At 65.6% G+C, this 55,620-nt stretch carries 57 protein-coding genes, 1 tRNA gene and 2 riboswitches (2 of these 60 only partly in view); of the genes, 31 read left to right on the forward strand and 27 right to left on the reverse strand.

Annotation, left to right across the window (positions count from 1 at the left end; genetic code table 11):
- Window positions 1–515: the 5' portion of a molybdenum cofactor biosynthesis protein B gene (gene moaB, locus B5D62_RS11855; RefSeq protein ID WP_085934068.1), read on the reverse strand. It extends 34 nt beyond the left edge of the window; only the first 515 of its 549 coding nucleotides appear in the window; the start codon lies at window positions 513–515; the stop codon falls past the left edge of the window.
- 90 nt (window positions 516–605) lie between these two features.
- On the opposite strand from moaB, the gene B5D62_RS11860 reads away from it, so the two are divergent.
- Complete coding sequence (locus B5D62_RS11860; RefSeq protein WP_085934069.1) at window positions 606–1,067, forward strand: cupin domain-containing protein; 462 nt, start codon at window positions 606–608, stop codon at window positions 1,065–1,067.
- Between the two features lie 12 nt (window positions 1,068–1,079).
- Here B5D62_RS11860 and B5D62_RS11865 read toward each other — a convergent pair whose 3' ends face one another.
- The 4 genes from B5D62_RS11865 to B5D62_RS11880 are packed head-to-tail and all read right to left on the reverse strand — an operon-like array spanning window position 1,080 to window position 5,775.
- Window positions 1,080–2,105 carry an alpha/beta fold hydrolase gene (locus B5D62_RS11865; protein WP_085934070.1) on the reverse strand — a complete coding sequence of 342 codons (1,026 nt, stop codon included), beginning with the start codon at window positions 2,103–2,105 and terminating at the stop codon, window positions 1,080–1,082.
- Between the two features lie 46 nt (window positions 2,106–2,151).
- On the reverse strand, window positions 2,152–2,763 hold the full coding sequence (locus tag B5D62_RS11870; protein ID WP_085934071.1) for a cysteine dioxygenase family protein: 612 nt from the start codon (window positions 2,761–2,763) through the stop codon (window positions 2,152–2,154).
- Entirely contained in the window at window positions 2,760–3,911 is a 1,152-nt protein-coding gene (locus B5D62_RS11875) for a CaiB/BaiF CoA transferase family protein (RefSeq protein WP_085934072.1), read from the reverse strand. Before B5D62_RS11875 ends, B5D62_RS11870 begins: the two co-directional genes overlap by 4 nt.
- Window position 3,912: 1 nt before the next feature.
- Complete coding sequence (locus B5D62_RS11880) at window positions 3,913–5,775, reverse strand: lytic transglycosylase domain-containing protein (protein WP_085934073.1); 1,863 nt, start codon at window positions 5,773–5,775, stop codon at window positions 3,913–3,915.
- 80 nt (window positions 5,776–5,855) lie between these two features.
- Between B5D62_RS11880 and B5D62_RS11885 the strand changes: the two genes are divergently transcribed.
- The 6 genes from B5D62_RS11885 to B5D62_RS11910 all read left to right on the forward strand — a co-directional run bounded on the left by B5D62_RS11885 (window position 5,856) and on the right by B5D62_RS11910 (window position 10,687).
- A complete protein-coding gene (locus B5D62_RS11885; RefSeq protein ID WP_085934074.1) occupies window positions 5,856–8,057 on the forward strand; it encodes a rhodanese-like domain-containing protein in 2,202 nt (733 codons plus the stop codon).
- Window positions 8,058–8,173: 116 nt separating this feature from the next.
- A complete protein-coding gene (locus B5D62_RS33345) occupies window positions 8,174–8,521 on the forward strand; it encodes an AtpZ/AtpI family protein (protein ID WP_170920899.1) in 348 nt (115 codons plus the stop codon).
- A 27-nt stretch (window positions 8,522–8,548) separates the two neighbouring features.
- Entirely contained in the window at window positions 8,549–9,277 is a 729-nt protein-coding gene (locus tag B5D62_RS11895; protein ID WP_085934735.1) for a F0F1 ATP synthase subunit A, read from the forward strand.
- 56 nt (window positions 9,278–9,333) lie between these two features.
- Entirely contained in the window at window positions 9,334–9,558 is a 225-nt protein-coding gene (locus B5D62_RS11900) for an ATP synthase subunit C family protein (protein ID WP_085934076.1), read from the forward strand.
- Window positions 9,559–9,566: 8 nt separating this feature from the next.
- The gene (locus tag B5D62_RS11905; protein ID WP_085934077.1) at window positions 9,567–10,148 is read left to right on the forward strand and encodes a F0F1 ATP synthase subunit B family protein; all 582 of its coding nucleotides are present in this window, start codon (window positions 9,567–9,569) and stop codon (window positions 10,146–10,148) included.
- Window positions 10,148–10,687, forward strand: a complete 540-nt coding sequence (locus B5D62_RS11910; RefSeq protein WP_085934078.1) for a F0F1 ATP synthase subunit B family protein — start codon at window positions 10,148–10,150, stop codon at window positions 10,685–10,687. Before B5D62_RS11905 ends, B5D62_RS11910 begins: the two co-directional genes overlap by 1 nt.
- Before the next feature lie 505 nt (window positions 10,688–11,192).
- On the opposite strand, the gene B5D62_RS11920 is transcribed toward B5D62_RS11910, so the two are convergent.
- The gene (locus B5D62_RS11920) at window positions 11,193–11,765 is read right to left on the reverse strand and encodes a cysteine hydrolase family protein (RefSeq protein ID WP_085934080.1); all 573 of its coding nucleotides are present in this window, start codon (window positions 11,763–11,765) and stop codon (window positions 11,193–11,195) included.
- 99 nt (window positions 11,766–11,864) lie between these two features.
- Between B5D62_RS11920 and B5D62_RS11925 the strand changes: the two genes are divergently transcribed.
- Complete coding sequence (locus B5D62_RS11925; protein ID WP_085934081.1) at window positions 11,865–12,875, forward strand: GlxA family transcriptional regulator; 1,011 nt, start codon at window positions 11,865–11,867, stop codon at window positions 12,873–12,875.
- 6 nt (window positions 12,876–12,881) lie between these two features.
- On the opposite strand, the gene B5D62_RS11930 is transcribed toward B5D62_RS11925, so the two are convergent.
- From B5D62_RS11930 to B5D62_RS11950, 5 genes are all read right to left on the reverse strand, one after another.
- A complete protein-coding gene (locus B5D62_RS11930) occupies window positions 12,882–13,610 on the reverse strand; it encodes a hypothetical protein (protein WP_085934082.1) in 729 nt (242 codons plus the stop codon).
- Between the two features lie 159 nt (window positions 13,611–13,769).
- Window positions 13,770–14,804 (reverse strand): TIGR03617 family F420-dependent LLM class oxidoreductase, encoded by a 1,035-nt coding sequence (locus tag B5D62_RS11935; protein ID WP_085934083.1) that lies wholly within the window; start codon window positions 14,802–14,804, stop codon window positions 13,770–13,772.
- Between the two features lie 170 nt (window positions 14,805–14,974).
- The gene (locus tag B5D62_RS11940; RefSeq protein ID WP_085934084.1) at window positions 14,975–15,274 is read right to left on the reverse strand and encodes an addiction module antidote protein; all 300 of its coding nucleotides are present in this window, start codon (window positions 15,272–15,274) and stop codon (window positions 14,975–14,977) included.
- A gap of 10 nt (window positions 15,275–15,284) precedes the next feature.
- A complete protein-coding gene (locus tag B5D62_RS11945; protein ID WP_336470157.1) occupies window positions 15,285–15,494 on the reverse strand; it encodes a type II toxin-antitoxin system RelE/ParE family toxin in 210 nt (69 codons plus the stop codon).
- A 138-nt stretch (window positions 15,495–15,632) separates the two neighbouring features.
- On the reverse strand, window positions 15,633–16,265 hold the full coding sequence (locus B5D62_RS11950; protein ID WP_085934086.1) for a LysE family translocator: 633 nt from the start codon (window positions 16,263–16,265) through the stop codon (window positions 15,633–15,635).
- A gap of 423 nt (window positions 16,266–16,688) precedes the next feature.
- On the opposite strand from B5D62_RS11950, the gene B5D62_RS11955 reads away from it, so the two are divergent.
- Window positions 16,689–17,348, forward strand: coding sequence for a hypothetical protein (locus tag B5D62_RS11955; RefSeq protein WP_139373852.1), 660 nt, complete (start codon window positions 16,689–16,691; stop codon window positions 17,346–17,348).
- A gap of 304 nt (window positions 17,349–17,652) precedes the next feature.
- Here B5D62_RS11955 and gcvPB read toward each other — a convergent pair whose 3' ends face one another.
- The 5 genes from gcvPB to B5D62_RS11980 form a co-directional block, all read right to left on the reverse strand.
- The gene (gcvPB, locus tag B5D62_RS11960; RefSeq protein WP_085934088.1) at window positions 17,653–19,251 is read right to left on the reverse strand and encodes an aminomethyl-transferring glycine dehydrogenase subunit GcvPB; all 1,599 of its coding nucleotides are present in this window, start codon (window positions 19,249–19,251) and stop codon (window positions 17,653–17,655) included.
- Window positions 19,251–20,597, reverse strand: a complete 1,347-nt coding sequence (gene gcvPA / locus B5D62_RS11965; protein WP_085934089.1) for an aminomethyl-transferring glycine dehydrogenase subunit GcvPA — start codon at window positions 20,595–20,597, stop codon at window positions 19,251–19,253. Before gcvPA ends, gcvPB begins: the two co-directional genes overlap by 1 nt.
- Window positions 20,598–20,730: 133 nt before the next feature.
- The gene (gcvH, locus tag B5D62_RS11970; protein WP_085934090.1) at window positions 20,731–21,105 is read right to left on the reverse strand and encodes a glycine cleavage system protein GcvH; all 375 of its coding nucleotides are present in this window, start codon (window positions 21,103–21,105) and stop codon (window positions 20,731–20,733) included.
- A 12-nt stretch (window positions 21,106–21,117) separates the two neighbouring features.
- Entirely contained in the window at window positions 21,118–22,239 is a 1,122-nt protein-coding gene (gene gcvT, locus B5D62_RS11975; RefSeq protein WP_085934091.1) for a glycine cleavage system aminomethyltransferase GcvT, read from the reverse strand.
- A gap of 57 nt (window positions 22,240–22,296) precedes the next feature.
- Window positions 22,297–22,402, reverse strand: a riboswitch (glycine riboswitch).
- Between the two features lie 3 nt (window positions 22,403–22,405).
- A riboswitch (glycine riboswitch) is annotated at window positions 22,406–22,497 on the reverse strand.
- A gap of 78 nt (window positions 22,498–22,575) precedes the next feature.
- On the reverse strand, window positions 22,576–23,919 hold the full coding sequence (locus tag B5D62_RS11980) for a (Fe-S)-binding protein (RefSeq protein WP_170920900.1): 1,344 nt from the start codon (window positions 23,917–23,919) through the stop codon (window positions 22,576–22,578).
- A 210-nt stretch (window positions 23,920–24,129) separates the two neighbouring features.
- Here B5D62_RS11980 and B5D62_RS11985 point away from each other — a divergent pair, with 210 nt between their 5' ends.
- Both B5D62_RS11985 and B5D62_RS11990 read left to right on the forward strand, forming a co-directional pair.
- Window positions 24,130–25,149, forward strand: a complete 1,020-nt coding sequence (locus tag B5D62_RS11985) for a TRAP transporter substrate-binding protein (protein ID WP_419188782.1) — start codon at window positions 24,130–24,132, stop codon at window positions 25,147–25,149.
- 18 nt (window positions 25,150–25,167) lie between these two features.
- Window positions 25,168–27,000, forward strand: a complete 1,833-nt coding sequence (locus tag B5D62_RS11990) for a TRAP transporter large permease (RefSeq protein ID WP_085934094.1) — start codon at window positions 25,168–25,170, stop codon at window positions 26,998–27,000.
- A 3-nt stretch (window positions 27,001–27,003) separates the two neighbouring features.
- Here the strand turns inward: B5D62_RS11990 and B5D62_RS11995 are convergent, their stop codons facing one another.
- Both B5D62_RS11995 and B5D62_RS12000 read right to left on the reverse strand, forming a co-directional pair.
- Window positions 27,004–27,540 carry a hypothetical protein gene (locus B5D62_RS11995; protein ID WP_085934095.1) on the reverse strand — a complete coding sequence of 179 codons (537 nt, stop codon included), beginning with the start codon at window positions 27,538–27,540 and terminating at the stop codon, window positions 27,004–27,006.
- Window positions 27,537–27,779 (reverse strand): CDGSH iron-sulfur domain-containing protein, encoded by a 243-nt coding sequence (locus B5D62_RS12000; protein ID WP_085934096.1) that lies wholly within the window; start codon window positions 27,777–27,779, stop codon window positions 27,537–27,539. The genes B5D62_RS11995 and B5D62_RS12000 overlap by 4 nt, the downstream gene beginning before the upstream one ends.
- Window positions 27,780–27,915: 136 nt before the next feature.
- Between B5D62_RS12000 and ispH the strand changes: the two genes are divergently transcribed.
- Genes ispH through rnhA form a run of 3 tightly spaced genes read left to right on the forward strand, consistent with a single transcriptional unit; the run spans window position 27,916 to window position 30,286 of the window.
- Window positions 27,916–28,866, forward strand: coding sequence for a 4-hydroxy-3-methylbut-2-enyl diphosphate reductase (ispH, locus tag B5D62_RS12005; RefSeq protein WP_085934097.1), 951 nt, complete (start codon window positions 27,916–27,918; stop codon window positions 28,864–28,866).
- The gene (locus B5D62_RS12010) at window positions 28,866–29,825 is read left to right on the forward strand and encodes a homoserine kinase (RefSeq protein WP_085934736.1); all 960 of its coding nucleotides are present in this window, start codon (window positions 28,866–28,868) and stop codon (window positions 29,823–29,825) included. Before ispH ends, B5D62_RS12010 begins: the two co-directional genes overlap by 1 nt.
- Entirely contained in the window at window positions 29,822–30,286 is a 465-nt protein-coding gene (gene rnhA / locus B5D62_RS12015) for a ribonuclease HI (RefSeq protein ID WP_085934098.1), read from the forward strand. Before B5D62_RS12010 ends, rnhA begins: the two co-directional genes overlap by 4 nt.
- Before the next feature lie 15 nt (window positions 30,287–30,301).
- On the opposite strand, the gene B5D62_RS12020 is transcribed toward rnhA, so the two are convergent.
- Entirely contained in the window at window positions 30,302–30,958 is a 657-nt protein-coding gene (locus B5D62_RS12020) for a hypothetical protein (RefSeq protein ID WP_085934099.1), read from the reverse strand.
- A gap of 34 nt (window positions 30,959–30,992) precedes the next feature.
- Window positions 30,993–31,691, reverse strand: coding sequence for a tetratricopeptide repeat protein (locus B5D62_RS12025; RefSeq protein ID WP_139373853.1), 699 nt, complete (start codon window positions 31,689–31,691; stop codon window positions 30,993–30,995).
- A gap of 159 nt (window positions 31,692–31,850) precedes the next feature.
- Here B5D62_RS12025 and B5D62_RS12030 point away from each other — a divergent pair, with 159 nt between their 5' ends.
- Complete coding sequence (locus tag B5D62_RS12030) at window positions 31,851–32,723, forward strand: SDR family oxidoreductase (RefSeq protein WP_085934101.1); 873 nt, start codon at window positions 31,851–31,853, stop codon at window positions 32,721–32,723.
- A 17-nt stretch (window positions 32,724–32,740) separates the two neighbouring features.
- Here B5D62_RS12030 and B5D62_RS12035 read toward each other — a convergent pair whose 3' ends face one another.
- Window positions 32,741–33,496: an alpha/beta hydrolase gene (locus B5D62_RS12035; protein WP_085934102.1), complete on the reverse strand. Its 756-nt coding sequence runs from the start codon at window positions 33,494–33,496 to the stop codon at window positions 32,741–32,743.
- Window positions 33,497–33,537: 41 nt separating this feature from the next.
- Between B5D62_RS12035 and B5D62_RS12040 the strand changes: the two genes are divergently transcribed.
- From B5D62_RS12040 to B5D62_RS12060, 5 genes are all read left to right on the forward strand, one after another.
- Window positions 33,538–34,665, forward strand: coding sequence for a glycosyltransferase (locus B5D62_RS12040; RefSeq protein WP_085934103.1), 1,128 nt, complete (start codon window positions 33,538–33,540; stop codon window positions 34,663–34,665).
- 14 nt (window positions 34,666–34,679) lie between these two features.
- The gene (locus tag B5D62_RS12045) at window positions 34,680–35,135 is read left to right on the forward strand and encodes a hypothetical protein (protein WP_085934104.1); all 456 of its coding nucleotides are present in this window, start codon (window positions 34,680–34,682) and stop codon (window positions 35,133–35,135) included.
- Window positions 35,136–35,345: 210 nt separating this feature from the next.
- Entirely contained in the window at window positions 35,346–37,289 is a 1,944-nt protein-coding gene (gene thrS / locus B5D62_RS12050) for a threonine--tRNA ligase (RefSeq protein ID WP_085934105.1), read from the forward strand.
- Window positions 37,290–37,348: 59 nt separating this feature from the next.
- Window positions 37,349–37,885 (forward strand): translation initiation factor IF-3, encoded by a 537-nt coding sequence (gene infC / locus B5D62_RS12055; protein WP_085934106.1) that lies wholly within the window; start codon window positions 37,349–37,351, stop codon window positions 37,883–37,885.
- A gap of 17 nt (window positions 37,886–37,902) precedes the next feature.
- A complete protein-coding gene (locus B5D62_RS12060) occupies window positions 37,903–38,871 on the forward strand; it encodes an alpha/beta hydrolase (RefSeq protein WP_139373854.1) in 969 nt (322 codons plus the stop codon).
- 16 nt (window positions 38,872–38,887) lie between these two features.
- Here B5D62_RS12060 and B5D62_RS12065 read toward each other — a convergent pair whose 3' ends face one another.
- Window positions 38,888–39,646, reverse strand: a complete 759-nt coding sequence (locus B5D62_RS12065; protein WP_170920901.1) for an SDR family NAD(P)-dependent oxidoreductase — start codon at window positions 39,644–39,646, stop codon at window positions 38,888–38,890.
- A 198-nt stretch (window positions 39,647–39,844) separates the two neighbouring features.
- Between B5D62_RS12065 and rpmI the strand changes: the two genes are divergently transcribed.
- The 5 genes from rpmI (at window position 39,845) to lepA (ending at window position 45,963) form a co-directional block, all read left to right on the forward strand.
- On the forward strand, window positions 39,845–40,039 hold the full coding sequence (gene rpmI / locus B5D62_RS12070; protein ID WP_336470158.1) for a 50S ribosomal protein L35: 195 nt from the start codon (window positions 39,845–39,847) through the stop codon (window positions 40,037–40,039).
- A 3-nt stretch (window positions 40,040–40,042) separates the two neighbouring features.
- Window positions 40,043–40,399 carry a 50S ribosomal protein L20 gene (gene rplT, locus B5D62_RS12075; protein ID WP_085934109.1) on the forward strand — a complete coding sequence of 119 codons (357 nt, stop codon included), beginning with the start codon at window positions 40,043–40,045 and terminating at the stop codon, window positions 40,397–40,399.
- A gap of 117 nt (window positions 40,400–40,516) precedes the next feature.
- Window positions 40,517–41,617 (forward strand): phenylalanine--tRNA ligase subunit alpha, encoded by a 1,101-nt coding sequence (gene pheS, locus B5D62_RS12080; protein ID WP_085934110.1) that lies wholly within the window; start codon window positions 40,517–40,519, stop codon window positions 41,615–41,617.
- The gene (gene pheT / locus B5D62_RS12085; RefSeq protein ID WP_085934111.1) at window positions 41,614–44,013 is read left to right on the forward strand and encodes a phenylalanine--tRNA ligase subunit beta; all 2,400 of its coding nucleotides are present in this window, start codon (window positions 41,614–41,616) and stop codon (window positions 44,011–44,013) included. The genes pheS and pheT overlap by 4 nt, the downstream gene beginning before the upstream one ends.
- Window positions 44,014–44,160: 147 nt before the next feature.
- Window positions 44,161–45,963: a translation elongation factor 4 gene (gene lepA, locus B5D62_RS12090; protein ID WP_085934112.1), complete on the forward strand. Its 1,803-nt coding sequence runs from the start codon at window positions 44,161–44,163 to the stop codon at window positions 45,961–45,963.
- 211 nt (window positions 45,964–46,174) lie between these two features.
- On the opposite strand, the gene B5D62_RS12095 is transcribed toward lepA, so the two are convergent.
- Entirely contained in the window at window positions 46,175–46,531 is a 357-nt protein-coding gene (locus tag B5D62_RS12095) for a hypothetical protein (RefSeq protein WP_085934113.1), read from the reverse strand.
- 125 nt (window positions 46,532–46,656) lie between these two features.
- On the opposite strand from B5D62_RS12095, the gene B5D62_RS12100 reads away from it, so the two are divergent.
- The 5 genes from B5D62_RS12100 to dctP all read left to right on the forward strand — a co-directional run bounded on the left by B5D62_RS12100 (window position 46,657) and on the right by dctP (window position 51,150).
- Window positions 46,657–46,746: transfer RNA gene (locus tag B5D62_RS12100), tRNA-Ser, on the forward strand.
- Between the two features lie 344 nt (window positions 46,747–47,090).
- Window positions 47,091–48,251, forward strand: a complete 1,161-nt coding sequence (locus B5D62_RS12105) for a patatin-like phospholipase family protein (protein WP_085934114.1) — start codon at window positions 47,091–47,093, stop codon at window positions 48,249–48,251.
- 11 nt (window positions 48,252–48,262) lie between these two features.
- Window positions 48,263–49,015, forward strand: coding sequence for an acetoacetate decarboxylase (locus B5D62_RS12110; protein WP_085934115.1), 753 nt, complete (start codon window positions 48,263–48,265; stop codon window positions 49,013–49,015).
- Between the two features lie 18 nt (window positions 49,016–49,033).
- Window positions 49,034–49,816 carry a 3-hydroxybutyrate dehydrogenase gene (locus B5D62_RS12115; protein WP_085934116.1) on the forward strand — a complete coding sequence of 261 codons (783 nt, stop codon included), beginning with the start codon at window positions 49,034–49,036 and terminating at the stop codon, window positions 49,814–49,816.
- 248 nt (window positions 49,817–50,064) lie between these two features.
- Complete coding sequence (dctP, locus tag B5D62_RS12120) at window positions 50,065–51,150, forward strand: TRAP transporter substrate-binding protein DctP (RefSeq protein WP_085934117.1); 1,086 nt, start codon at window positions 50,065–50,067, stop codon at window positions 51,148–51,150.
- Window positions 51,151–51,171: 21 nt separating this feature from the next.
- Here dctP and B5D62_RS12125 read toward each other — a convergent pair whose 3' ends face one another.
- Window positions 51,172–52,032: a LysR family transcriptional regulator gene (locus B5D62_RS12125; protein ID WP_085934118.1), complete on the reverse strand. Its 861-nt coding sequence runs from the start codon at window positions 52,030–52,032 to the stop codon at window positions 51,172–51,174.
- 98 nt (window positions 52,033–52,130) lie between these two features.
- Here B5D62_RS12125 and B5D62_RS12130 point away from each other — a divergent pair, with 98 nt between their 5' ends.
- A complete protein-coding gene (locus tag B5D62_RS12130; protein WP_085934119.1) occupies window positions 52,131–53,132 on the forward strand; it encodes a bile acid:sodium symporter family protein in 1,002 nt (333 codons plus the stop codon).
- Between the two features lie 19 nt (window positions 53,133–53,151).
- Here B5D62_RS12130 and B5D62_RS12135 read toward each other — a convergent pair whose 3' ends face one another.
- From B5D62_RS12135 to B5D62_RS12145, 3 genes are all read right to left on the reverse strand, one after another.
- Window positions 53,152–53,826, reverse strand: a complete 675-nt coding sequence (locus B5D62_RS12135; protein ID WP_085934120.1) for an HAD family hydrolase — start codon at window positions 53,824–53,826, stop codon at window positions 53,152–53,154.
- A 111-nt stretch (window positions 53,827–53,937) separates the two neighbouring features.
- A complete protein-coding gene (locus B5D62_RS12140) occupies window positions 53,938–55,404 on the reverse strand; it encodes an NAD(P)-binding domain-containing protein (RefSeq protein WP_085934121.1) in 1,467 nt (488 codons plus the stop codon).
- Window positions 55,405–55,436: 32 nt separating this feature from the next.
- Window positions 55,437–55,620 carry the 3' end of a long-chain-fatty-acid--CoA ligase gene (locus tag B5D62_RS12145; protein WP_085934122.1) on the reverse strand. 1,511 nt of this gene lie beyond the right edge of the window, so 184 of the gene's 1,695 nt are visible here — the last part of the coding sequence; the start codon falls outside the window, past its right edge; it ends in the stop codon at window positions 55,437–55,439.

A 55,620-nucleotide genomic window follows, 5' to 3' on the forward strand; every position in this document is an offset into this window, starting at 1 on the left:
CGCGGCATCAGCTCCGCGAAGTTGCAGGGGCGGAAGCGGATATCGAGCTGCCAGTGCAGGATCTCGTCCCAGCCGTCCTTGCAGGCGCCGGTCGAGCCGGGCAGCGCGAAGATATAGGTGCCGTTGGCGACGCCGGCGGTGGCGCGCGACTGCATGGTCGAGGTGCCGATCTTCTGGAAGCTGACCCAGCGGAACACTTCGCCGAAGCCGTCGATCTTCTTCTCGAACAGGCCTTCCAACGCCTCCGGCGTGACGTCGCGACCGGTAACACCGGTACCACCGGTGGTGATCACCGCCTCGACCTTGGGATCGTCGATCCACTTCTTCACCCGGGCGCGGATCGCGGCGATATCGTCGGTGACGATGGCACGATCGACGAGGACGTGGCCGTCGCGCTTGAGGCGCTCCACCAGCGTGTCACCTGACTTGTCCGTTTCCAGAGTGCGGGTATCCGACACGGTCAGGACCGCAATATTCACCGGCTTGAACGGCTTGGTCTCGTCGATCTTGCTCATGGCGTCATTCTAGCGCCCCTGGCTTGTCGAGGCGAGGCGCAGTCCTTAGATGAAGACCAAGGCGCAGCGCAACTCAGGCAGATCAGCATCATGACCGATTGGAAACATGACGGCGTAAGGGTGATCCCCGCCGGCTCCCTCGACACCAACACCGCGCAGACGCCCGGCATGAACCGCGCCGCCGCCATCAACTTCGCCCGTGTCGGCGCACAGAAGCTGTGGGCCGGCACCGTCACTATCCATGCCCACGCCAAGACCGGCGCGCATCACCATGGTCATCTCGAGAGCGTGATCTACGTGGTGAAGGGCAAGGCGCGCATGCGCTGGGGCGAGAAGCTCGAATTCATCGCCGAAGCCGGCCCGGGCGACTTCATCTACGTGCCACCCTACGTGCCCCACCAAGAAATCAACGCCTCCGACACCGAGCCGCTGGAATGCGTGCTGGTGCGCTCCGACAACGAGGCGATCGCCATCAATATCGACCTCGAGCCGGCGGAAAAGCCGGAGACGGTGTACTGGGTCGATCCGACCCATCCGCATCCCAAGCAGTAGCGCCTGCGGCTTCTAACGAGGCAGGCTCTTCAGCAAGGCGGCGAAGAAGCGGTCCGGATCCTGGATGAAGGACGCGTGCCCGAGGTCGGCGAATTCGACCAAGGTGGCGTGCGGAATGCGGCGGGCGATTTCCTTGCCGAGGACGTCGTAGTGCCCGATCTTCGCCTGCACATCGGGCGGCGCCAGCGCCTTGCCGATCGCGGTCGTATCCTTGTCGCCGATGATCAACAACACCGGCATGGCCAGCTTCTCGAACTCGTAGAACACCGGCTGCGTGAAGATCATGTCGTAGATCAGAGCCGAATTCCAAGCGACGATGTCCCGGCCGGACCCGGCATATAGGCCGGCATACATCTCGACCCACTTGTCGTATTCCGGCTTCCAGGTGCCGGCGTAATAGGTCGAGCGCTCGTAGGCGCGGACCTTGTCGGCCGTGACCTGCCGCTCCTGTTGATAAAGGGCATCGACTCCCTGCCAGGGCACCCCTTTGGCCTTCCAGTCCTCGAGGCCGATCGGACTCACCAGCACCAGTTGCTCGATCTCGGTGGGATGCATCAGGGCATAACGGACCGCCAGCATGCCGCCGGTCGAGTGTCCCATCGGGATGACCTTCTCGATGCCCAGCGACTTCAGGAGGGCGCGCGTATTCTCGGCGAGTTGCTGGAAGCTGTACTGGTAATGCGCCGGCTTCGAGGACTTGCAGAAGCCGACCTGATCGGGCGCGATCACGCGATAGCCCGCAGCGTTCAGTCTACGGATCGTCGTATCCCACGTCGCCGCGCAGAAGTTCTTGCCGTGCAGCAGGACCACGGTGCGGCCATTGGGATGGTCAGGACGCACATCCATGTAGGCCATCTCCAGCTTCTCGCCCTGCGACGAGAACGGGAAGTGGGACACCGGAAACGGATAGTCGAAGCCTTCGAGTTCCGGCCCGTAGGCCGGCCCGGCCGCGAACGCCGTGGTGCCGACCGTGGCGGCAAGACTGGCAGCCAGCAGACAGCGACTTGCCGAGACGACAAGCGACTTGAACACGCGCATGGATGCAGCGTGTCCAGCAATTGTGATGATTCGATGGAGCGGCTGATCACGAAGCCGCGCGCGTCTCCGCCGAGCGGTCCCAGAGATTGGGCACCATCTGGTTGGTGTAGCCCGACACGAACAGGCTCGGCGTGCCGGTGGCGGGATCGAACGTATGGCGGCGGACCGCGCCGATATTGCCGCCATAGACGTGGATGCTGATGGACGGTTTGTCCTTCAGCACATTGGTCACGCGATGGATGTCGCCGGTGGCCGGCACCAGCACCTCGACCTCGCCCAACTGCATCTGCTTCGGCTCGCCGGCCGTCATCGCGCCGGTTGCCGGATCGCGCACGAAGGATTGCGACGTTTCCGCGCCGCGCAGCATGCCGACCAGGCCCCACATCTGATGATCGTGCACCGGCGTCTGCGCGCCCGGCGACCACACGAAGCTCACCACTGAAAAGCGCTCGAACGGATCGCACCAGAGCAGGTTCTGCGCATAGCCGTGCGGCGGGCTCTTGGCCATGCTCTCGGGCAGCCAGTCGTCGTGGCTGACGAGCTCGCCGAGAAGCTTCTGCCCGACCTCGAGGACGGCCTTCTCGTCCTTGTCCTGCCAGGCGCCGCCAACAAGAGAGGTCATGTCGCCGATGAAGCGGCGCAAGCGGTTGATGTTCATTCGGCAGCCTCTTTCGCGGGCAACGAGCCCAGAATGGATTGCGTGTCGGCGCCCAGCGCCGGCGGCTCCAGCCGCTTGTGCAGGTCGACGCCAGAGATGCGGACGGGCGAACCGAAGGTCCTGGTCTTCACGCCCGACGGCAACGTCATCTCCTCGACCCAGCCCATGTGGCGGACCTGCGGATCGTCGAGGATCTGGCTGTAGCTGTTGATGCGCCCGTGCGGCACGCCCGCCGCCTCGAACGCCGCGATCCATTCCTCCGCATCGCGCTTGGCGAACTCGATCTCGAGCAGTTCCTTCAACACCAGCTGGTTCTGCGCTCGCAGCTGCGTCGTGGCGAAGCGCGGGTCGGCCAGCAGGTCGGGACGCTTCACCACCTCGGTCACGCTCTGCCACAGCTTGTTGTTGCCGGCGGCGATGACGAAGTAGCCATCGCGGGCGCGGAAGGCCTGGTAGGGCGCGTTGCGTGGATGGGCCGAACCGAGCTTCTGCGGATCGCGTCCGGTGCCGAAATACTCGCTGGTCTGCAGCGCCGCCATGCCGAGGCTCGCCCCCAGCATCGAGGCATCGACATGCGCGCCCTCTCCGCCTTCGGCGACGCGGCGTAGCAGCGCGGCAATGGTGAAGGCGGCGTAGAGGCCGGTGCCGACGTCCGACACCGGCACACCGCACTTCACAGGCGCGCCGCCGGGCTCGCCCGTGACGCTCATGATGCCGCTCATGGCCTGAACGGTGACATCGAAGCCGCCTTCGCCCGAGCGCGGGCCGCTCTGGCCGAAGGCCGAGATCGAGCAATAGATCAGGCTCGGCTTCTCCTTGCGGAAGGACTCGTAGCCAAGACCCAACCGATCCATCACGCCGGGCCGGTTGTTCTCCAGCAGCACATCGGCCCCCAGCACCAGGGCGCGCGCCGCCGCCTTCTGTGCCGGATCCTTGAGATCGAGCACGATCGAGCGCTTGTTGCGATTGATCGAGGCGAAGTTCTCGCTGTAGCCGCCACTGATGGGCGGCCACTGGCGCATCATGTCGCCGTCCGGCGGCTCGACCTTGATGACCTCGGCGCCCATGTCGGCCAGCAACATGCCGCAATAGGGCCCGGCCAGGACCTGGCAGAACTCGATGACCTTGATCCCGGCAAGAGGCAGCATCCTAGCGTCCCGTATCCTGCGGCACATAACGCGGCCATTCATGCGCCGCGATCTGGTCGAGCGACGGCGTCGGCTGGCCGAGTCGGATCTGATACATCCAGTAATTCGCCAGCACGCGCTGCACGAAGTCGCGTGTCTCGTCGAGCGGAATCGAGGCGACGTAGAGCAGCGGATCGGCCGATGCGTTCAACGAGGTGTCCCAACGGAACACATTGCCCGGGCCGCCATTGTAGGCCGCCGCCGTGCGCACGAGATTGTCGTCGACGCTGCCCAGGAGCGAACCGATATAGGCCTGCCCCAGCGATATGTTGACCGAGGGATCGAACGGATTGCCGCCCTCGGCCTCGAGTGCGTACTTGCTGCTGACGATCCGCGCCGTCTGCGGCATGAGCTGCAGCAGGCCCATCGCGCCCACGACCGAGCGGGCCTTGGGATTGAAGGCAGACTCCTGGCGCATGAAGCCCCACAGCAAGGCGCGATCGACGCTGTAGCCGCTGGCCGGCTGCCACGGCGGCTGCGGATAGGCGGCCGCATCGTAGCCCGGGATCTTGTGGCGCATGTCCCAGGCCGCGTTCGCCACCCGCACCGACAGCGCCGGCATCACCGCCTTGTTGGCAAGCGACAGGATGGTGGCGATGTATTGCGGGTCGGCATCGAGCGATGCGCCGAACAGCTCGCGCTGTGCCGCGGTCGAGGCGCCGAGCTGCAACAGCGCCAGCGCGCGCCGGCCGGCGCGGTCGTTGCGCAGGATGTCGGCTTCCTTGCGCTCGATCGGCGGCAGGTTCCAGTCGGCGACGATCTTCATGCCCAGCGCCTTCTGGGCGATCAGGCCGTAGAAGGTGCGGTTGTGCAGGGCGGCGCGCTTGAGATAGGGCGCGAACTTCTGCGGATTGCCGGCCAGCAGATTGGCCCGCGCGGCCCAGAAGGCACCCGCGGACAGGGTCCACGACGAGGCCTGGTCGGGCGGCGCGTCGGCCACCATTTCGAAACGGCGGGCCGCTTCCGGCATGTTGCCGCTGGTGAAGGCGGCGAGGCCCGCGCTCCAGTTGGCGTCCGGCGGCAGGCTGACCTCGACCGGCACCTGCATACTGCGTTGCGAATCGGCTTCGAGCGCGCGCGTGCGGATGCGGCCGCGCCACAGCTCGGCCTCCTGCGGTCCCAGCAGATCGACGGTCGATTTGCGGTCGAGCAACGCAAAGGCGGCATTGAAGCCGCCGTCATCGGCCATCTGCTGCAGGCGCGTGCGCAGGGCGGCGGCGTCGGCAGCGTCGGCCCCCGTCACCGTGCGGGCGGCGGCGAAGGCTGGCGACGATTGCGCCTGGGTCACGAAGGTGGCCGGCGTCAGCTCGTCGGAAGCGCCGCGCGGCCGCTTGGCCAGCGCCAACCGATAGATCGCGGGCGCATCGGGATGATCGTTGTAATCCTGCAGCCAGGCGGCGAACTGCTCGTACCGGGCCTGATAGTTGGAGGCCAGCAGCCGCTGCGCGCCGACATAGCCCAGCAAGGTCTTGTCCGTGAGCTTGGCAATCTCGGCATCGGCCTCGGCCCAGTGACCGGCCGCCTGCTCCTGGAAGATGCGGCGATAGCGGTCGCGGGTTTCGGCATCGAGGACCGTCGGCAGATCGGGATTGACGGCCACCTCGTCGAGCTCGATGACGGGCGGCGGCGGCACGAACACCGGACGGTGGACTACGGCGCGCGAGGCGGGCTGGAAGCCGGCATGGGCCGGCACATGGGCTGCCGCTTTGGTCGGTTTCACGGCCGGAGCCGGGCGGTGCGGCGGAGTGGTTGCGGTCTGGGCGAGTGCCGAAGCGGCCAAGCCGGTCACGGCGGCCAGCACGGCCGCTGGAAAAAGCTGCTTCATGGTCCGCACCGTAGTTTGAGCGCCATCTGGCGACAAGCGCCCGGTCGTTATACTGATGCGAATGCGAATCGGAGGTACACATGACCCTGCATCAGCAGCGAGCCGCCGCCGTCCGGCAGCTCATCGGCCAGGCCCGCGAGATCGAGAAGGACGGAGTCACCCGTAACAATCTCGAAAAGATCGGTGGTCTGCTCGCCGCCCTCGCCGCACGCAGCGACCTCTTCCCCCAGGACGAATTCCCGCTCGGCGGGGAGGGCGGCATCTACCGCCTGAGCGAAGATCCGGACCACCGCTTCGCGCTCTATGCCTCGGCCGGCGGCGCCGGCAAGAAGGTGCCGCCGCACAATCACACGACATGGGCGATCATCGCCGGCGTGCACGGCGCCGAGCGCAACGTCGTCTACGATCGCCTCGACAATGGCGCGCGGCCGGACGTCGTGCAGCTCCGCGAAGCGCCAGCGAAAGAGAAGACGCTGCGCCGTGGCGATTTCATCGCCTTCCTGCCGGAAGACTTCCACCATATCGAGACGCCAGCCGACTCAGGCGAGGCGTTGCATCTCCACTTCTACGGCCTCAGCCTCGAACACCTGCCGGATCGGGTCAGCGTCGATCTCGCGACCGGTGCCGCCAGGCGGTTCATGGCTAAGGCGAAGATCCTGACGCCGCTCGTGTCGGTGCAGCAGGTCAAGGCGATGCTGAACTCGGGCGAAGTCTTCGCCTTCTTCGACGTGCGGGAGGAAGGCGAATTCTCGACGCAGGGCCATCCGCTGTTCGCGACGCCGCTGCCGCTGTCGCGACTGGAGCCGCGCGCCCTGGCGCTGCTGCCCGATCCCGACACACGCATCGTGCTGATGGACAGCGGCGAGGAGGACCGCGACCCGCAATGGCAGGGCCGCGCCAACCGCGCCGCCGCGCGTCTCTCCAGCCTGGGCTACACCAATCTCGCCGTCGTGAAAGGCGGGCTCAAAGCCTGGCGCGAGGCCGGCTACGAGGTCTTCACCGGCGTCAACGTGCCGAGCAAGGCCTTCGGCGAGGTGGTCGAGCACGACAACGACACGCCCCGCATCGATGCCGCCGACCTGCAGAAGCTGATCGACGACAAGGCGGACCTGGTGATCCTCGATTCGCGGCCGATGCCCGAGTTCCACAACATGTCGATCCCGGGCGGCGTCGACTGTCCCGGCGCCGAGCTCGTCTACCGCGTCAAGGATTTCGCGCCGCGGCCGGAAACGCTGGTCGTCGTCAATTGCGCCGGTCGAACGCGTTCGATCATCGGCGCGCAGTCGCTGATCAATGCCGGTCTGCCCAACAAGGTGATGGCGCTTAAGAACGGCACCATGGGCTGGCATCTCGCCGGCCTGAAGGTTGCCCGCGGCGAGACCCGCAGCTTCGGTCCGCAGGGAGCCGACGCGGCGGCCTTCGCCCAGGCCGCCGCGGCCAAGCTGGCCGAGCGGCTCCATCTCAAGAAGATCAATCTGGCCGGACTGGCGGCCCTCGAAGCCAAGGGCGGCCCGCTCTACCGGCTCGATGTGCGCGATCCCGCGGAATATGCACAAGGCCATCTCAAGGGCTTCCGCCATGCCGCCGGTGGCCAACTTGTTCAGGCGACCGATCAATATGTCGGCGCCCGCAATGCCAGGATCGTCCTGCACGACAATGACGGCGTGCGCGCCACCCTGACCGCGCACTGGCTGGTGCAGATGGGCTGGGGCGAGACTTATATACTCGACCACAAGCCCGAGGCCGGCGAACTCACGACGGAAGCGGAACCGCGCTACCCGGCAGGCTTCACCCTGCCGACCCCGCCCACCGTATCGGCGGCCGAACTCAACGCGCGGCTGGGTACCACCCTGGTGATCGACCTCGACACCAGCCTCAAGTACCGCGACGGCCACATACCGGGGGCGTGGTTTGCGGTGCGAGCGAATCTCAACAAGTCGATCCCGGCCATGCTGGCCCAGCAGGCCGGCGTCCTGCGCATCGTGCTGGTGTCACCGGATGGTGAAATTGCCACCCTCGCCGCCCCCGAAGCCCAGGAAATTGCAGGCACTCTCCCGGTCTCCGTCCTCGCCGGCGGCCTCAAATCATGGCGCGATGCCGGCCTCGCGCTCGAGACGGGGCATGTCCGAATGGGCGATCCGCCGACCGACGTCTGGTACCGCCCCTACGACTTCAAGGAGGATGTCGAGGCCGCCATGCGCCAGTACCTGGAGTGGGAGGTCGACCTCGTGCCGCAGGTCGTGCGCGACGGCGATGCCCGATTCTCGGTGCTGAAGGCCTAGACCAGCGACCGACGCCCGGAAATACGCCGTATTTTCCGGGTCGTGAGCCTGCTCCCGTGCTTGACACCTCCGGTGCCCAGCCAATAGGTTCCGGCGCGATTTCGCCGGAGCAGGTGATGACCGAGGACGAGCGAAAAGCCGACGAACTGGACCGGCGTCTCAAGGACGTTCGCCAGGCCTATGACAAGGGCGTCGGTAAGCCTTCCGGATCGACGGGCGGCAACGCAGGCGGCGGCAGCGAAAAGCTTGGCGTCGGCATGCGGATCGCAATCGAGCTGGTGGCGGGCGTCGTCGCCGGCGCGTTCCTGGGCCTGATGGCCGACCAGTGGTTGGGGACCAAACCCTGGCTTCTGATTGTCGGCTTCATCCTGGGATGTGGGGCCGCGTTCTCGAACGTGTACCGGGTCGCGCAGGCCGAAGAGCGGCGCGACAAGGCCGAACGGGATGCGCGGTTGAAGAAGTAGTCGGGTGTTTTTGGGGGATTGGGAATCGTGGCAGGTCCGCTAGAGCAGTTCGCCATCCATAACGTGACCGATCCGTTGTTCACGATCGGCAATCATCCCATCGCCCTCACCAACTCCGCGATCTTCATGCTGGGCGCCGTGGTCATCTCGTCCGGATTGCTGCTGGTCGGTTCCGGCAAGGCGGCGATGGTCCCGGGCCGCATCCAGGCGCTGGCCGAGGTCTTCTACGAATTCATAGGCAACATGGTACGGGACAATGTCGGCACCGCCGGCCGCAAGTTCTTCCCGTTCATCTTCAGCCTGTTCATCTTCACGCTGTTCGGCAACATCCTGGGCCTGGTCCCCTACGGCTTCACCTTCACCAGCCACATCGCGGTCACCTTCTTCATGGCCGCCGTCATCTTCCTGGCGGTGACGCTGATCGGCCTGTTCAAGCACGGCCTGCACTTCTTCTCGCTGTTCTTCCCGCATGGCGCGCCGCTGTTCACCGCGCCGATCCTGATCCCGATCGAGCTGGTCTCGTATCTCAGCCGTCCGATCAGCCTGTCGGTCCGTCTGTTCGCCAACATGACGGTCGGCCACGTGCTGCTGAAGGTGCTGGCGGGCTTCGTGGTGGCGCTGGGCATCTTCGGTGCCGTGCCGCTGGCCGTGCTGGTGGCGATCACCGCGCTCGAGCTGCTGGTGGCCGTGCTGCAGGCCTACATCTTCACCATCCTTTCCTGCATTTACCTGAACGACGCGCTGCATCTGCACTGATCGCCGCGCCCGTACCCATCAACGACAAACCTTTAGTAGAGAAACAGGAGACAGATATGGACGCCTCAGCCGCCAAGTTTATCGGTGCAGGCCTCGCCGCCATCGGCATGATCGGCGCCGGTATCGGCGTGGGCAACGTGTGGGCCAGCTACATCACGGCCCTGTCGCGCAACCCGGCCTCCAAGGGCGAAATCGGCGCCAACATCTGGATCGGCTTCGCGGTCACGGAAGCCATCGCGCTGTTCGCGCTGATCGTCGCGCTGATCTCGCTGTTCGCCTGAGCGCGGTCGTGCCTGTTTCGGCACTCCGAGCGTCGGGCTGGGGTCTGGTCCTGGCCATCCTGCCGGCGGCGGCGCATGCCGCTGGCGGCATGCCGCAGTTCGACGTCACGAGCTTCCCCACCCAGATCTTCTGGTTGGTGGTCTCGTTCGCCCTGCTCTATGTGCTGATGGCGGGCCTCGTGCTGCCGCGCATCGGCCATACGATCGAGGCGCGCGAAGGCAAGATCCAAGCGGATCTCGACGCCGCGCAGAAGGCCAACGACGCCGCCCGCGTCGCCGCCGAAGCGCAGCGCGCGGCGCTGGCCGAGGCGCGTGGCAAGGCAGCGGGAACGGTGCGGCAGGCGGCCGAAGCGGCTGCTGCCGAGACCACGGCGCATCTTACCACTCTCGGTGAGAAGCTGGCGGGCCAGATCGGCGAAGCCGAGCGGCGCATCGCCGAGCAACGCGCCCAGGCGCTGGCCGGCCTGTCTTCACTGGCAACCGAGATCACGAGCTCCGTGCTCGGCAAGCTGGTGGGGAATGTCGACGGAACGCAGGTGGCCGCCAAGGTCGCCGAGGCCGTCGAGACCGCACGGAAAGGGACCAAGTAATGTTCGGGACCGCCCTGGCCGCGGACACGCACGACGCCGCCGCGCATGAGGAAGGCACCTTCAGCAGCCCGGAATTCTGGGTCGCCGTCGCCTTCGTCCTGTTCGTCGCCATTGCCGGCAAGAAGATCGTCCAGGGCCTGAACAAGCTCATGGACGACCGCACGGCCCTGATCAAGCGCACCCTGGGCGAGGCGGAAGCGCTTCGCGCCGAGGCGCAGCGGGCACGTGCGGAGGCCGAGAAGGCCCTCACCGAGTCGGCCAGTCTCGCCGAGGGCATCATCGCCCAGGCGAAGAAGGAAGCCGAATACCTGACGCGCAACGCTGCCGAGCAGCGGCAGGCGAGCATCGCCCGTCGCGAGCAGCAGGCCACCGACCGCATCGCGCAGGCGGAAGCCGCCGCGACCAAGGAAGTCCGCGACCTCGCCGTCGATGTCGCCATGGCGGCCAGCCGGGCCCTCCTGCGTGAGCAGGTTGCCGGCAACAAGGCCCAGGCGCTGGTCGACGACGCCATCGCCGAACTGCCGCGGCGCCTGCACTGAGCTTTCGATCATCAGCATCGCCCGCATAAAACAATCGCGGGCTACCTGGTGCCCCCGTCGCAAGACGGGGGCTTTTTCTTTGTGCCGCGCCAACCCGCCGGCAGCGCCTTTCCGTTAAATAAACGGAAATTAAACGGGACTGGCTTTGCCACGCTCGATCCGGCCCGCCGCTCCAGTCGTGACTTGGAGCTTGTCCGGCGTCTCCCGCAGCCCCCGCGCTTGGGCGCCAGCATCGAGGACGCCGCGGGTCCGGGTCCCCGCTCCGAAGAAAAACACTCTTCGGGAATTCCCGAAATCCTGCAATCTCAAGTCCTTAACGACCATTTCCCGAATTCGGGAAAGTTCGGGAGACTGGCTGCTCAGCGCCGAATACCCCGCATGCGCGTCCGTCCCTCCAACCGGAGAAGCTGACTGCTCTGTCCTCGAACGTTGCTGGATATTGCGTGTATCGCAATATAATGTCAAGCGAATATCGCACTTTTGGACCAGCCCAGCGCTGGCGTCGCTACGGTTCAGTGCCGAGCCGCTCGATCACCTCCGATGTCCGAACAACGCGCGCGAACTCCCGGTGCAGGTTCGACAGCGTCATCGCATGGATCTCCTCCGCCGTGTGCCGCTCGCCATCGGGTCCGATCCGATCGAACGTCCAGGTCGCATCGCGCACCAGCCAGGCATCGAAGCCGAGATTGCCGGCCATCCGCGTCGTGGTCTCGACGCAATGATTGGTCGTCGCGCCGCAAATGACGAGGGAGCGGATATTGGCCGCCCGCAGCTGCGCCTCCAGGTCGGTGCCGATGAAGGCGCTGTTCACCCGCTTGACGATGACGGGCTCGCCCGCGATCTCGCGCGCCTCGTCCTTGACCGGGTAGCCGGCCGCGTCGGGTGAGAAATAGGAACTCGGACGCTGGCTCGCGTGCCGGATATGCAGGATGGGCCGCTGGCTTCGCCTGAAAGCGGCCAGCAGATCGACGATGCGGGCGACGGCATCGGGATTGTTTCGGCGTTGCCCTTCCGCCTCCCAAAGATCGAAGGCCCGCTGCACATCGACGACCAGCAGCGCAATCGGGGCAGCATCCATGACACGATCTCCGGGGTTGCGACGCACCGCGCGCACCCACGCGGCGCCAATTCCATTCCACTCGACCCGACCAGATTAGCGCGGCAGCATTCGCGCCGAATGCCACAGAACCCACGAATCCCGCCAGCACGGCCACTGTCGGTCGAGATCCTCGCCTTCCCGGGGGTCGACCTCCTCGACGTTGCGGGCGCTTTGTCGGTCTTCACGGTCGCCAATGACAGGCTTGCACGCACCGGTGGCCTCCCTGCCTATGCGGTGCGGGTCGTCGCCGATAGCGACCCGATGCTGGTTACGTCGGCCGGGCTCGGGATCGCGGCCGATCGGTTGCCGTCTCCGCGCCAAGCGGTGGACACGTTGGTGGTGGCCGGCGGTCCGGGCGTCTATGCGGCCGCCGACGATCGGCGACTGACCACCTGGGTACGGCGCCGGGCGACGGTTGCCCGCCGCGTCGTCTCGGTCTGCACTGGCGCCTTCCTGCTCGGCGCCGCCGGCCTGCTCGAGGGGCGGCGCGTCGTCACCCACTGGACACGCTGCGCCGAGCTCGCGCGGCGCTTCCCCAAGGCCAGGGTCGAGTCCGATCCGATCTTCCTGCAGGACGGCGCCATCTGGACCTCCGCCGGCGTGACGGCCGGAATCGATCTGTCGCTTGCCCTTGTCGAGCAGGATCTCGGTCGGCCGTTGGCGCTGGACGTCGCCCGTCAGCTGGTCGTGTTCTTCAAGCGACCCGGCGGGCAGGCGCAATTCAGCACGACGCTGTCGCTGCAAAAGGCCGAGGACAGGTTCGGCGCGCTCAACGACTGGATCGGCAACCACCTGTCCGAGGATCTGTCCTTGACCGCCCTGGCCCGGAAGGCGGGCATGAGCGAACGCAGCTTCAGCCGCCACTATACAGCCGCGACGGGACTGAGCCCCGCCCGTGCCGTCGAACGCCTGCGCCTCGAAGCCGCGCGCCGATTGCTGTCCGATACACGCACGCCGGTGAAGCGCGTGGCGCTGCGCTGCGGTTTCGGCTCCGAGGAGATCATGCGCCGCAGCTTTCTCCGCGTGCTAGGCACGACACCAAGCGCCTATCGCGCGGCGTTCAGCCTCTTGGGCAGAGTCCCGAACTGATGCTGTTCACGGCAAGACTTGTCTTTTCCTTGGCCCCTTCCCTATTTCGACACTACCTGCCGCCGCGAGAGAACCGAGTACAGATCGTAGCTGATCAGCGAGATCGGGAGCGCCTTCCCCGTAGCGCACGACCGGCGCACCGAGCCGCTGCACCTCCATTGGCACCAACGCCGATTCAGGAAGCAACACGATCGTGCACCCCGGCTTGGTCTTTTCGAGGTACGCGATTTCCCCATCTGATGGGTCCGCCTTGCGCGACAAATCGATAACGGCAAAGCCGCAACCCCACCCGAGCCGCTCCCTCTCTTCCTCCAGTGCCTGCTGCGAGACACAGAGAGTAAGATCAGATCCCCCGCCAAGCCGCTGTCGCGAAACTTCGCTCCTGCTGATCCTCTTATAAATCTTGACGCCCATAAGGACGGCGATGATGAGACTAGAAACCGTCTTCAGCCTGAAGCCGTTCTGGCTCAAGTTGAGCAAGATAGCTAAGACGACAAACGGCAGCATCGTCAAAAGCGCGGTGTTGAGCACCTCAAGGGTGGCGTTCAACCACCCTTCATCGTCTTTCTGCGGAGCGTCCCGATCGAGATCGAGCGCCATGATCCGATAAGGCGCAAGATGGCGGACCAGTTGCGACAACGCCTCGACATTCGGCGCGACGTCGAGGGCCCTGAGAAACAGGACGTCGCTGCCACGGCTCACGGGCGCATCCGCTCGAATACTGGCGAACAGCACATTACCGCCCGCTCGGTCGGCGCCATTTCATCCATGCGGCGCGCCGCGAACACACTCATCATCGACGCAACCTTCGGCCGAACCCACCGAGATTACTATCGCTCGCGGTCATCAGCTAGCATGGCTGTTACAAAGTCAGTGCAGCAACGATGCTGCCGTTCACGTCGCCGCGTACCGCGTCGGCAGGCGGGCGATGTCCTGGATCAGGTCAGGCGGCAGGTCGGCCGGTTTTGACGAGTTGGCGCTGGCGCTGATCGAATCGACCAGGCCGCCGAAGCGCTGCTCGATGGCCGCGGCGATCTGGTCGTGGCGGCCGACGGCGGCGAACAGATGGACGACATCGTCGGGCACCTGCGCGGCGATCTCGCTCCACTGCCCTGCCTTGGTCATGGCATTGAGCTTGCGGCCGAGATCGCCCAAACCGTGCTCCTCGAACACCGGCCAGTAGGCCGGCGTCGAGCCGTAGAAGGCCACGCGATAGCGTACCCACTCGAACAGCTTCGCGACCGCCGCGTCGTCCTTGCCGGTGACCACGAACCCGCCGCCGGAGATATCGAAGGCCTCGCGCGGCCGGCTCGCCTTCGCCAGCCCCTCGGACAGGATCGGCAGGATCTGCCGCTCGAGATAGCGCCGCGTGCAGAAGACATGGAGCTTCACGCCATCGCATTCCTCGGCCGCGACCTTCATCATGGCCGGGCCGACGGCGGCGATGCCGATGCGCGGCAGCGGGCCGTCATAGGGCTCGGGCACGAAGTTCGGCGTCATCAGGGTGAAGCGGTAGTGCTTGCCCTCGTAGGCGAGCTTGCCGTCGCCCTTCCACGCCGTCCAGATCGCCCGCACCGCCTGCACATATTCGCGCATGCGCGGCGCCGGCGCCGACCAGGGCACGGAGAAGCGCTTCTCGTTGTGGGCGCGGATCTGCGAGCCCAGCCCCAGCGTAAAGCGGCCGCCGGTACTGGCGGCGAGATCCCAGCCGATATTGGCGCAGACCATGGGCGAGCGGGCGAAGGCGATGGCGACGCCCGTGTGCAGCTCGATCCGCCGCGTCGTGGCGCCGGCCACGGCGAGGGCCAGGAAGGGATCGTGCTTGTTCTCCTGCGTGCTGACGCCGGTATAGCCGTCGGCCTCGATCGCCTGGGCCGCCGGAACCACCTTCCGCAGGTCCTCCTGCGGCAATGTCGTAAAGATGCGCATCGGTTACCCGCCTGCCAGAGTGAAGAGGCGAAAGCCTAACATGGGCCGCGGCGACCGAAGCCCCCGGTCTGCTCTCTCCACACCGACTGGCGGCACGCAGCTAGCGTCTGATCCCAGCAGCGTCCGCCATCGCTGATGCCGATGTCGCCCTTCAGGGCGAATCACCCGTTTCAGTTCGACATCGCCTCGGCATGGAGGCGGAGCCCAAGGGCACGGACCACCTTTAGTATCGTTCCGAACTCCGGGTTTCCGTCCGGCGACAAGGCCTTGTAGAGACTTTCCCGGCCAAGGCCCGTCTCGCGTGCCAGTTCGCTCATTCCCCTCGCCCTTGCAATATTCCCAAGAGCAGCGGCGATAACGCGCGAATCGCCGTCCTCCATGGCCGCTTCCAGATATGCCGCAATATCTTCCGGCGTCTTGAGCAATTCGGCACTGTCGTAACGTGTCGTCCTGACTTTCTTGCGTCCCATCAGGAATCTCCTAGAGGTTTCGAGCCATGGCCACCGCGCGCTTGATATCGCGGCTCTGGGTTCTCTTGTCCCCTCCAATCAACAGGATCACCAACTCGCGACCATGCTGCTTGAAGTACACTCGATAGCCTGGGCCATAATCTATTCGCAATTCACTCACGCCGCTGCCGACAGACTTCGCATCCCCGGCCAGGCCGAGGGCCAAACGATCCAATCGCACCTATAAATACGCGCCCGCGCCTGCCGATCTTCCAACCTTTCAAGCCAAGCGGCGAAGACCGGTGTCTGGCGTATTTTGACCACCCGATGATTGTATCCTATGGAATACTGGCGATCAAGGCGTAGATCTTGAAGGTCCCTACGGCGTCACCGGGTTGCGGGCGTCGGCGATGATGCGGCCGCCGATCAGCACGAACGACACTCCGGCGACGCGCTCGATCCAGTGACGCGCATGCTGGAAGCGGCGCATGACCGGCGCCGACGACATGAACAGCGAGACGATCGAATACCAGGTGAGGCTGCTGGCGACGACGAGGCCGATCATCAGCACCATCAGCCAGCCGGGCGTGCTGGCGGTGACCGCGGTCGCGAAGACGCTGGCGAACAGCACGATCGCCTTGGGATTGGTCAGCGTCACCAGGAAGCCGAACACGAGGGCGCTGCCGCGCATCGGACCGCAGGCGACATCGGCCTCGACCGGGGCCGGCTTGGCCCGCAGCAGCTTGATGCCGAGGTAGATCAGGTAGCCGCCGCCCAGCACGCGCACGACCCAGGTGAGCCACTGATACTGGACCAGCACCGCCGAGAGCCCGAGCAGGCTGAGCGTCGCGTAAAAGCCGAGACCGGTGGAGACGCCGATCGTGGTCAGCAGCCCCGCCCGCGTGCCGCGCGTCAGCGACGAGCGGACCACGGCCACGAAATCGGGCCCCGGCAGCAGCAGCGCCGGAATGAAGACGCCGAACACCGGCACCAGTACGCTCATCGCTCCCATGGCCTGCTTCCTCGCTGGTGGCGGCAAAGCCGCCTCGCCTGAACCAACCGATCGGGAGTGCCGCCTGTCCAGCCATTTCCGGACAGTGTCATCCCGAGCGGAGCGAGGGATCTCGACCTGAAACCGCCAAGAATCCCTCCCTGAAGCGTGGAGGTTACTCCGCGCAACCAGGGATGACACCACGGGCAATTCGAAAATGTCGATGCGCCGCAGGCAGGCCATTCGCCACGGAACGCCACCGGATGGCGCCCAGGCACGGCCCCGCTACACGCGGGGGTTGGCCTCTTCGACTTGGCGAGTCTGCGACTCCTGAGAACATTCAAGAATGAATGTCATCATGGCTATATTTCCGCATCTCAGCCCGGCGACCACGCGCTCTTGATTATCGCTGGCGGATTCCCACAGTACTTGTGCCTGCAGGACTTGGATACCAACCATTCACAACGCCTCTTGGATACGAATCAAGAGTTCGACAGCATAAATAGCGCCCAATTCCTCTCGCAGGACGAAGTTCTTTTTATCGGATGGGGCCCAAGAGCGTCCGACACTATCGCGGCCGCAAAAGAAGTCGGAAGCACGTCCCGTGGAGTCGGCCTACCCTATCGTATGAAGTTCGGCAGCAAGCCGCAGATCGCCTTCCCCCAAATCCTCGCGCGCGACAGAGCCCTGTCTGCTCCGATTGAACTGTCCGGCCTTCCCGAAATCTCGACCTCTCGTGATGGCGAGCGTGTCGCCTACATCGCTCGCTCATTGAGCGAGGATGCACGAGCCGAGGAACAGCGAAAACATCCTAAACGGTATAGCGAGCCACATCGATACGACCTGTTTGTGATCGAAGGCGAGGTTACCCGGCAAGTCACACACTTAGAAACCTACATGAGTTTAGTAGACTTATCTTATAGCGGCACAACAGCCGCGATAGGATTGTCGGTTGGCCCGATGACAAACGAAAAATATGTGAACCGGTCGCTACGCACCTTTGAGCCCGCGATTGTCGACATCAATACCGGCGCGGTAACGCGCACAGACCTGATCGCCCGCGTCAACGCCAATCCGCAGTTTGCTCCTGTGGCGGCCAAGTAAGCGGTCCTGCGACGGCGGCGTACCCTCCGCATTCCAGCAAGGGATCCCTCGCTCCGCTCGGGATGACACTGCCGGGGCGCTCTCATTGCTGTTCGGGGCGTTGCCTCGGGGAATGGCCTTGCCTGCGGCGCATCGACGTCTTCGAATTGCCTGTGGTGTCATCCCGAGCGCAGCGAGGGATCTCGACCTGACGACGCCAAGGATCCTTCGTTGAAGCGCGGAGCTTACGCCGCCCGACTGGAGATGACACCTGTCTGCCCGGGCCGATGGCGCCCCCGGCCCCCGGAGCCGAGGGCAGCGACGCCTACTCCGCCGCCTGGCGAAGGGGATCGGTGCCGGGCGGGTTGTTGCTGGGGCGCCAGCGCAGGATTGGCTTGCGGGCGGCCAGCGTTTCGTCGAGGCGGCGGCGCGGCGAGAAGCGCGGCGCGGCCTTGAAATCCTCGACGGCGGTACCGCTTCTGGCCCGCTCGGTGAGCGACCGCAGCGCGCCGATGAACTGGTCGAGATCCTCCTTGGCCTGGCTCTCGGTCGGCTCGATCAGCATTGCGCCATGGACCACCAGCGGGAAGTACATGGTCATCGGGTGATAGCCCTCGTCGATCATCGCCTTGGCGAAATCGAGCGTGCTCACGCCGGTGTCCTTCAGGAAGCTGTCGTCGAACAGGGCCTCGTGCATGCACGGCCCGTCGAAGGCCGGCGTCATGACGTCCTTCAGCGCCGCCATCACATAGTTGGCCGACAGGACCGCGTCCTCCGAGGCCTGCTTCAGCCCGTCGGCGCCGTGGCTCATGATGTAGGCCAGCGCGCGGCTGAACATGCCCATCTGGCCGTGGAACGCCTTCAGCCGCCCGAACGGCGTGCCGGCAACCGCGGTGCCCTCCTCCGCGACCGTCCACGCGTCCCCGTTCTTCACGATCCAGGGATAGGGCGCGAAGGGCGCCAGCGCCGCCGACAGCACGACCGGGCCCGCACCCGGCCCGCCGCCGCCATGCGGCGTCGAGAAGGTCTTGTGCAGGTTGATGTGCATGCAGTCGACGCCGAGATCGCCCGGCCGCACGCGGCCGGCGATGGCGTTGAAGTTGGCGCCGTCGCAATAGAAGTAGGCGCCCGCCTCGTGCACAGCCTTGGCGATCTCGACGATCTCCGATTCGAACAGGCCGCAGGTGTTGGGGTTGGTCAGCATGATCGCCGCCACCTCGGGACCCAGCGCCGCCTTCAAGGCGGCCAGGTCGACTCGGCCGCGCTCGTTGGCCGGGATCGCCTTGACGGTGAAGCCGAGCGCGGCGGCCGTCGCGGGATTGGTGCCGTGCGCCGATTCCGGCGCCAGAACGATCTTGCGCTGTGCCCGCTCGCCGCGCGCGTCCAGCGCAGCGGCGATCGCCATCATGCCGCACATCTCACCGTGCGCGCCGGCAGCCGGCGACATCGCCACGGCCGGCATCCCGGTCAGGGTCTTGAGCCAGTGCGCCAGCGTGTCGATCAGCTCCAGCGCGCCCTGCACGGTCGAGATCGGCTGCAGCGGATGCAGATCGCCGATGCCGGCAAGGCGGGCGACCTTCTCGTTGATGCGCGGATTGTGCTTCATCGTGCACGAGCCGAGCGGGTAGACGCCCATGTCGATGGCGTAGTTCTTCTGGCTCAGCCGCGTGTAATGCTGGACCACCTGCGGCTCGCTGAGGCCGGGCAAACCGATCTCGCCGCCGCGGCGCAGGCCGTTGAGGCGGTCCTTCACCTTGGGCGGCTCCGGCAGGTCGACGCCGCAGCGTCCGGCTTGGCCCATCTCGAAGATCAGCGGCTCCTCGATCTGGAGCGCGCGGTTACCGGTGAAGGTTTTTGGCGCGGCGGTGGCGTCGGTAACGGCGGTGCCGGCGCGGCCCTGGCTACGGTCGAGCGACTGGACCATCACAGCACCTCCTTGAGGCCGGCGACGAGCGGCGCCATGCCGTGCTCGGTCGCGGTTTCGGTGGCGGCCAGCAGCAGCAGGTTCGCGACCGAGGGATCGTCGGGAATGAGCCGCGACACCGGCAGGCCGGCCAGGATGCCCTTGGCCGCCAGCGCCTCGACCACCGGCGCCGCCGGCTTGGGCAGGCGCACGGTGAATTCGTTGAAGAAGCTGTCGTTCACCACCGCGACGCCGGGAATGGCGGCGACGCGGTCGGCCAGTTCCGACGCCTTGGCGTGGTTGAGCTCGGCCAACCGCCGGAATCCCGCCTCGCCCAGCAGCGTCAGGTGGATCGTAAAGGCGAGCGCGCAGAGGCCCGCATTGGTGCAGATGTTGGAGGTCGCCTTCTCGCGCCGGATATGCTGCTCGCGCGTGCTGAGCGTCAGCACGAATCCGCGCTTGCCGTCGGCATCGACCGTCTCGCCGACGAGGCGTCCCGGCATCTGGCGCATGTACTTCTCGCGGGTGGCGAACAGGCCGACATAGGGGCCGCCGAAGCCGAGCCCGTTGCCGATCGACTGGCCCTCGCAGACGACGATGTCGGCGCCCATCTCGCCCGGCGGCGTGATAAGGCCGAGCGACACCACTTCCGTCACCACCACGATCAGCAGCGCGCCGGCGGCGTGGCACGCTTCCGCAAGCTTGGTGAAATCGCGCACATGGCCGAAGAAGCTCGGATTCTGCACCACGACGCAGGAGGTCTCCTTGTCGATCGCGGCGATCAGATCCTCGAAACCGTCGACATCCGTCTTGGCGACGACGGCGTTGAACCCTTCCCAACGGGCCGTGGTCTGGATGACGCCGCGATACTGCGGATGCAGCCCGCCCGAGATCAGCGCCTTGTGGCGGCGGGTCACGCGGTTGGCCATCAGCACCGCCTCGGACGTGCCGGTCGAGCCGTCGTACATCGAGGCGTTGGCCACTTCCATGCCGGTGAGCAGCGTCACCTGGGTCTGGAACTCGAACAGGTATTGCAGCGTGCCCTGGGTGATCTCGGGCTGATACGGCGTGTAGGAGGTGAGGAACTCGCCGCGCTGGATCATGTAGTCGACGGTCGACGGCACATGATGGCGATAAGCCCCGGCGCCGATGAAGAAGGGCGCGTTGGCCGGCGACACGTTCTTCGCCGCGAAGGCCTGGAAGGCGCGCTCGACCTCGAGTTCGCCCTGATGATCCGGCAGGCCAGCCACCTTGCCGGGAAGCCGCGCCGACGCGGGCACGTCACGGAACAGCTCATCGACCGATTTGGCGCCGATCACCCGCAGCATCTCGCGGCGGTCGGCGTCGGTCAGGGGGAGGTAGCGCATGGAGGCTCCTACAAAGCTCTTTGCTGGGCGCGCGCCACTCCAGTGGCGCGATCATCTTTGCTTCTCGACCACGACGCGCGACTGAAGTCGCGCGCCCCCAGCCATGATGCGAACCACAACGAACGAATCATGACTAACCCAGGCTCTTCACAAAGGCCTCGTAGCCGGCCTCGTCCATCAGGCCGTCCAGTTCGGACTTGTCCGAGAGTTTCAGCTTGAAGAACCAGCCCTTGCCGGTCGGCTCGGCATTGACGTCGCCCGGCGCATCGGCCAGCGCAGCGTTGCCCTCGACGACCTCGCCCGAAACCGGCGCGTAGATATCGGACGCCGCCTTCACCGATTCGACCACGGCAACCGATTCGCCCTTGGCGACCTTGCGACCCACCGCCGGCACCTCGACGAACACGACGTCGCCGAGCTGTTCCTGCGCATATTGAGTGATGCCGATGGTACCGACATCGCCCTCGACGCGGATCCACTCGTGCTCGTTCGTGTACTTCATGCTCATCGGAAGCTCCCCTTATCCCCGGTGGTAGGCGTGTTTGACGAAAGGCATCGGCACGATCTCAGCCGGCACGGGCTTGCCGCGCACCAGGAGATCGACCTTGGTGCCATTGGCGGCGTGAGCGCGCTCGACGTAGCCCATGGCGACGGCACGCCCGAGCGTCGGCGCGAAGCCGCCCGACGTGACCTTGCCGACGACCTTGCCACCGATGACGATCTCGCTGCCTTCGCGGGCGATCGCCTTGCCATCCGGCAGCAGGCCGACCCGCTTGCGCGGGGCGCCCTCGGCGATCTGCTTCTGGATCACCGCGGCGCCCGGGAAGCCGCCGTTCGCGCGGCGCTCCTTGCCGATGCTCCACAGCAGGCCGGCTTCGATCGGCGTGGTGGTGGTGTCGATGTCGTGGCCATAGAGGCAGAGCCCGGCCTCGAGACGCAGCGAGTCGCGGGCGCCGAGCCCGATCGGCTTCACTTCCGGCTGGGCCAGCAGCTTGCGCGCGATCGCGTCGGTCGCGTCGGCCGGCGTCGAGATCTCGTAGCCGTCGCCGCCGGTATAGCCCGAACGGGTGACGTAGCATTCGGCGCCGTCGATCACGACGTAGGTGCCGGTCATGAATTTCATGGTGGCGACCGAGGGCGCGAGCCGCGCCAGCGCCTGCGCCGCCTGCGGCCCCTGCAGCGCGAGCAGGCCACGCGCGAACATCGGCTCGATCTCGCAAGTCGCGGACAGATGCTTCTGGATGTGGGCCAGATCGGCATCCTTGCAGGCAGCGTTGATAACCAGCAGCAGGTGATCGCCCGTGCTGGTGACCATCAGGTCGTCAAGGATGCCGCCGCTCTCGTTGGTGAATTGCGTGTAGCGCTGCTGACCAGGCTGCAAGCCGGCAATGTCGCCGGGAACCAGCGTTTCCAGCGCCTTGGCCGCGTTGTGGCCCGGCTTGGCGGTGAGCCGCACCTGCCCCATGTGCGAGACATCGAACAGGCCGGCCGCGGTGCGGGTCTGCGCATGTTCGGCCAGGATGCCGGTGGGGTACTGGACCGGCATTTCATAGCCGGCAAACGGCACGATGCGCGCGCCGAGTTCGCGGTGAAGCTCGTAAAGCGGAGTGCGCTTGAGGGGGCCGCCAGCAGGATCGCTCAAAGAAGTCTCCGTCAGAGTCGCGTTTGCCCGACGCAATCATCGCGCCGTCGCGACCCCCTCTGTCCGGAGACCTGAAAGATTCGGCCGTCACACCGCCGTCGGCGATCGGACCTTACTTCGTCGGTGGGTGTCCGCCGTCGCCGGCGCACACCGCTTTCCAGAGACCCATCCTCCTGCGGTCCGTTTGCCTGAGAGTTTCCGGGGCCGGTTGCTCCTTCGGCGCCGCCTTCAAGAGGCGGTCTCTCCCACAGGGATCGTCTGGGTGGCCGAACATAGGCAGGCCGCCCCGAGCCGTCCACGGGGAAATCATGGTCTTTGCCGGACCCGATCGAGATCTCAGCTTTCCCGCGCCAGCGCCGTGAAGGCCGCCCGGAACGCATCGGGCGAGCCGGCCAGGCCGGTCTCGGCAAAAATCTCGGCGGTCAGCGACTGGATCGAGGCTTCGTCGACCTTGACCCCATTGTCCTGCAGGAACCGGCGGGCCGCGGCCACAGCCTCGTCCATCGCGCCACCCTTCTTGTAGAGGCCGTAGAAGTCGGGGTGCCCACCGCGACCCAGCGCCTCGGCGATCACATCGGTGAAATTCACGACCTTCACCGGATAGACCGCCTCGGCGCCGGCGAGTGCGCGATGGCAGGAATGGTACATGGTGACGATGGTGTCGGCACCGGCCGCAACGGCACCTTCGACGAGCGCGCGATGGATCGCCGCCTCGCGCTCCTTGTACTTGGCCGCCTGCCCGCCACAGGCATAGGAGAAGCTGGAGTCCTGCGGCAGGTCGAGCAGTTCGAGGTTCGGCACCGCCGACAGCAGCGCCCGCATGCTCTCGAGCGTCGCGCCGATACCCAGATGTTCATGGATCACGACGCGCCGCCGCGGCTGGTCCGGCTTGAAGCGCGCCTTCAGCGCATCGAGGTTGGCGGCCAGGAACTCGCTGACATGGCCGAGGTCGAACGAAGGCGGTTCGACGTCCTGTTCCAGTTCGCCGAAATTCTTGGTGCAGGTCGGACACCAGGTCAGCACGCGCGCCGCGCCGGACTGGCCGAAGCGCTGGAAGGTGCGATGGCCGATGCGCTCGTAGGTCGGGAGATCGGCCTCCAGAAACTGATAGACGCCACAGCAATGCGCCGTGCCGCCGACAACGTCGAAGTCGAGGTCCAGCGCCTCGAGGATATCCATCACGTTCAGCACGATGTGCGGCGTGCGCAGGACATTGCAGCCGGTATAGAAAAGCACGTCGGCCTTGCGCTTCTCGGCGGGCGCCAGGATTCGGTGCAGCGTCTCGGACGGCAACTGCATGCTGGCGAGCAGCCGCACCGACTGGGCCATATGGCGAAACCGATTGGCGGCGGCGGCCGCATTTTCCGGCGCAGCGCGCACGGCCTGTGTCGCCTTGAGCTTGGCGATGCTGATCCATTGCCGGACGTTGATGCCTTCGGGACAGGCGGCGCTGCAGCGCGCGCTGCCATCACAGGCGTTCAGCCAGGCTTGCAGCGACTCAGGCGCGTCGGAGCCGGCGCGGGTCAGCGCCGATAGCTCGGCGACGCGGGTCTTGGCCGCGCTGGCATCGAGCCCGATCTCGCGCGCGGTGGGACACACGTCGAAGCAGGTGCCGCAACCCGTGCAGCGATCCGCTGCCTGTCGAGCCAGGGTCTCGAGCCGGTCCGCATAAGCGCTCACAAGAGCCTCCAAGGTGCAAAAACCCCGTCGCGATGGAGCGTCGAGGCCGAACTCAAGTCAAGCGAGCCATCGCAGGGCGGACCTGCAAAATTTCTCGGAGCTGGGGCGCGGCATGCGGGCCGTTGCATTGCCGGCGGGCATCGGAGATATGTGCATCCACACGAACAACGACGGGCAATAGACCCGCTTCGGGAGTAAACGACGATGACGATCCGCTTGCCGCGCCGACGCCTTCTTGCCACCACGCTTGCCGGCGCCGCCGCGGTCCCGCTGGTGGCGATCCGCACCCGGCCCGCCAATGCCGCCGAGTTCAGCTACAAATACGCCAACAACTCGCCGGTGACGCATCCGCTGACCATCCGCACCACGGAAGCGGCGGCCCGCATCAAGGAGAAGACCGGCGGCCAAGTCGAGATCCAGGTGTTCCCCAACAACCAGCTCGGCTCCGACACCGACATGCTGAGCCAGCTGCGCTCGGGCGCGCTGGAGTTCTTCACCCTGTCGGGTCTGATCCTGTCGACGCTGGTTCCAGTCGCCTCCATCAACGGCGTGGGCTTCGCCTTCAAGGATTACGGCCAAGTGTGGCCGACCATGGACGGCGCGCTGGGCACGCTGGTGCGCGGCGAGATCGCCAAGCGCGGTCTCTACGCCTTCGCCAAGATGTACGACAACGGCTATCGCCAGATCACGAGCTCGACCAAGCCGATCAAGACGCCCGAGGACCTCTCCGGCTTCAAGATCCGTGTGCCGGCCAGCCCGCTCTGGACCAGCCTGTTCAAGGCCTTCGGCGCTTCGCCCACCACGATCAACTTCAATGAGGTCTATTCGGCGCTGCAGACCCACGTCGTCGACGGCCAGGAGAACCCGCTGGCCCTGATCGACACCGCCAAGCTCTACGAGGTCCAGAAGTACGTCGCCATCACCAACCACATGTGGGACGGCTTCTGGTTCCTGGCCAACAAGCGCGCCTTCGAGGCGATGCCGCAGAAGCTGCGGGACATCGTCGAGGCCGAGTTCAACGCCTCGGCGCTGGCCGAGCGCGAGGACCTCGCCAAGATGAACAACACCGTGGCCGACACGCTGAAGGCCAAGGGACTGCAGTTCGTCGATACCGACGCCACAGCGTTCCGCGCCGCCCTGAAGAAGGCGGGCTTCTACGAGGAGTGGAAGGGCAAGTTCGGCCCCGAAGCCTGGGGCACGCTGGAGAAGGCGGTCGGAAGCCTGGCCTGATCGCCACGGTGTCGCGGCGTGGCTGAACAACAGGGCGTGATCGGCAGGATCGAGACGGTCCTGCGCATCGCCGTGGAATTGCCCACGGCGGCGCTGGTGCTGGTCGAGATCTTCGTGCTGCTGGCCGGTGTCGTCAGCCGCTTCGTGTTTCATCACCCGTTCGTCTGGAGCGACGAGCTCGCCTCGATCCTGTTCCTGTGGCTGGCCATGCTGGGCGCCGTCGTCGCCCTGCAACGCATGCAGCACATGCGGCTCACCGCCGTGGTGAGTCGCCTGCGCCCGGTGCGCCGCGACCTCGCCGAGGTCCTCGCTGTTGCGGTGCCGGCGCTGTTCCTCGCCATCCTGCTGCCGGTCGCCTGCGACTATGCGCTGGAGGAATACGAGATCGTCACGCCGGCGCTCGGCTGGTCCAACATCGTGCGTGCCGGCGCCATTCCGGTCGGCACGGCGCTGATGCTGCTGTCCTGCCTGCTGCGGCTGGTGCGATTCCGCCTCGGGTCGCTGATCGCCGTGGCCGCGGCCCTTGCCGCCCTGGCCCTCGGCCTCCATTTCGCCCAGCCGCTCCTCAAGGCCATCGGCAACTGGAACCTCGTCTTCTTTTTCGTCGTGCTGCTGGCAGCGGGCGTGCTGCTGGGCGTGCCGATCGGCTTCGCCTTCGGCACCGCGACGCTGGTGTTCCTGATGTGCGTGACGCGCGTACCGCTCACCATCGTCGTCTCGCGCATGGACGAGGGCATGAGCGGCCTGGTGCTGCTGGCGGTGCCGCTGTTCGTCTTCCTCGGCCTGCTGATCGACATGACCGGCATGGCCCGCGCCATGGTGGCCTTCCTCGCCGGCCTGCTCGGCCATGTCCGCGGCGGGCTCTATTACGTGCTGCTGGGCGCCATGTATCTGGTATCGGGCATCTCCGGCGCCAAGGCGGCCGACATGGCGGCGGTGGCCCCGGTGCTGTTCCCCGAGATGAAGCGGCGTGGTTCCAACGACGGCGAGATGGTCTCCATCCTGTCCGCGTCAGGTGCCATGAGCGAGACGATCCCGCCCAGCCTGGTGCTGATCACGATCGGCTCCGTGACCGGCGTATCGATCGCCGCGCTCTTCACCGGCGGACTGCTGCCCGGCTTCGTGCTAGCGGTGGCCCTGGGCGTCGTCGCCTGGTGGCGCTCGCGTCACGAGGCGGTCGGCGAGCGCGCCAGCCGCCAGGAGATCCTGCGGGCCTTGGTCGTGGCGCTGCCGTCCCTGCTGCTGCCCTTCGTGATCCGTTCGGCCGTGGTCGAAGGCGTGGCGACGGCAACCGAGGTATCGACGATCGGCATCGCCTACGCGACTGTCATGGGATTGTTCGTCTATCGCCGCTTCGACTGGCGCCGCCTCTATCCGATGCTGCTGGAGACGGCGAGCCTCTCCGGCGCCATCCTGCTCATCATCGGCACCGCCACGGCCATGGCCTGGGCGCTGACGCAATCGGGCTTCTCGCGCGATCTCGCCCTGGCGATGGCCAAGGTGCCGGGCGGTGGCTTCGGCTTCCTGCTGATCTCGATCGTGGCGTTCGTGGTGCTGGGCAGCGTGCTGGAGGGCATTCCGGCCATCGTGCTGTTCGGCCCGCTGCTCTTCCCCATGGCCCGCGCCGCGCATGTGAACGAAGTCCACTATGCGATGGTCGTCATCCTGGCGATGGGCGTGGGCCTGTTCGCGCCGCCGCTCGGCGTCGGCTACTACGCCGCCTGCGCCATCGGGCAGGTATCGCCCGATGCCGGCATGAAGCGGATCTGGCCCTATCTCGGGGCGCTCCTGGTCGGCTTGCTGGCCGTCGCCGCGATCCCGTGGCTCTCCACGGGATTCCTCAAGACCTGACCGTCAGCGCTGCCCGCTACGACGGTTGTATTCCAGCTCCTGCATCGTCGGCTTCAGACCCACCGCGATCTGGTAGCTGATGACGTCGGACGGCTTGGAAAAGGGCAAGGTCAGCGTCAGCTCCTCGCGCGACGTCTTGGCCGGTCCCGATGGAGTCAACGGGAAGTCGGCGTTGAATTCCTGCCCCTGCAGGACACGGCCGTTGCCATCGAGCACGCGCACGAAATACGGAACGCTTGTCGTTCCCGAGCTTACCGCCGGCCCGGGCGTGACGGCCACACGGACGACGAGATTGACGTTCATCTGGCCCTTGCCCAGCGAGCAGCCGGTGGCTGCGCCGGTCATCTCCGCCTGGAACATGATGTCGCGCGGATCGCCGGCCGAACCGGGCTTGAAGCGCGTCAGGTTCTGGGCGTCCTGTACCTGGAAGGGACGTGGACAATAGTCGGCCGCCATCTGCTCCTTTTCAGAAGGACCGCAGCCGCCAAGGGCCAGTGCCGCCACGAGCGGCACCAGCGGAACGAACCTGGGACCGATCATGCCAGGGTCTTATGCGAGCCGTCACACATCGGCTTCTTGCTAGAATGCTTGCAGGCGCAGAGCCAGTGATCGCCCGACTTCTCGGCGGTGAACTTCATCGGCGCCATGCCGCTGCCCTTGTGGGCACCGTCGCAGAACGGCTGGTTCTTGCTCATGCCGCAGGCACACCACCAGTAATCCTTGCCCGCCTCGAGCGTCACTTTGTTCGGTGCCTTGGCCGCGACAACCGGCTGCGTCATGTTGCTTTCCCCGCTGCGGCGGCTTTGTTACGGTGCCGCGCAAATCCGTTCGGGAGAGTCTAGGCAATGGGCTGCGGACCCGCAAGCGAGTGCGTCCGCATACAGCGCGACTGTTTCTTATGACCAGCATCTTTTCATGATCCACGCGAAGAAGCCGCTCACCATTGTGCTGGCCCGTCCCCGTGGCTTCTGTGCCGGCGTCGAGCGAGCGGTGCAAATAGTGGAGCGTGCAATCGAGCGTTATGGCCGGCCGGTCTATGTCCGCCATGAGATCGTGCACAATCGCTTCGTCGTCGAGACGCTCGAGGCCAAGGGAGCTGTGTTCGTCGAGGAACTCGATGAGGTGCCCGGCGATCGTCCAGTCGTTTTTTCCGCGCATGGCGTACCCAAGGTGGTGCCAGCGGAAGCCGCCCGCCGCAATCTCCTCTATCTCGACGCGACTTGCCCCCTCGTCTCCAAGGTTCATCGCGAGACCGAGCGCCACCACGAAGCCGGCCGCACCGTGATCCTGATCGGGCATTCCGGTCATCCCGAAGTCATCGGAACGATGGGGCAATTGCCAACCGGCGCCGTGCTGCTGGTCGAAGACGCGGCGCAGGCAGAGAGTGTCTGCGTTTCAGACCCGTTGAACCTTGCCTACGCCACCCAGACCACGCTGTCGGTCGACGAGACCGTCGACATCGTGAGAGCGCTCAAGCGACGCTTTCCCGCCATCCATGGCCCCAAGACGGAAGACATCTGCTACGCGACCACCAACCGGCAGTCGGCGGTCAAGGCGATCGCCGGAAAATGCGACACGCTCGTCGTGATCGGCGCACCCAACTCCTCCAATTCGAAGCGACTGGTCGAGGTTGCGGCCAACAACGGCTGTGCCAATGCCCGGCTGGTGCAGCGTGCCGCCGACATGGATTGGGAGTGGCTCGGCGACACCAGGCGGCTTGGCGTCACTGCCGGCGCCTCCGCGCCCGAACTGCTGGTCGAGGAGCTGATCGCGGCGTGCCGGCATCGCTACAAGGTGACGATCGAGGAGATGCGCACCAGCGAGGAAAGCGTGGTCTTCAAGCTGCCGCGCCAGCTGGTGGCTTGATGGCGGTCTATACAGAAGTCGGCGATGCCGAACTCGAAGCCTTCCTGGCAGACTACGATATCGGCGAGGCCGAGGCCTTCAAGGGCATCGCCGAAGGCGTCGAGAATTCGAACTTCCTGCTGACCACGACGCGGGGTCAGTACATCGTCACGCTCTACGAGAAGCGAGTCGATCCCAAGGACCTGCCCTTCTTCCTCGGGCTGATGGGCCATCTCGCGGCGCGCGGCATCAACTGCCCGCAGCCGATCCATGGCCGCGACGGCAAGGCGCTGCGCCAGCTGGCCGGCAAGCCCGCCGCCGTGACGAGCTTCCTGCATGGCATGTGGCCGCGCCGTATCGCCGTCAAGCACTGCGGCCCGGTCGGCGAGGCGCTGGCGCGTCTTCACCTCGCCGGCCGCGACTTCGAGCTGAAGCGGCCCAACGCCTTGTCCGTCGCTGACTGGCGTCCTTTGTTCGAGGCCAGCCGCGCCGATGCCGACTCCGTCGCCGAAGGCCTCGTCCGTGAACTGGATGCGGAGCTTGCCTTCCTCGAGGCCGAGTGGCCGCGGGATCTGCCGAGCGGCGTCATCCACGCCGATCTGTTCAACGACAACGTCTTCTTTCTCCACGACCGGCTTTCCGGCCTGATCGATTTCTACTTCGCGTGCAATGACGCCCTGGCCTACGACGTCGCCATCTGCCTCAACGCCTGGTGTTTCGAGCCCGATCGCTCCTTCAATACCACCAAGGCTCGGGCCCTCCTGCAGGCCTACGAGAAGGTACGTCCCCTCGAATCCGCCGAGCGCCAAGCCCTGCCGAGGCTGGCGCGCGGAGCGTCGCTGCGGTTTCTTCTGACGAGGCTGTACGACTGGATCCACACGCCGGCTACCGCCCTGGTCAAGCGCAAGGACCCGCTCGAATACCTTGCTTACCTGCGCTTCCACCGCAGTGCCTCCTCGCTCGCGAGCTACGGCCTATGACGGCGATGCCCCAAGTCGAGATCTTTTCGGATGGTGCCTGCAGCGGCAATCCGGGACCGGGCGGCTGGGCTGCCATCCTGCGCATGAGCGGACATGAACGCGAACTGTCCGGCGGCGAACCCACCACCACCAACAACCGGATGGAGCTGATGGGGGCAATCTCCGGATTGGAGGCCTTGAAGCGCCCCTGCGAGGTGAGGCTCTACACCGACAGCCGCTACGTCCTCGACGGCGCGACCAAGTGGATCCACGGCTGGAGGAAGAACGGCTGGCGCACAGCCGACAAGAAGCCGGTCAAGAATGTCGAGCTGTGGCAGCGGCTCGCAACCGCCTTGGCGCCGCACAAGGTCCACTGGGCCTGGGTCAAAGGTCACAGCGGTCACGTCGAGAACGATCGCGCCGATGAGCTGGCGCGGTCGGAGATCGACAAGATCCGGTCGGCCGGGCCCAACGCCGGCTAAGGTGGCGCCGAAAAGCTAAGTCCGCTTGGGCTGCGCCGGGACCGGCTTCTTCTCCGCGGGCGCCTTGTCGTAGACGAGGTCGAAGAACTCGCGCGTGCCGTCGCACGGATTGTCGCCTTCGCTCAACCGCCAGACATGCGACTTGCCGGACCTCTTGAAATGAAGCGCGCCACCAACCTTGCAGGCCGTGCCGTTCTGGATCTTCGCCACCCGGAAGGCGACTTCGCCGCGGATGGTGATGTTGTTGGCGCTGATGCGCTCGACGACGCCGTCGATCGAGGCATAGTCGCCCTCGGCCCCAGGCACGGTGCTGTCCACGCGGCCCTTCACGGTCCACACCGTCCCCTTCGTAACCGTGACCGCGCCCGGCTTCTCGCCCTTTGTCTTGGCATAGCGGCCCCACACGATCTTGTCGGCGCCGGCGAACATCTGCGCCTCGGCCTCGGAATCGACGACGGTGCGGGCGACCTTCGCCTGATCCTGAGCGAGCGGGGACGTCAGGTTGCTCACGGGAGCGCCCTGTTCGACCTTGGGCGCTTCAAGGGGCGGCGGCGCCGGATAATAGCTGGAGGGTGTCTGCGACTCCGCCGGCGGCTTTTGCGCGAAAACCTCGGGCGCGAAGACGGGACCGGCAACCAGCAGGGCGGCGAGGGGCAGGACAAGGCGTTTCATCGTTTCGGCTCTTACATGAGAGGCAAGGGAGACGCTACCGCTTCTGCCCGCCGGCGGCAGGCCGGCCGTTCGCCGCGGGCAAGCCGACGGGCTGCTCGCCCTGTAGACCTGCTTCGGCACGCTTGGCCGCTTCCGACCCCGGCGGGACCAGCTTCACGACTTTGGTGAAATCCGCCTGGGCCTTGGCGCGGTCGCCGCGGGCCGAATAGGTGAAGCCGCGTTCCAGCAGGGCGGCCGTGTTGTCCGGCGCTATCTTCAAGGCCACCTGCGCATCCGCGAGCGACCGCGCCAGATTGCCGGCATAGCGCCAGGCGGCCGATCGGAGCACCAGGATCTCGACGTCGTTCGGCCGCAGAATGAGCGCCTGATCGAAGTCCGATACCGCCCGCGGCCACTCGTTCGTCGTGGCGTAGCTCAGGGCGCGATCCACCCAGAGGTCGGCATCATCCTTCTTGAGATCGAGGGCGCGGCTTTGCGCCAATGCCGCCTTGTCGGCCTGCCCGGCCGCGATCCAGGCCTGCCCCGCCTGCGCCCACAGTTCGGCCCTCAGGCCCGGCCGTTGCTCGCCCATGTCACGGGCGATGGCCTCGAGCTGGTCGGCCGCGCGCGTGTACCGTCCGGCCTCGAAGGTGGCGATCGCCAGACAATGGCGGGCACCAAGACCGCCTCCCTTGTTCATCCAGCGCTCGGCCTGGGGCACCGCCCGCATCGGTTCGCTGCGCGCAAGCGACATGCACTCCGTATACTGACGCAGATTGTCGGGCGTCGGCGCAAAGATATCCAAATCCTGAGCGGCTGCAGGCCCCGTAGCCAAGCCTATCGCCACGCCGAATCCAAACAAGCGATGGAAGAACATGGTTGAAAAGAACCCCGCCGCGGCGATCCTGACAAGATGACAGGACGTCTTTTCGTCTTCGGTCTCGGTTTTGCCGGCCTTGAAATTGCCAAGCTTGCCTTGGCCAAGGGCTGGAGCATCACCGGAACCTGCACCACGCCGGAAAAGGCGGCGCGTCTGCGCGCCCGCGGCATCGAGGCCGTTGTCTTCGACGGCACGGCCGCCGCGCCCGCCGAGGCATTCGCGGGCGCAACGCACATTCTCTGTACGATCGCGCCCGGCACAACCGGTGATCCCGCCCTGCGCCTGTGCCGGGACTCGTTTCGCGACGCGCGCTGGCTGGGCTATCTGTCCACGACGGGAGTCTATGGCGATCGCGGCGGTGACTGGGTCGATGAGGCAACGCCGCCCGCTCCAACTCAGCGTCGCAGCATCGACCGGCTGGCAACCGAAGAGGCGTGGCAGGCACTCGGTACCAAACTTGGAGCGGCTACCGACATCTTTCGCCTTCCCGGAATCTACGGACCCGGGCGGAGCGCCATCGACCAGGTGCTGTCCGGCACCGCAAGACGGATCGACAAGCCGGGCCAGGTCTTCTCTCGGATCCACGTCGCCGATATCGCCACGGCCGTGCTTGCGGCGATGTCCCGGGGTGGACCGGGGGCGATCTACAATCTCGCCGACGATCTCCCGGCCTCGAGCGCCGAGGTGACCGCCTTCGCCTGCGAGCTGCTGGGCGTTCCGCGGCCGCCGCTTCTGCCGTGGGAACAGGTCGCTCCTACCATGAGCGCAATGGCCCGCTCCTTCTATGCGGAGAATCGGCGGGTTCGTAACGACCGTATGAAGCGCGAACTGGGCGTCGCTCTGCGCTATCCCACCTTTCGGGAAGGCCTGCAGGCAATCGCCGCGGAACTGCCCGCGCGGCCCTGACCTGGGAAGAAGGATCCTTAGTGTGCGAGCTCTTCGACAGTCGCCACGAGGCGAGCGAGGTCTGCCGGTGTACTGAGACGGTGATCGCCGCCCTTGATGAAGGTGGTAATCACCTCGGGCGCCTCGAGATGTTGCGCGATCTGCAGCGAATACTCCCACGGCACGTCGGGATCGCTCTGGCCATGCAGCAGCCGCACCGGACAGGGCAGCGCCAGCGGCTTGTCGAGGAGCAGATGACGGCGTCCTTCCTCGATCAGCTTCCAGGTGAAGACCGACGGTTCCGGTGAATATTGCGACGGCCGCTCGAGTCGGCCGTCTCGTTCGAGGCGGGCACGCTCCTCCGGCGACAGTCCCTTCAGCAGCATGCGCTCGGTGAAGTCCGGTGCAGCGGCAATAAGGACCAGGCCAGCCATGCGCTCGCGGCGCGCCTGCGCAGCCAGCAGCGACAGCCAGCCGCCCATGCTCGAGCCCACCAGGACGAGCTTGCCGGTCGTCAGCTGGTCGATCGCGGCCAGCGAGTCTTCGAGCCACCGGCCGATCGTCCCGTCCTCGAAGCGACCGGAAGACTGGCCGTGACCCAGATAATCGAAACGCAGATAGGCTTGTCCCGCTTTCCGCGCCCAGGCTTCGAGCGCCATTGCCTTGGTGCCTGTCATGTCGGAGCGAAAGCCTCCGAGGAAGACGACCGTCGGGCCCCTCCCCTCGGTCCTGGCGTAGGCAACAGTGTTTCCGTCCGGCCTGGAAAGCCGCAGAACGCTACCTTGGGTGCTCATCCCGTGTTACCTGCCATAGGGACGAGATCACCGCCACAACCATGCCTGCGCCCAAGCTCCTCCAAATCGTCCCCAGCCTTTCGGGCAGCATCGGGCGCGCCACTCTCGACACCGCGCAAGCCGTGATCGCCGCAGGTGGAACCGCCGTGGTGGCGTCACCCGGCGGAACCATGGTGGCAGATTTGTTGCGGTTGCGGGCGAGCCATCTCGAACTGCCGGCCGCCGGTCATCCGCTGTGGGCGCGGCTCAATCTTCCCGCTCGCCTCGCCGCCAGCGTACGCCAGCTCGACCTCGATCTGATCCATGCGCGCTCGCCCCTGACGGCGTGGATCGCCGGCGCCGTGGCCCGCCGCCTGAGAACGAAGTGGATCGCCACGCTGCATCAGCCCTTTCTCGCCTCCAACCTGCTCGCCTCCCACATCGAGCGCCAGCAGTTGCGAGCGGACGGGCTGATTGCCGTTTCCGAACATGTGGCGAGCGATCTGCGACATCGCCTGCCGGAGTCGAGCGATCGTCTTGATGTCATTCCGACCGGTGTGAACCTCCATCGCTTCGACCCCGCAGTCGTGAGGGCCGATCGTGTGATCAAACTCGCGGCCCAGCTCCGCGTACCTGACGGCGCCCATGTCGTGCTCTATCCGGGACGCTTCGTCCAAGATCGCGGCCAGAAGCTGCTCGTCGACGCCATCGGCAAGCTCGGCCGCGACGATGTGTTCTGTCTCTTTCTCGGATCGACCAGCACGCCGATGGCCTTGGAGAAGGATCTCGAACGGGCGATCGAAACAGCGGGCCTCAACGGGAAAGTGCAGATCGGGCCCTATGTCGATGATATGCCAGCGGCCTACATGTTGGCGGATGTGGTCGTGACTACCGGCGGCGCTCGACAGGGCTTCAGCCGTGTCATGATCGAGGCCCAGGCCATGGGCCGGCCAGTCGTCTGCGAGCAGGGCGGCGGCGCGGCCGAGGCGATCGTCGAAGGCATTACCGGCTGGACCGCCCCTGAAGGAGATCCGGCCGGATTCGCGGAAGCGATCGGCGCGGCTCTTTCCCTCTCCGTCGAACGCCGTGCCGAGCTTGCCCGTGCGGGACAGGACAATGTCCGGGCGCGCTACAGTCTCGCCGAAGCAAATATGCGACTTCTCCAGTTCTACGAGCGTTTGCGCCCCTGAGGAGGACTTCCGTCATGCGTCGTTTGCCCCAACTCCTCCTCGCCGTCGCCCTGATCGGCGGCAGCACCGCGTCCGCCCAGGTGGCCGGCCCACCGATGGGGGGATCGAACCAGTTCATCGGACCGCCCTCCGGTACAGTCCAGAGTTTCATCGGGACGTGGGCTCTGACCTGGGACGGCCCGCCGGATTCCGGCTGCCCCTGCCAAGGAAAGCTCGTGATCGCCGTCGACCAGGACGGCGCCGATCTCGACGGCCTGTGGCAGAAGAAGGGGGCGAACGCGTCGCTGTTCGGGCCTGTCTCCTATGACCAGAACGTCTGGGCCGGACGCTTCGCCCAGCCCGGCGACGATCTGGGCTACGGCGTCCAGGGCCATTTCCGGCTGGAGGTCGTCGACGACCAGACGCTGACCGGCTCCTACCAGCGCGAGGGCATGGCGATTCCCTTCGTCTGGAACGCCAAGCGCCTGTAGCGGAAGGCCGCCGTCAGACTTGACGAAAAGGGCGGCCAGAACTATTTCCGGGCGTTATGGACCGGATGTTTTTCCCCGCTCCGACGACACTGACCACCGTTCGAACTTGATTCGGCCGGGCGCGCGCCGTTGTGCCGCTTCCCGGCCTGCGTCTGCCGACGCGGGGCGTCGGCCGATCAATCGTGTTCGCATTCTTCTCAGGTGGTAATCATGATCAATATTTCCCTGCCCGACGGTTCGATCCGATCGTTCGACAAACCGGTGAGCGGCGCCGACATCGCCGCCTCGATCGGTCCCGGCCTGGCCAAGGCGGCGCTGGCCGTGCGCGTCGATGGCAAGATGAAGGACCTGTCCACGGTCGTGGACCACGATGCCAAGATCGGCATCGTCACGTCTCGAGACCCGGAGGCTCTGGAGCTCCTTCGGCACGATGCGGCGCATGTGCTGGCCCAGGCGGTCCAGGAACTCTACCCCGGGACGCAGATCACGTTCGGCCCGGCGACGGACGACGGCTTTTACTACGACTTCGTCCGCTCCGAGCCCTTCTCACCCGAGGACTTCGCCAAGATCGAGCAGCGCATGGCCGAGATCGTCGACCGCGATCTGCCCATCGTGCGCGAAGTCTGGGACCGCGCGGCGATCAAGGACTACTTCGCCAAGCACGGCGAGAGCTTCAAGTTCGAGTGGGTCGACGAGTTGCCGAAGGGCGAGGAGATTTCCGTCTACAAGCAGGGCGACTGGCTCGACATGTGCCTCGGCCCGCATCTGCCGTCGACGGGCAAGCTCGGCAAGGCCTTCAAGCTCACGAAGGTGTCGGGCGCCTATTGGCGTGGCGACGCCAGCAAGGCCCAGCTGCAGCGCGTCTATGGCACGGTGTTCTTCTCCGACAAGGAGCTGAAGGACTACCTGCGCCGCATCGAGGAAGCCGAGAAGCGTGACCACCGCCGACTCGGTCGCGAGATGAGCCTCTTCCACCAGCAGGAGGAAGCGGCCGGCATGGTGTTCTGGCACCCCAAGGGCTGGACGTTCTGGCGCACGCTCGAAGCCTATCTGCGCCGCAAGCTGGATGCCGGCGGATACCAGGAAGTGAAGACGCCCCAGCTGGTCGATCGCAAGCTGTGGGAGGATTCGGGCCACTGGGAGAAGTTCCGCGAGAACATGTATCTCAGCGAGAACGAGGAAGGGCTGCGCGACTTCATCGGCGATCCCGACAAGCGGATCTTCGCGCTCAAGCCGATGAACTGCCCCTGCCACGTGCAGATCTTCAACCAGGGTCTGCGCAGCTATCGCGAGCTGCCCTTGCGCATGGCCGAGTTCGGCTCCTGCCACCGCTTCGAACCGTCCGGTGCGCTACACGGCATCCTGCGCGTGCGCAACTTCACGCAGGACGATGCCCATATCTTCTGCAGCGAGGAGCAGATCGAGAGCGAGACGATCCGCTTCTGCAAGCTCCTGGGCGAGATCTACAAGGATCTGGGCTTCCCGGACTATTTCGTGAAGTTCTCCGATCGGCCACCGGTGCGCGCCGGGTCCGATGCGGTCTGGGACCAGGCTGAAGGAGCGCTGCGGTCGGCGTCGAAGGCCGCGGGCCTCGACCTCCAGCTCAATCCGGGCGAAGGCGCCTTTTACGGACCCAAGCTCGAGTTCGTGCTTCGCGATGCGATCGGCCGGGACTGGCAGTGCGGCACGCTACAGGTCGATTTCGTGCTCCCGGAGCGGCTCGACGCCAGCTACGTGGCGGAAGATGGCTCGCGCAAGCGGCCGGTGATGCTGCATCGCGCCATCTTCGGCAGCTTCGAGCGCATGATCGGCATTCTCATCGAGCATTATGCCGGTCGCTTCCCGTTGTGGCTGGCCCCGACGCAAGCGGTGGTGGTCACGATCGTGAACGACGCCGACAGCTATGCGAACGAAGTGGCCGAGCAGCTGCGGGCGGCCGGGCTGCGGGTCGATACCGACCTGCGCAACGAGAAGATCAACTACAAGGTCCGCGAGCATTCGCTGGCCCATGTGCCGCTGATCCTGGCCGTCGGCCGGCGCGACATGGAGAATCGGACGGTTGCGATCCGCCGTTTGGGCTCCGAGAAGCAGGAGGTCCTTGAACTCGGGGCCGCCGTCACTACACTTTCTACGGAGGCCCGGCCGCCCTTCTAGGGCGGCCGCGGCCTCGTTTTCCGCCCCGATCCGGGGCTTTAACGAGGGAGAAGGAAGCCATAGCTCGTCCTGCGCAACAAAGCGCGCCGACCCGTGATGGTCCGCGCGTCAACGGCGAAATCAGAGCGCCGCAAGTCCGACTGATCGACGAAAACGGCGATATGGTCGGCGTCGTCACGGCCCGCGAGGCGTTGGAAATGGCCGAGGAGGCCAGTCTCGACCTGATCGAGATCTCGCCCAACGCCGTGCCACCGGTCTGCAAGATCTCCGATTACGGCAAGTACAAGTACGAGGCGCAGAAGAAGGCGCACGATGCCCGTAAGCACCAGAAGGTGATCGAGGTCAAAGAGATCAAGATGCGGCCGAACATCGACGATCACGACTACGAAGTGAAGATGCGCGCCATGAAGCGGTTCATCGAGGAAGGCGACAAGGTGAAGGTCACCCTGCGCTTCCGCGGCCGCGAGATGGTCCATGCCGAACTCGGCCTGCAGGTGCTGAACCGCGTCCGTGGCGAGATGGACCCGCTCACCAAGATCGAATCCATGCCGCGCATGGAAGGTCGCCAGATGGTCATGGTGCTGGCTCCGAAGTGACGATACGGGCGGCGATATTGGCGGCGGCCCTCGCCGTCGCCTTCGCCGCGTATCCGGCAGAAGCGCAACTCGGTCCTGACGCCCAACGCAGCTACGAGGCCTTTCAAAGGCTCGCGCCTCAGCGTGCCTTCACCCTCGCAGCAGATGGCAAAGGCTACTGGTGGACCGGCGCGTCCGGCACCGACCCCGGAGCCGCCGTCGCTTCGGCGACCAAGCTGTGCGAGGAGCGCAGCAAGGGCAAGTGCACCCTCTACGCCGTCAACAATGTCGTTCTCGACGGCCGTGACTGGATGGCCGCCACCCCTTCGACACTGCCGGCGATCGGGCGGCTCAAACCGGCGCCCTACTGGATGAACAAGGGGCCGCAGGCCGCGGCGGGTCTCATCGTCTGGAGTCATGGTTATATGGAAGGCCACGACTCGACGGCCTCCGCTCCCCAGGGGCAGGTCGCCTACTTCACCCAGCAGGGCTACGATCTCTACCGTTTCGATCGCCAATGGATTCGCGACTGGCCGGGAGATGCGACCGACCTGGCGATGGCGGTGCAGCAGGCCAAGGCGATGGGATATCGACGTGTGATCCTGGCCGGCCAGTCGGCGGGCGCCTGGGTCTCACTCGCGGCAGCGGCGCGCGGTGCGCCCGTCGATGGCGTGATCTCCGTCTCCGCGGCCCATCATGGCCAGGTCAAGGACATGCGGGACATCAGCCGGGCGCGATCGGAGTGGCAACAGATCGTGAAGGCGATCAGACCGGGCCCGCGGCTGGTGGTCGTGAATTTCAAGGACGATACCTACGACGTCGGCGGGCGCATGGACGATGCCCGCACCGCGTTCGCCGCTTCCGGTGTCGATGCCGTCATCCTCGCCGATCCCGCCGGATTCAGTGGCCATGGCGCCGCCAACGGCCCGGCCTTCCCGCAGAAATACGGCGCCTGCATCAACAGCTTCATCGAGACCGGCGCACGCCAAGCACCCTGCGTTCCATGACAGCGGCCGCCCACACCTAGGGCATGTAAGCGCCGCCGTTTACATGAAGCACCTGGCCGGTGATGGCGTCGGCATCATCGGAGGCGAGGAATACGGCACTGCCGGCAATCTGCTCGGGCGTCAGCATCCTGCCGCCCAGCGGGATCGTCGCCCGCGCCATTTCGATCAGCTCGGCATCGCTGTTGCCATAGCGGGGTTGCGCCGTGTCGGTCAGGCTGGGAGCGATAGCATTGACGCGGATGTTGTGGGGCGCCAGTTCCAGGGCCAGAGCGCGCGTCATCGAAACCACGCCGCCCTTGCTCGCGCTGTAGTGCACGCCGCGCACGGCGCCGCGGATCGCGGCGGATGACAGGTTGATGACGGCGCCGCTCTTCTTTCCCCCCGCGAGCAGGGCCTTGGCCATGGCGATGGTGGCAAAGCAGCCGGCCTTCAGGTTGACGTCGAGCACGATATCCCAGTCGCTCTCGCGCATCTCCAGCAGCGGCACACGCGGATAGACGCCGGCATTGTTGACCAGGATGTCGGGCGCGCCGAGATCGCGCACCGTATCGGCCACCATCCGCTCGATATCGGGCAGCTTCGCGACATCCGCCCGGACAGCGAGCGCGCGCCGGCCGGCCGCCTCCACTTTGGCGACGACGGCCGTAGCCGCTTTCTCATCGTCCAGCCAGTTGACCGCGACATCCGCCCCCGCCTCGGCCAGGGCCACGGCAATGGCCGCCCCGATTCCTTGCTGCGCGCCCGTCACCAGCGCCACCTTGCCTGCCAATTTCATTCGCCACCTCGTCCCGGAGAGCGTAAGGCCTACGCGTCTTTCGGCGCGACGGCAGCAGGAATGGTGCCACCCGGATCGGGCCTGCTTGCGTGGTTCCACGCCCGTCGCTATAAGCCCCCCTTCCTCGGTGGCCTGGCCCAAAGGGCATTGCCTCGGCCACCAATCGTAACCCTTTGAAAAGGAACGAAAATGCCCAAGATGAAGACCAAGAGCGGGGCCAAGAAGCGTTTTCGCTTCACCGGCACCGGCAAAGTGAAGCATGGGGTCGTGGGCAAGCGCCACGGCATGAGCAAGCGGGGCAACCGCTTCCTGCGTCAGGCCACCGGCATGACGGTCGTGTCCGAATCCGACACCCGCATCATCAAGCGCAACTTTTTCCCGTACGAGAGGTAAGTCATGGCACGCGTCAAGCGGGGCGTGGCTGCACACGCTCGTCACAAGAAGGTCCTGAAGCTCGCCAAGGGCTATCGCGGCCGCGCCAAGGTGGCGTTCCGCGTCGGCATCGAGAAGGTCGAGAAGGGCCTCCAATATGCCTATCGCGACCGGCGCAACAAGAAGCGCACGTTCCGCGGTCTTTGGATCCAGCGCATCAACGCCGCTGTCCGCGAGCACGGCATGACCTACTCGCAGTTCATGAACGGCATCCTGAAGGCCGGGATCGAGGTCGACCGCAAGGTCATGGCCGATCTGGCGGCGCGGGAACCGGTGGCGTTCAAGGCCCTGGTCGATCAGGCACAAGCGGCTCTGAAATAGGGCCCGCCCTCAAGCAACGTCCGCGCGCGCAAGCGGTGCGCCGGATAGAAATCGTAAAGGGGGAGCCTGGACCACAGGCTCCCTCTTTTCGTGTTCGGTTTCGAAAGTGAGCGAAGGATGGACGATCTTTCGACGATCCGCAGCGAGGTACTCGCCGCCGTCGCCGCAGCGGGCGATCTCGGCGCACTCGATACGGTGCGCGTCTTGGCCCTGGGCAAGAAGGGCAATGTCACCGGCCTGATGAAGACGCTGGGCACGCTGGCACCCGAGCAGCGCAAGGAGTTCGGCGCCCGCGTCAATCAGCTCAAAAGCGAGATCGAGGCCGCCCTCGAAGCGCGCAAGGCGACGCTCGGCGCCGCGGCCTTGGCCGCCAAGCTCGCGGCCGAGAAGGTTGATGTCAGCCTGCCTGTCCGTCCCGAGGGCCAGGGCACGCTGCACCCGATCGGCCAGGTGATGGACGAGTTGGCGGCGATCTTCGGCGAGATGGGCTTCACCTGGGCCGAAGGTCCGGACATCGAGGACGACTGGCACAATTTCAGCGCCCTCAATATCCCACCCGACCATCCGGCGCGGCAGATGCAGGATACGTTCTACCTTCCGTCGCGCGCCGACGGCACGCCCATGGTCCTGCGTACCCACACTTCGCCGGTGCAGGCGCGCACCATGCTGAACAAGGCCGTGCAGCAAATGCTGGCCAATGACGGCTCGCTGCGCATCATCGTGCCGGGCCGCACCTTCCGCATCGACAGCGATGCGACCCACACGCCGATGTTCCACCAGGTCGAGGGGCTGGTGATCGATCGCACCACCCACATGGGCCACCTCAAGGGCTGCCTGGTCGATTTCTGCCGCGCCTTCTTCGAGGTCGACGACCTGCCGCTACGGTTCCGCCCCTCCTACTTCCCCTTCACCGAGCCGTCGGCCGAGGTCGATATCGGCTGCTCGTGGAAGGATGGCGAACTGCGCATCGGCACTGGCGATTCATGGCTCGAGATCCTGGGCTCCGGCATGGTGCATCCCAACGTCATCGCCAATTGCGGCCTCGATCCCGCCGTCTACCAGGGCTTCGCCTTCGGCATGGGCATCGATCGCATCGCCATGCTGAAATACGGCATCCCCGACCTGCGCAGCTTCTTCGACTCGGACCTGCGCTGGTTGCGCCACTATGGATTCTCGGCCCTCGAATGGCCGTCTCTGACACAAGGACTGGCGCGATGAAGTTCACGCTTTCCTGGCTCAAGGAGCATCTCGCCACCGAGGCCTCGCTCGCCGAGATCCGGGACCGGCTGACCATGCTCGGCCTCGAGGTCGAGGGCATCACCAACCCGGCCGAGACGCTGAAGGGCTTCGTGGTCGGCTACGTGGTCGAAGCCGTGCAGCATCCCAATGCCGACCGGCTGCGCGTCTGCAAGGTCGACACCGGCGCCGGCGTGGTCCAGGTCGTGTGCGGCGCGCCCAACGCCCGGACCGGCATGAAAGGCGTGTTCGCCCCGACCGGCAGCTACATCCCTGGCACCGGCATCACCCTCAAGGCGAGCAAGATCCGCGGCGAGGAGAGCAACGGCATGCTCTGCTCCTCGCGCGAGCTGCAGCTGGGCGACGATCACAGCGGCATCATCGACCTGCCGGCCGAGGTGAAGACGGGCATTCCCGCGGCCGAGGCGCTCGGCCTCGACGACCCCGTCATCGAGATCAAGGTCACGCCCAACCGCGCCGATTGCCTGGGCGTTCATGGCATCGCCCGCGATCTGGCGGCCTCGGGACTCGGCACGCTCAAGCCATTCGCGGCAGAACGGATCGCTGGCACGTTCCAGAGCCCGATCAAATGGACGCACGGCTACCAGCCCAAGCCGGACAGCCCCTGCCCGATCGTGGTCGGCCGCTATTTCCGCGGCGTGAAGAACGGCCCCTCGCCCGACTGGCTGCAACATCGCCTGAAGGCGATCGGACTGCGGCCGATCTCGGCCCTGGTCGATATCACCAACTTCGTGACCTTCGACCTCAACCGCCCGCTGCACGTGTTCGACGCCAAGAAGCTGAGCGGCGATCTGGTCATGCGCCAGGCCAACGAGGGCGAAACCATCCTGGCGCTCGACGGCAAGACCTACACCCTCGATCCCGCGGTGGCGGTGATCGCCGACGGCAAGGGCGTGCATGGCATCGGCGGCATCATGGGCGGAGAGGAGACCGGTGTGCAGGAGAGCACGACCGACGTGTTCCTCGAAGTGGCCTATTTCGATCCCATCCGCACCGCCGCCTCGGGCCGCAAGCTCGGCATCCAGTCCGACGCGCGCTACCGCTTCGAGCGCGGCATCGATCCGCAATCGGTGCAGTGGGGCACCGATGTCGCCACCCGCCTGATCCTGGAACTGTGCGGCGGCGAGGCGAGCGAGATCGTCTCGAGCGGTGTCATGCCGAACTGGGAGCGCAGCTATACGCTGCGGCCCGACCGCGTGAAATCGCTGACTGCCATCGAGGTGCCGGCGAAGGAGACAACCGACATCCTGACCAGACTCGGCTTCACCGTCGCCGGCAGCGGTCCATGGACGGCTGCGGTGCCATCCTGGCGCCCCGACGTCGTCGGCGAGGCCGACCTCGTCGAGGAGGTCACCCGCGTGTACGGCTTCGACCGTATTCCCGCGGTGTCGCTGCCGGCGCTGTCCGCGACCTCGAAGCCGGTGCGCGATCCGCTGCAGCGGCGCGTGCCCTTGGCGCGTCGCGCCCTCGCCGCGCGCGGCATGAACGAGGCCGTGACCTGGTCGTTCCTGCCCTTCGAGCAAGCCCAGCGCTTCGGCGGTGGCGGCGCCGACTTGCGGCTCCTGAACTCGATCGCGGCCGAGCTCGACACGATGCGGCCCTCGATCCTGCCCAACCTGATCGAGGCCGCGGCCCGCAACGAGGCGCGCGGACTGCACGATCCGGCGCTGTTCGAGGTCGGCCCGCAATACAGGGATGCGACCCCGACCGGCCAACAGCGTGTCGCCGCCGGCGTGCGTCACAACATGGCAGTTCCGCGCAACTGGGCCGGCCCGATGCGCACGGTCGACGCCTTCGACGCCAAGGCCGATGCGCTGGCGGTGCTGGCGGCGATCGGCGCACCGGTCGAGAACATGCAGGCGACCGCCGGTGCACCCGACTGGTACCATCCCGGCCGCTCGGGCGCGATCAAGCTCGGCGACCGCGTCATGGCGTGGTTCGGCGAACTGCATCCGGAGATCGCCGCAGGCGCCGATCTCAAGGGTCCAGTTGCGGCCTTCGAGGTGTTCCTCGACGCGCCGCCTCCGCCCAAGGCCAAAGCCACCAAGGCCCGGCCGCGCCTGGTGCTGTCGGCCTTCCAGCCGGTGGAGCGCGACTTCGCCTTCCTGGTCGACGCGGCCGTCGAAGCGGAAAAGCTGGTGCGCGCGGCCCGCAATGCCGACAAGGGACTGATCGCGGCCGCCCGCGTGTTCGATGTCTATGCCGGCAAGGGCGTGCCCGAAGGCAAGAAGTCGCTGGCGATCGCCGTCACCCTGCAGCCGATGGAGCGCACGCTCACGGATGCGGAGATCGAGGCGGTATGCAACAAGATCGTGGCGCAGGTGGCGAAGGCCACGGGGGCGACCCTGCGGGGGTGATACAATACATGGTGTCATCCCGAGCGAAGCGAGGGATCTCTATCGGGCGCTGCCCAGGGATCCCTCGCTTCGCTCGGGATGACACCTTTTCCTGAACAAGCACAAGTGCGTCGAATCTTTCTCGAACAAGCGTAAGCGTCGAACCTCATGACCGACCTGTCGTTGATCCGTAACTTCTCGATCATCGCCCATATCGACCACGGCAAGAGCACGCTGGCCGATCGCCTGCTGCTGCGCTGCGGGGCGGTGACGGAGCGCGAGTTCCACGACCAGATGCTCGATTCGATGGATATCGAGCGCGAACGCGGCATCACCATCAAGGCGCAGACCGTGCGCCTCGAATATCCGGCCCAGGACGGCAAGACCTACATCCTGAACCTGATGGACACGCCCGGCCATGTCGACTTCGCCTACGAAGTCAGCCGGTCGCTGGCCGCGTGCGAGGGCTCGCTTCTGGTGGTCGATGCCAGCCAGGGTGTGGAAGCACAGACGCTGGCCAACGCCTATCACGCCATCGACGCCAACCACGAGATCATCCCGGTCCTGAACAAGATCGACCTGCCCTCCGCCGATCCCGAGCGGGTGTGCAAGGAGATCGAGGACGTGATCGGCATCGACACGTCGGAGGCCATCAAGGTCTCGGCCAAGACCGGCATCGGCATCGACGATCTGCTGGAAGCGATGGTCAAGCGCCTGCCGCCGCCCAAGGGAGACCGTAACGCGCCGCTGAAAGCGCTGCTCGTCGACAGCTGGTACGACCCGTATCTCGGCGTCGTGACGCTGGTCCGCGTACAGGACGGCGTGCTCAAGAAAGGCCAGCGCATCCGCATGATGGCCGCAGCCGCGGCCTACGATCTCGACAAGGTCGGCGTCTTCAAGCCCAAGCCGACCGACGTGGCCGAGCTCGGCCCGGGCGAGATCGGCTTCATCATCGCCGGCATCAAGACCATTGCCGACTGCAAGGTCGGCGACACGATCACCGACGACCGCAAGCCCGCGGCCGAGATGCTGGCCGGCTTCAAGCCCTCGGTGCCGGTCGTGTTCTGCGGCCTGTTCCCCGCCGACGCGGCCGAATTCGAGACACTGCGCGAGTCGCTGGCCAAGCTGCGGCTCAACGACGCCTCGTTCCATTTCGAGCCCGAGAGCAGCGCCGCGCTGGGCTTCGGCTTCCGCTGCGGCTTCCTCGGCCTGCTGCATCTCGAGATCGTGCAGGAGCGGCTGGAGCGCGAGTTCAACCTCGACCTCGTCACCACGGCACCCTCCGTGGTCTACAAGCTGAAGATGACCGACGGCACGCAGATCGAGCTGCACAATCCCGCCGACTATCCCGATCCGGTCAAGATCGAGAGCATGGAAGAGCCGTGGATCAAGGCCACGATCATCACGCCCGACGAGCATCTCGGCGCCGTGCTGACGCTGTGCCAGGAGCGCCGCGGCCAGCAGGTCGAGTTGACCTATGCCGGCACGCGCGCCATGGCGGTCTATCGCCTGCCGCTGAACGAGGTCGTGTTCGACTTCTACGACCGGCTGAAGTCGGTGACGCGCGGCTATGCCAGCTTCGACTACGAGATGGTCGGCTACGAGCAAGGCGATCTGGTGAAGGTCTCGATCCTGGTGAACTCCGAGCCGGTCGATGCGCTCAGCATCATCGTGCACAAGAGCCAGGCCGAGCATCGCGGCCGCGCCCTGTGCGAGCGGCTGAAGGACCTGATCCCGCGCCAGCTCTTCAAGATCGCCATCCAGGCCGCGATCGGCGGCCGCGTCATCGCCCGCGAGACCATCAGCGCCCTGCGCAAGGACGTGCTGGCCAAGTGCTATGGCGGCGACATCAGCCGCAAGAAGAAGCTTCTGGAAAAGCAGAAGAAGGGCAAGAAGCGTATGCGGCAGGTGGGCGACGTGGAAATCCCGCAATCCGCCTTCATCGCCGCCCTCAAGATGGACAGCCGCTAGCAACCTGCCCGCGCGACCGTTTTCACCGTCTATAAACGGTTGGAAAAACGGAGACGGCTTGGCGGCGCGAACCGGATCGAAGGCGATAAGGGACAAGACGGCATCGCTCCTCCTGGCTGTGACGCCTCATGGTAGACGCGATGTGTCAGGATCGACGATTCCGGTCCTCAATGCGCTCCGGCCTTGCATGGCCGGCCCGACGCCCCGACTGTCAGGAAAGGCTGCTGTGCCGGCGACGGCGCGGGCGGGAACCGCCGATGAAATGCGGCTGCACGCCGCGGCCGGCGCGCGCACCGGCCCAGATCAGCAATGCTCCTCCCACCACGAACACCGGAAGGGCCGGCAGCGACAGGATCGGCTGGCCCACATAGCGCCAGAGCGCGCCGCCGAGATGGCTTTCCGTCCAGCCCTGGACCTGGCGCAGCGAGCCGAGGTCGAGGCGCCCCCACAATTCGCCCAGCGTCAGCACGCGTAATGCGCCTTCCGACCACCAGGCCAGGCAGTCGTTGACGACGGCGGCGACCGCCATCGCCAGCAGCACCCATCCCAAGGCCCGAACCAGGACCATCTCTCCCCCAAATTGCCCCGGCACAACCTATCCAACCGCCGCCGCAGAGGGAAGATGCCGTTGCCCCCGCCAGCCACCGCGCTATAAGGACGGCCAACCGCGCCCGGACGACGGGCACGCTGAACGGACAGGTGGCCGAGCGGTTTAAGGCACACGCTTGGAAAGCGTGCGTGGTGTAACAGCCACCGCGGGTTCGAATCCCGCCCTGTCCGCCAGCGAACGCCAGCTTCTCCGCGTGACTTCGCCCGCTGCCCACTCAATCCGTATCGCCTTCGATGTCTCGCGGGCTGCGTCCAGCACGGTCATCGATTCATGCAGCGGTGTGTACAGTTCCGGCTGCGCCCACCTTGGCTCGACTCCTGCATCCGAGTCAGTTGGCCAAAAGCGCGACCATCTCCGACCGGGACGGATTGGGATCGGAGGACCACCGGACCGATCATTGAATTCACCAATCGCCAGCCCGATTGGGTAGTCAGAGTTGCGGCGGCCACGCTCTACCTCTGATACGGTCCGCACCAGCGGCGGCGCCGCATCCGGGCCGCCCAGGGGGAGATGAGTGATGAGTGATCCGACCAACGTCCCCAGCAGACGGGCGCGGCCCGACTTCGAAAGAATCGCCCTCCTGCTCCAGGGCGGCGGCGCGCTCGGCGCCTATCAAGGCGGCGTCTACCAAGCCCTCGCCGAGGCCGATCTGCATCCGGATTGGGTGGCGGGCATTTCGATCGGCGCCATCAACTCGGCGATCATCGCCGGCAATCCGCCCGAGCGCCGCGTCGAGCGCCTGAGGCAGTTCTGGGAGACGGTGAGCCAGCCGCCGATGGGCATCCCCTACATGGCGTCGCTCGAGATCAAGAACGACATGACGCGCCAGATGATCAACCAGTGGCGGGCGATGGGGGCCCTGTTGTGGGGCGCGCCGGACTTCTTCAAGCCGCGCGTGCCGCCGCCGATCTTCCTGCCCGTCAGCAGTCCCGGAGCGCTCAGCTTCTATGACGTCTCCCCGCTCGACTCGCTGCTGCAGCGGCTGGTGGATTTCGATCTGCTCAACTCGGGCAGCACGCGGATCAGCGTCGGCGCCACTCACATCAAGAGCGGCAACTTCGTCTACTTCGACAGCCTCAAGCACAAGATCGCGCCCGCCCACATCATCGCCAGCGGCTCGCTGCCACCCGGCTTTCCCGCGACCGAGATCGACGGCGAGCATTACTGGGATGGCGGCGTGGTCTCCAACACGCCGCTGCAATGGGTGTTCGACGAGAGGCCGCGGCGCGACACGCTGGCGTTCCAGATCGATCTGTGGAGCGCGCGCGGAGAGCTGCCGCGCGACATGGTCGAAGTCGACGTGCGCCTCAAGGACATCCGCTATTCGAGCCGCACGCGCATGGGAACCGACCAGTTCCGGCGGAACCAGAAGATGCGGCGCGCGGTCGCCAAGCTGCTGGACGATCTCCCCGAGGCCCTGCGCCAGACTCCCGAGGCGGAACTGCTGGCCCAGGAGGCGGACGACAAGGTCTACAACATCATCCACCTGATCTATCACGCCAAGAACTACGAGGGGTCGTCGAAGGACTACGAGTTCTCGCGCCGGACCATGGAAGAGCATTGGAAGACCGGCTACAGCGACATGATCCGCACGTTGCGCTATCCGGAGGTGCTGCAACGTCCCCGTAGTATCGACGGGGTATTCACGTTCGACCTCGCCGAACAACCACTCGAATAGAGGCCCTATCAATGAAGCTTGCCGACGTCCGCAGCAAGGCATTCGCCATGCCGCTCAACAACCCTGCCTATCCGCGGGGTCCGTACAAATTCTACAACCGTGAATTCGTCATCATCAGCTACCGCACCGATCCGGAGGTGCTGCGCGCCGTCGTTCCCGAACCGCTCGAGGTGATCGGCGACACGGTGAACTACGAGTTCATCCGCATGCCCGATTCCACCGGCTTCGGCGATTATACCGAGACCGGACAGGTGATCCCCGTGCGCTTCCGCGACAAGGACGGAACGGTGCAGGAAGGCGGCTACGTGCACGCCATGTATCTCGACGACGATTCGCCGATCGCGGGCGGCCGCGAGATCTGGGGCTTTCCCAAGAAACTCGCCACCCCGAAGATCAGTCACGAAAACGAGACGCTGGTCTGCACGCTGCACTACGGCTCCGTCCTCTGCGTCAGCGCCACGATGGGTTACAAGCATCACGAGATCGACCACGCACCGCTGCTGAAGTCGCTCGCCAAGCCAAACTTCATGATCAAGATCATTCCGCACGTGGATTGCACCCCGCGCGTCTGCGAACTGGTCCGCTACTACGTCCAGGACGTGACACTGAAGGGGGCGTGGACCGGACCGGCGGCGCTGCAGCTCTTCGATCATGCGCTGTGCGACGTCTCGCGGTTGCCGGTGCGCGAAGTCCTCTCGGCAACGCATTTCGTCACCGACCTGACGCTGGGTCTTGGCGAGGTCGTCCACGACTATCTGGCTTAAATCTGAAAGGAATTTCCAATGGCGCGTTTTGACAAGAAAGTAGCGATCGTGACGGGCGCGGCGAGCGGCATCGGCAAGGAGATTGCCCTGCGCTTCGCGGCCGAAGGTGGCATTCCGGTGATTGCCGACCTGAATCTCGACGCCGCCAATGCCACCGCGGCGGAGATCAAGGGCAAAGGCGGCGACGCCTTCGCCGTGGCCATGAACGTCGTCGACGAGGACGCCGTCAACAAGGGCGTCGCCGACGTCATGAACAAGTACGGTCGCATCGACGTGCTGGTTTCCAATGCCGGCATCCAGATCGTGAAGCCTGTCGTCGATTTCGCCTTCGCCGACTGGAAGAAGCTCCTGTCCATCCACCTCGATGGCGCCTTCCTCACGACCAAGGCCTGTCTCAAGCACATGTATGCGGCGAAGTCCGGCAGCGTCGTCTACATGGGCTCGGTGCATTCGAAGGAAGCCTCGCAGCTCAAGGCGCCCTACGTCACGGCCAAGCATGGGCTGATCGGCCTCTGCAAGGTGGTGGCGAAGGAAGGCGCGGCCTTCAACGTCCGGGCCAATGTCGTCTGCCCGGGCTTCGTGCGTACGCCGCTGGTCGACAAGCAGATCCCCGAGCAGGCCAAGGAACTCGGCATCTCGGAAGAGGACGTCGTCAAGCACGTCATGCTGAAGGACACGGTCGACGGCGAGTTCACCACGACCGACGATGTCGCCGATTGCGTACTCTTCTTCGCCGGCGCCAGGAGCAATGCGCTGACCGGCCAATCGATCGTCGTCAGCCACGGCTGGTTCATGCAATAGCGGCCTATCAACGACGGCGCTCCCGGGACGATAGGCATCGGGAGCGCCCTTTCTCGACCCGCTCCCTCGGGAAGCCCTGCTCGATGGGTCGCTCAGTCGTTGATGGAAAATTGCATTCACAACCGAATTTGATGCGAAATACTCTCAGCGCATAGCAATCCTGCATGGAAAATGTAACTTTTCATGCCATTCCCGGACCAATTTGCTAGAAAGGCATAGGGGTAAAGGGGAACTTGGGGGACTGCACCATGCGCCGAGAACTAGTGTGGGGTCTCATCGCCTTCTCGTCAGTCGCTGCGAGCGCCAGTCAGGGTCAGGTCCTGCGGTCCGCAAACACCCATGCCATGGAGCCTCCTGCAACAAGGCAGGTCATTCCGTCGGGCAATGTCGGTCAGCCCGGCGAACTCGTGCAGGCCCCCATCACGAGCCGCGAAAGCCTGGACCTTCGATCGGCCGATATCTACGCCGCCGATCATCCGACGGTGCGAGCGGTGGCCTATCTCGGTGTTCTCATTCAAAGCCGGACCATGGGCCGCTATCGCATTTCTACTCTGGGGGAGAGCAGCGCCAACTCCGAATCCTTCACGATCGCATCGGTGCGCAACGGCACCCTCGACATGGCACGGGTAAACTTCGCCGCGCTGAGCGGCTCCGTTCCGGAGGCGATCGTGCCGGCACTGCCCGGACTCTTCCGATCGACCCAGCACCAGCGTCATGTGCTCGATGGCCAGATCGGACGCGACCTGCTCGCCGCTCTCGACCGTCAGAACCTTGTCGGCCTGTGCTTCTACGATACCGGTCCGCGTTCCTATTACGGCTCCAAGCCGATACGCAAGGCATCGGACCTCTCGGGTCTGAGGGTCGCCATCCCTCAGTTCGGCCCTTGGGCCAGCGTGCTGAGGGTGCCGGGCGAGACAATGCTGCCGATGCCCTATACGCAGGTCGGCGCTGCGCTGAAGAACGGCGCGATCGATCTTGCCGAAGAAAGCTGGCCCACTTTCGTCAGCTCCGGGCACTACAAGGTGGCACGCTACTTCAACGAGACGGAGCATTCGGCAACGCCGAGCGTGCTCATCTTCTCCAAGCGCCGATGGCTGGAACTGTCGCAGACGGACCGCGAGCAGATCCAGACCGCCGCGCGCGACTCCGTCCGCGAGTTCCGCGCCTTTCGCGATGAAAGCGAAGCATTGGCGCGGCGGACGGCGAGAGAAGCCGGCGTCGAGGTCATATCGGACGTCGATCGGAGCTCGTTCACCGACGCCGCAGCAGCGCTCTATCCGACGCTATCGCCGGAACTCCAGGACCTGGTCAGGCGGATCAAGGATACGCGATAGCTGCCGCGGCGGAGCAGAGGCTCATCCCTGCCAGCTGCTCTGAAGCCGATTGCCGCTTGCCAGTATCGCTTCCGCGAGCTTGGCGGCAGGGCCGCGCCGGGTCGAGCCCTTGAGCACGAATTCGATGGCACCGAGGTCCGGCAGGTCGTGCGGCTTCTCCAGATCGACGAGACCGCTCGGCATGAGACCGCGCGTGATCGGCGTCACGCCGAGACCGGCAAGTGCAGCCGCGCGTAACCCGCTCAGACTTCCACTGACGCAGACCATGCGCCACGGTCGGGCGGCGCGTTCGAGCACCGCCAGGGCCGTCTCCCGCGTGATGCTGGGTGGCGGATAGAGAATCAGCGGCACCGGCGCCGAAACATCGAGCCGGTATTCCTTTCCGGCCGCCCAGATCAGCCGATCGCGCCACACGATCTGTCCCCGCTCGTCGCCGCGGCGGCGCTTGCCGCAGATGAGATCGAGTTCGCCGCGTTCGAGCAGTTGGTTGAGCCTGCCGCTCAAGGCCACCGTCAGTTCAAGATCGACCAACGGATGCGCGCGGACGAAGGCATGCAGGACCTCCGGCAGCTGGGACAGCACGAAATCCTCGGACGTCCCGAAGCGCAACCGGCCGCGCAGTTGCGAGCCGGCAAAGTAACTCTGCGCGCGTTCGTTGGCGTCCAGAATGCTTTGCGCGAACTCGACCATCGCGTCGCCGTCCGGCGTGGTGGCCACGGAATGGGTGTCGCGCCGGAACAACCGTCGTCCGGTCTCGTCCTCGAGCTTGCGGACATGCTGGCTCACCGTCGACTGCTGCAGGCCGAGCCGCTCGGCCGCCTGGGTGAAGCTGCGCGTCTGGGCGACGGCGAGAAAGCTGCGGAGCTGCGTCGGTTCGAACATCGTTTATCGTATTTCATGATAACAGTAACATCAGTAAGCATAGTTCACAATGCTGCAACAGAAGGCGATATACGGGCCACAAACTGGAAACCCTCGCCATGCGCCGCCCTCTCTGGCTTTTCCGCTACATCGATCCCTTCCTGGTCGCGATCCTCACCACGGTCGCAATCGCCTCGTTTGCCCCCGCCCACGGTGAAGGGGCCGTCCTCGCCGACGCCGCGACCAATGCCGCCGTCGCGCTTCTTTTCTTCCTCCACGGCGCAAAGCTATCGCCATCAGCGGCGTTGGCGGGCGCCCGCCACTGGCGTCTCCATGGCCTGGTCTTTTCCAGCACCTTCATCCTCTTCCCGCTGGTCGGACTCGCGGCCCATGCCCTGATGCCGCAGCTTCTGCCGGCGTCGCTGTGGGGCGGCGTGCTGCTGGTCACCATCCTGCCCTCGACCGTCCAGGCCTCGATTGCCTTCACCTCCGTGGCCGGCGGCAACGTTCCTGCGGCGATCTGCAGCGCCTCGGCGTCGAACCTCATGGGTCTGGTGCTGACGCCATTGCTGGCCGGCTTCGTGCTCAGCCAGCGCGGCGTCGGCCTGTCCGGCGACACCGTGGTGAATATCCTGCTGCAGATGTTGGCGCCGTTCGTGGCCGGCCAGTTGCTGCGGCCGTGGATCGGATCATTGGTCTCCCGCAACGCGCGCCTGCTGAAGTTCGTCGATTACGGATCGATCCTGCTCATCGTCTATGCAGCCTTCAGCCACGGCATGGTGAATGGCCTCTGGCATCAGGTCGATGCGGCCGAGCTGCTCCGCCTCGCCCTGGTGGACGTCGCGCTGCTGGCCATCATCATGGCGCTGCTGACGATCGCCAGCCGCCGACTCGGCTTCTCGCGTCCTGACGAGATCACCATCGTCTTCTGCGGGTCCAAGAAGAGCCTGGCGACGGGACTGCCGATCGCCAACGTCCTGTTTGCCGGACATGTCGGCCTGGCGATCCTGCCGGTCATGCTGTTTCACCAGATCCAGCTCATGGTCTGTGCGACGCTTGCCAAGCGCTACGCCGCCCGCCGATCGATGGCGGTCCTGGAGACCGCGACCGCCGCCTCCTAGCAGCTCCGACCGTCAGGCGTCATCGGCGCCCGCCAACTTCATCGATATGGACGAGCAGGTCGGCCGGGTCGTCATAGACCCGGATGGCGCCGGCCTGCCGCAATTCGTCGGGGCCATATCCGCCGCTCAGCAGTCCTACGCCCAAGGCACGGCACCGCGTTGCCGCCAGCATGTCCCAGATGCTGTCGCCCACGACGACGGCCGTTTCCGTCGAGCAGCCCAATCTTTCGGCGGCGGCGAGAAACAGATCGGGATCGGGCTTGGCGTACTTCACCTGATCGCGCGTCACGACGGGAACCTTTGCCGGATCGACGCCCAGCGCGGCCAGGTTGACGCTGGCGGTCTCCATTCTGCCGCTCGTGGCGATCGCCCAGCGGATATCCGCGTTCGATAGCCAGGACAGCAGTTCGCGGGCACCGGGAAGCGGGCGGATCTGGGCGCCGAACTTCCGGTAGGCCGCCGCATGAAGCTGACGCAAGCGTTCGCTGCGCTCGGCGCTGATGTCGAGACCCGTCTCCCGAAGCAGCTGGTTGGTGAACAGCCCGCCGCTCATGCCGATCTTGCGATGAATGCGCCATACGGAAAGATCGATGCCTTCGGCGTCGAGTGCCTCCTTCCAGGCGAGCACATGCTGGTAGACGCTATCCACCAGGGTGCCGTCGAGGTCGAACAGGAAGACCGGTTCAATGCGCATCTGACCCTCCGATTCGGTTTGCCGGCGCTCATCGTGCCAGAAGAGTTTTACCCTTCCGGTTAACGCAGACCGAGGCGGATAGGCAGCGTGCTTCCGAATTGCACAGGAGAACTAGCCGGGGAAGCCGCCGTCCGCCTGCATCTGGCCGCTCTGCCAGTCGAGTTCGACCTGCTTGATATCGTAGGCCAGCAGCGACGCCCAATGCCGTTCCAGATCCGCCTGGAATAGGCCGCGCGTAAGACCGGCGACCAGCTTCGGGACAGCGATGGTCATGGCATTGATGCTGCTGCCGGACGGCCCGAAACTGAGCGTCGTGCCGATACCGAACAGATGGATGTCGGCAAGCCAGGGCGTCGTGCCGGGTGTCTTCTCGAGGAAAGCATAGTCTGGCCCCAAGTAGGGCGATGCGGCCAGCAACGGATCCTCCTCACCGGGAGGCGGCGCATACCGGTCGCCCCACAGCGCCACGTGATCGGCGATATTTGCCAGCTCCGGCCGCGCCTTGAGGTTCTGCCGGATCCCCGTGCCGCAGATGACATAGTCGGCGTCGAAGGGCTCACTCGTTGTCTCGATGCGTACCCGTCCATTCGCCAGCCGGGCATCCGTCCAGTTGCGGCCGACATGCATCCGGAAGTCGGGGAATGCCATCACGCGCCTGTAGGTATCGCCGGGAAAGCTTTCCCGCGTGCGCATGATGTGGCCCATGATCCGCCAGCGCCATTCGTCTGGCATCTCGCTCATGTGCCGCAAGAAACCGGCGAACGTCAGCCAGCGATAGGGCTGAATCACCGACGGCGTCTCTCGCCGACAGAAGAGATGGACGTCGGCACCGTGCTCCAAAGCAACGGCGGCATTGTCCATAGCCGAAGCGCCAGCACCCAGCACGGCAACAGTTCGGCCGCGCAGCCGTTCGAAATCGATGTTCTCGCAGGTATGGGCCCGGCGATCGGCCGGCAACGCGCGGATGAAGTCCGGCATCCACCATTCGCCGGTTCCATCCTGTCCCGTGGCGAGGACCAGCTTCCGCGTCGCAAGCACCTCGCCGGTCGATAGCGTCGCCAGCAGGCATCGACCGCCATCGTCGAGCTGTCCGGGCGCGATGGCCGTCAAGGCGACCTCATTGCGAATCGGCAGCGCGAGCACGCGACGAATCCAGAGAAGATAGGTGTGCCACTGCCCGGTCGGTATCAGGTGCAGCCTGGCAAAGGCGTCTGCGCCATATTGCGCCTCGTACCAGGCCTGAAAGGTAAGGCTCGCCACGCCGAGATCGGGACCGGTCTGGTCCTTGGCGCTGCGCAAGGTCGGCATGCGCGCGAAGGTCGACCATGGCCCTTCCTTGCCTTCGGGTGCGCGATCGATGAGCAGGATATTGCGGACGCGATCGCGCATCAGGCCAAAGGCGGTCGCCATGCCGCATTGGCCGGCGCCGACGATCAGAACATCGAGGGCCGGCTTGCCTCGATAGAGTCGCGGCACCATCCAGTCGGCGCGGGGATGGGCCGTGAGGTCCAGCTCTCGATGCGCCTGGGCTTCCAGGATGGCCAGGCCGGCCGCGCCGGATGTCGTTGCGTCGATCATGTCATCCTACAGGCAAGCGAAATGCCAACACTTCAAGCAGCCGTCGATGCGGCGGCTTTCGCCCGCTCCCACTCTGCGGCTTGAAGCGAACGCCAGTCGACCTTGTTCGAGGCGCTCCGCGGCAGATGATCCACGAACTCGACGCGCCGCGGCACCTTGTAGGCCGCCATCACGCCGCGCGCCCAGGCGATGATGTCGTCAGCGCTGGTCTCGATA

Origin of the sequence: Enhydrobacter aerosaccus (genome assembly GCF_900167455.1) — a bacterium.
GTDB classification, from domain to species: domain Bacteria; phylum Pseudomonadota; class Alphaproteobacteria; order Reyranellales; family Reyranellaceae; genus Reyranella; species Reyranella aerosaccus.

Coding starts and splice junctions, on each gene's coding strand:
- thrS (WP_085934105.1), top strand. CDS start 35,346: ATGATCAATATTTCCCTGCCCGACGGTTCGATCCGATCGTTCGACAAA.
- lepA (WP_085934112.1), top strand. CDS start 44,161: ATGACCGACCTGTCGTTGATCCGTAACTTCTCGATCATCGCCCATATC.
- B5D62_RS11900 (WP_085934076.1), top strand. CDS start 9,334: ATGGACGCCTCAGCCGCCAAGTTTATCGGTGCAGGCCTCGCCGCCATC.
- dctP (WP_085934117.1), top strand. CDS start 50,065: ATGCGCCGAGAACTAGTGTGGGGTCTCATCGCCTTCTCGTCAGTCGCT.
- B5D62_RS11865 (WP_085934070.1), bottom strand. CDS start 2,105: ATGCGCGTGTTCAAGTCGCTTGTCGTCTCGGCAAGTCGCTGTCTGCTG.
- B5D62_RS11940 (WP_085934084.1), bottom strand. CDS start 15,274: ATGGGACGCAAGAAAGTCAGGACGACACGTTACGACAGTGCCGAATTG.
- gcvPA (WP_085934089.1), bottom strand. CDS start 20,597: ATGCGCTACCTCCCCCTGACCGACGCCGACCGCCGCGAGATGCTGCGG.
- B5D62_RS12010 (WP_085934736.1), top strand. CDS start 28,866: ATGGCGGTCTATACAGAAGTCGGCGATGCCGAACTCGAAGCCTTCCTG.
- gcvH (WP_085934090.1), bottom strand. CDS start 21,105: ATGAGCATGAAGTACACGAACGAGCACGAGTGGATCCGCGTCGAGGGC.
- B5D62_RS12045 (WP_085934104.1), top strand. CDS start 34,680: ATGCGTCGTTTGCCCCAACTCCTCCTCGCCGTCGCCCTGATCGGCGGC.
- B5D62_RS11870 (WP_085934071.1), bottom strand. CDS start 2,763: ATGAACATCAACCGCTTGCGCCGCTTCATCGGCGACATGACCTCTCTT.
- B5D62_RS11885 (WP_085934074.1), top strand. CDS start 5,856: ATGACCCTGCATCAGCAGCGAGCCGCCGCCGTCCGGCAGCTCATCGGC.
- B5D62_RS33345 (WP_170920899.1), top strand. CDS start 8,174: ATGACCGAGGACGAGCGAAAAGCCGACGAACTGGACCGGCGTCTCAAG.
- ispH (WP_085934097.1), top strand. CDS start 27,916: ATGATCCACGCGAAGAAGCCGCTCACCATTGTGCTGGCCCGTCCCCGT.
- B5D62_RS11880 (WP_085934073.1), bottom strand. CDS start 5,775: ATGAAGCAGCTTTTTCCAGCGGCCGTGCTGGCCGCCGTGACCGGCTTG.
- B5D62_RS12035 (WP_085934102.1), bottom strand. CDS start 33,496: ATGAGCACCCAAGGTAGCGTTCTGCGGCTTTCCAGGCCGGACGGAAAC.
- rplT (WP_085934109.1), top strand. CDS start 40,043: ATGGCACGCGTCAAGCGGGGCGTGGCTGCACACGCTCGTCACAAGAAG.
- gcvPB (WP_085934088.1), bottom strand. CDS start 19,251: ATGGTCCAGTCGCTCGACCGTAGCCAGGGCCGCGCCGGCACCGCCGTT.
- B5D62_RS11935 (WP_085934083.1), bottom strand. CDS start 14,804: ATGCGCATCTTTACGACATTGCCGCAGGAGGACCTGCGGAAGGTGGTT.
- B5D62_RS12105 (WP_085934114.1), top strand. CDS start 47,091: ATGAGTGATCCGACCAACGTCCCCAGCAGACGGGCGCGGCCCGACTTC.
- B5D62_RS11860 (WP_085934069.1), top strand. CDS start 606: ATGACCGATTGGAAACATGACGGCGTAAGGGTGATCCCCGCCGGCTCC.
- B5D62_RS11925 (WP_085934081.1), top strand. CDS start 11,865: ATGCCACAGAACCCACGAATCCCGCCAGCACGGCCACTGTCGGTCGAG.
- B5D62_RS11950 (WP_085934086.1), bottom strand. CDS start 16,265: ATGGGAGCGATGAGCGTACTGGTGCCGGTGTTCGGCGTCTTCATTCCG.
- B5D62_RS11920 (WP_085934080.1), bottom strand. CDS start 11,765: ATGGATGCTGCCCCGATTGCGCTGCTGGTCGTCGATGTGCAGCGGGCC.
- rnhA (WP_085934098.1), top strand. CDS start 29,822: ATGACGGCGATGCCCCAAGTCGAGATCTTTTCGGATGGTGCCTGCAGC.
- B5D62_RS12110 (WP_085934115.1), top strand. CDS start 48,263: ATGAAGCTTGCCGACGTCCGCAGCAAGGCATTCGCCATGCCGCTCAAC.
- B5D62_RS12135 (WP_085934120.1), bottom strand. CDS start 53,826: ATGCGCATTGAACCGGTCTTCCTGTTCGACCTCGACGGCACCCTGGTG.
- pheS (WP_085934110.1), top strand. CDS start 40,517: ATGGACGATCTTTCGACGATCCGCAGCGAGGTACTCGCCGCCGTCGCC.
- B5D62_RS12115 (WP_085934116.1), top strand. CDS start 49,034: ATGGCGCGTTTTGACAAGAAAGTAGCGATCGTGACGGGCGCGGCGAGC.
- B5D62_RS12065 (WP_170920901.1), bottom strand. CDS start 39,646: ATGAAATTGGCAGGCAAGGTGGCGCTGGTGACGGGCGCGCAGCAAGGA.
- B5D62_RS12130 (WP_085934119.1), top strand. CDS start 52,131: ATGCGCCGCCCTCTCTGGCTTTTCCGCTACATCGATCCCTTCCTGGTC.
- B5D62_RS12020 (WP_085934099.1), bottom strand. CDS start 30,958: ATGAAACGCCTTGTCCTGCCCCTCGCCGCCCTGCTGGTTGCCGGTCCC.
- B5D62_RS11875 (WP_085934072.1), bottom strand. CDS start 3,911: ATGCTGCCTCTTGCCGGGATCAAGGTCATCGAGTTCTGCCAGGTCCTG.
- B5D62_RS12140 (WP_085934121.1), bottom strand. CDS start 55,404: ATGATCGACGCAACGACATCCGGCGCGGCCGGCCTGGCCATCCTGGAA.
- B5D62_RS12025 (WP_139373853.1), bottom strand. CDS start 31,691: ATGTCGCTTGCGCGCAGCGAACCGATGCGGGCGGTGCCCCAGGCCGAG.
- B5D62_RS11910 (WP_085934078.1), top strand. CDS start 10,148: ATGTTCGGGACCGCCCTGGCCGCGGACACGCACGACGCCGCCGCGCAT.
- B5D62_RS12030 (WP_085934101.1), top strand. CDS start 31,851: ATGACAGGACGTCTTTTCGTCTTCGGTCTCGGTTTTGCCGGCCTTGAA.
- B5D62_RS12040 (WP_085934103.1), top strand. CDS start 33,538: ATGCCTGCGCCCAAGCTCCTCCAAATCGTCCCCAGCCTTTCGGGCAGC.
- rpmI (WP_336470158.1), top strand. CDS start 39,845: ATGAAGACCAAGAGCGGGGCCAAGAAGCGTTTTCGCTTCACCGGCACC.
- B5D62_RS12000 (WP_085934096.1), bottom strand. CDS start 27,779: ATGACGCAGCCGGTTGTCGCGGCCAAGGCACCGAACAAAGTGACGCTC.
- B5D62_RS12125 (WP_085934118.1), bottom strand. CDS start 52,032: ATGTTCGAACCGACGCAGCTCCGCAGCTTTCTCGCCGTCGCCCAGACG.
- pheT (WP_085934111.1), top strand. CDS start 41,614: ATGAAGTTCACGCTTTCCTGGCTCAAGGAGCATCTCGCCACCGAGGCC.
- B5D62_RS11995 (WP_085934095.1), bottom strand. CDS start 27,540: ATGATCGGTCCCAGGTTCGTTCCGCTGGTGCCGCTCGTGGCGGCACTG.
- B5D62_RS12095 (WP_085934113.1), bottom strand. CDS start 46,531: ATGGTCCTGGTTCGGGCCTTGGGATGGGTGCTGCTGGCGATGGCGGTC.